Source organism: Collimonas arenae (assembly GCF_001584165.1).
GTDB classification, from domain to species: domain Bacteria; phylum Pseudomonadota; class Gammaproteobacteria; order Burkholderiales; family Burkholderiaceae_D; genus Collimonas; species Collimonas arenae.
Genome location: NZ_CP013233.1, coordinates 2412309 through 2469979 on the forward strand (window position 1 = coordinate 2412309; position 57671 = coordinate 2469979).

The window sequence follows — 57671 nt, forward strand, 5'->3', positions numbered from 1 at the left end:
GAGTCCGCGATGGGCAATCGGCAAGCTGGTCAGGCCCAGGCTGACAGTTCGATGCAGCACCGAATGGACAACCTGCTCGGCGGAAGCACTGCGCAGATGAATATGTTCAGGCAAGCCCTGCGCTTCCACCAGCTTCAACGCCATTGGTGCAATTGTCGAAGCCAGCGCCGGCGTCGCCACCAGGTGGATCGGCTGTTGCTCATCGCGGCCAATCTCCGCCGCCCGCTCCCGTATCGTGCGCAAACCAACCAGCGACCGCTCCACTTCTTCATACAGCAAAAAGGCCCTGTCGGTTGGCGTGACACGCGGGCCGTTGCGATCGAATAGCGCGTAGCCGAGCTCATTTTCCAGATCCTGAATCGCCTTGCTGACGGCCGGCTGCGAACGACCCAGGCTACGCCCGGCGCCGGTCACGCTGCCAATGGTCATCACGGCCGAAAAGGCTTCCAGTTGATTCAGGTCCATATGTATTTGCTATATACGTTTATCGAATTATATGATTGCATGTATTCGATTTAAGTATAATCATTTCGCATAAGCTAATGCAAAAAAAATCCGCACGGAAACCAACCGCCATGTTCACTGCCGCAATGGCAGAATCAGGCGCTTTGCGGACAATCAGCAAAGCAAGTGGCGATAAATGCATATAGAAATGAAATATCATTTGTTTTTCAAATATTGGTTTTATCGTAAGCTAAACATATTTCCCCATTCGGATTTCCCGCCATGAACGCATCAAGTGCCTGTACCAGCGCAGTCCCCGATACCCAATCTGCAGCGTTGCAATTGCCTATCTACCTCGACTATTCGGCGACCACGCCGGTCGATCCGGCGGTTGCCGTCAAGATGTGCGAATACCTGACAGAGAAGTTCGGCAATCCGGCCAGCAGCTCACATGCATTCGGCTGGGAAGCCAAGGCCGCAGTGGAAAAAGCGCGGCGGCAGGTGGCGGCACTGGTCGGCGCGCAAGCCGGCGAAATCGTCTGGACTTCCGGGCAACCGAGTCGAACAACCTGGCGTTGAAAGGCGCCGCCCATGTCCTGCGCGAACGCGGCCGCGGCCGCCACCTGGTGACAATGAGTACCGAACACAAGGCGGTGCTGGATACGATGCACACCCTGGAGCGCGAAGGTTTTGAAGTGACTTACCTGCAGCCGCAACCAAACGGCCTGATCGACCTGGAGGCATTCAAGGCGGCATTGCGGGCCGACACCATCATCGCTTCCGTGATGATGGTCAACAACGAAATCGGCGTGATCCAGCCGATTGCCGAGTTGGGTGACATCTGCGCCGAGCGCGATATCGTGTTTCACGTTGACGCCGCGCAGGCCGCCGGCAAGGTCGCCATCGACTTGAAAGCATTGAAGGTCAACCTGATGTCGTTCAGCGCCCACAAGATCTACGGTCCGAAAGGCATAGGCGCCCTCTTCGTGCGGCGTGATCCGGCACTGAAGCTGGAAGCACAGATCGATGGCGGCGGCCATGAAAACGGCATGCGTTCCGGCACCCTGGCTACCCACCAGATCGTCGGCATGGGGGAAGCGTTCAACCTGGCGGCACAGCTGATGGATAGCGAAAGCGTCCGCATTCGCGAGCTGCGCGATCGTTTGTGGAATGGCTTGCGTGATTGTCCCGGAGTGGTTCTGAATGGCGACCAGCAACAGCGTGTTCCACACAATCTGAATCTCAGTTTCGACATCGACGGCAACACGCCGATTGCAGCGCAGTTGCTGGATATTGCGGTATCAGCCGGCTCCGCCTGCAATTCAGCCAACGCCGCGCCGTCCTATGTGCTGTCGAGCCTGGGCCGCACGGATGCGCTGGCGCGCAGTGCGATTCGCTTTTCATTCGGCCGCTACACCAGCGTCCAGGAAATCGACTATACGGTGGCGACGCTGCGGCAATTGCTGCTTCCTCAGACGGCTGCCTGATCCATCCGCCCAGATCTCCAGCATCTGGGCAACTTTCTGACATCTGGCGTCGTCAATCGATTGCCTTGAATTGACGGGCGGCATGTTAGCTACCGCACAGACCTCGCCGTCATCCTGCTTGTATGCTGATTGCATTGCCGTCACGCTCAAGAGGAATCATTCCATGCACATCACTAAACGAATCATGCTGCCTGCCGGCATGGCTGCCTGTTCCTCGACCGCTGTAGGCGCAGGTATCGGTGCGCCATGAATATCAACTTGATGCTCACCCCGCTTATTTCACTGATCTCCGGCATTCTCATCCTGGTGATTCCGCGCCTGCTGAATTTCATTGTCGCAATTTACCTGATCATCATCGGCGCCATCGGCTTGTTTGGCACGGGGCATTTCCTGCGATGAATGCGCCTGCGTCGATAAAGCCCGGCAGTGAATCCGATAGAGAACGACACTGATCCGACCGATATCCCGATAACCGGGCCACTTGCTCCACTTGCGCCGCATACGCAAACCAACGTCCGCGGCCTTTGCCTGACGATACTCGCCATTGTGGCTTTTGTATTTGCCTTGCAATGGGCGCAGAAATTCCTGATTCCGCTGGTTTTCGGCATCTTTGTCGCCTATACGCTGAACCCATTGGTCGTGTGGCTGGAGCGCTTGCGAATCCCGCGCCTCATTGGCACTTGCATGGTGATGGCGACACTGTTGCTTGGCCTGGGCCAGGTAGCTTATTCGTTGCGTGGAGAATTCGAGTCTATCGTCGAACGCCTGCCTGCCGCGGCGCATCAGTTGTCACGTGCAATCGTCAAAGTGAAAAACGGAACCCAATCGGGTGAACTCAGCACCATACAGAAAATGCAGGCAGCGGCCACCGAGATTGAAACCGCTGCCGGGCAAGTCGCCGGCCTCAAACCTGATGGCAAGCGAGCCAACAGCACAGCGCCTGCAGGGCCGGTGTTTCAGTTGAGCGAATGGATATTCGCAGGCTCGATGAGCGCGATGGTATTCATCGGTCAGGCGATCATGGTGACCTTCCTGGTGTTTTTTCTATTGCTTTCCGGCGACAAATTCAAGCGCAAGCTGGTGAAGTTGACCGGCCCTTCGCTGTCGAGCAAGAAGATCGCGGTCCATATTCTGTTTGACATCAATACGTCGATTCAAAGCTACATGTTCATGCTCCTGGTGACGAATGCCTTGCTGGCGGTCCTGATGTGGATCGCATTCCGCTGGATCGGCCTGGAGAACGCCGGTGCCTGGGCGCTGGCGGGAGGATTCCTTCACATCATTCCTTACTTCGGCCCATGCTGATTGCCATTGCAACGGGACTCACCGCATTCATGCAGTTCGATTCTTTCCCGATGCTGCTGCTGGTTTCCGCGACAACGCTGGCTATCGCGGCGCTGGTCGGCACATTCGTCACGACGTGGATGACTGGGAGAATCGCCAGGATGAATGCCGCGGCGGTATTTATCGCGCTACTCTTTTGGGGCTGGCTGTGGGGAATCTGGGGCATGCTGCTCGGCATCCCGATCGTCGTCGTCGTCAAGGTGATTGCCAAGCATGTGGACAGCATGAGTCCGATTGCCGAACTGCTGGGTGAATGACCGTCGGCAGTCATCAGCTTTCGCAGCCTGGGTTTGATAGCAACAATTGCTCTTATGTACGCTAACAGACGGTCACCGGACGGTACATCGTGCAGACTTCTGACATAGACCCGATGCATTCATGCGACAGGGTCTTTGGATTGCCCCCTTTCATCCGCTGGAGATTGCAACGCAGGAGAACTGGTTTGTCCACCTTCGAGAATCATCTGATCGCGCAACTTCCACGCAAGGACCGCACTCACCTGCTGGCGCTCTGCGAGTCGATAGAACTGAAGTCACAGGAAGTGCTGTGCGAACCGGGAAAGCCAATTCGCTATGCCTATTTCCCGGTCCACAGTGCGATTGCGCTGCTGGCGCTGATTGACGGCAGTCCGGGAGTCGAAGTCGGCCTGGTCGGACGCGAAGGCATGCTCGGATCACAGCTGACCCTCAATGTACTCACGGCGCCGGTGCATGCGCTGGTGCAAGGGCCTGGCCTGGCGCGTCGGATTGACGCCGGCGCATTTCGCGACGAATTGCTGCGCAGTGTCGCGCTGCGGCGCAGCATGAACCATTATCTCTATATACGCATGACCCAAATGGCCACTTCAGCGGTGTGCCTGCACTTTCACCTGATCGGACCGCGTCTGGCACGATGGCTGCTGATGACGCAGGATCGCGCACATTCCGACAATTTCCACGTCACGCACGAGTCCCTTGCGCATCTTCTCGGCGTACGTCGCGAAGGCATCACCAATGCTGCCAGTGCCTTGCAGCGCAGCGGACTAATCGCGTATAGCCGCGGCGAACTCACGGTGCTTGATCGCAGCGGTCTGGAGGCTGCGGCTTGCGACTGCTACGCCGCCGATGAACTGTCTTACGCCGAATTCCTTTGAGACACGGGGGAAGATGGCACGGCCGCCCGGCGTTATTACTTTCCAGCCAACAAAACGTCCATCAAATGTGCGTCAACGTACATACAACTCTGCTTGCTTCCTGATAGATTCAGACACACATCCCGGATCGGAGATCATCATGCCAGTCAATCAATTCCGCATTTCAACGGCAACATGTCAAATCTTGCTGACGCTGCTGGTTTGCGCCGCATCATCTGCTGCCGTGGCTGCCGGTAACCAGTCAGAAGCTGTTGCCCGCTATCAGGCAGAACGGGCTGCCTGTAACAACGGCCAGTCGAATGAATCACGCCCGACTTGCCTGAAAGAAGCAGGCGCCGCACTGCAGGCAGCAAGAAACGGCGGTCTCACCAGCGACCAGAACGCATATAATCAAAACGCCATGGCCCGATGCCAACCGCTGCCGCCGGACGAGCAGGATGCCTGTCGACGCAGGATCAATGGCGAAGGCACCAGCAGCGGCAGCGCACAACAAGGCGGGATATTACGCGAGCTCACCGTTCCGGATCGCAAATAGCGCGTAGCTGAACCGTTAGTTTGGCAAAGTCCCGATGACGATCGGACCGAAGCTTTCCGGTTCACGTTCCGCTCTCATTGCGGAAGGTCTAATGCCGCTTCCTGGATTCATGCGTACTATCCCGATAGTCACCTTGGATCTTGACAATTTTTTTCCCGATGAAACCAGTGTAGTCAAGACTCTTGTGTCCGGCAATTTTTTTACTGGCTATCTCGCCCTTTATTTCTTTGTTTTTTCCCTTCACATGCTGCTTGTTCATTGCTTTCTCCTGATAACCTGGTCACGTACAAATAAACATACCGGCTTGCCGTCGGTCTTCCGACGTTGCTAGGGTAGGCAAGGGACTCCCCCCTGTCTGTACGTCAGCGCACGTAGACAGAACTGCCATTATTTCCTAAAATTTATCCAGTGCCAAAGGCCTAATTTCACCCTTGGAGTCCTTTCCATTGGAATGCAGGCTTCTGCTACTATGTGCTGTATCGAACATAGTCAAAGTGCCAATCTCAATACCGGCACTCTCTCAGAAGTCAGTCCGGTATTGGAGTCAGATAATGGTCAGCTCCGCAGATCCGAGAAAAAATCACCTGCTCGCGGCGCTCCCAGACGCTGAATGGCAGCGCTGGTTGCCGCAACTTGAGGCAATCGATATGCCGCTGGGCCAGGTACTCTATGAATCAGGGAGCACGCTGCAATATGTGTACTTCCCAACAACGTCAATCGTCTCGCTGCTGTATGTATTGGAAAATGGCGCTTCAGCCGAAATTGCGGTTGTCGGCAATGAAGGAGTAGTCGGCGTCTCACTTTTCATGGGCGGCGAAACCACGCCAAGCCGGGCCGTGGTGCAAAGCGCGGGACAAGGATTTCGACTACGCGCGCGTTCGATGAAGGACGAATTCAACCGCGCCGGCCCCGTGTTGCATCTGCTGCTTCGTTATACCCAGGCCCTGATTACGCAGATGGCTCAGACTGCAGTGTGCAATCGGCACCATACGCTGGACCAGCAACTTTGCCGTTGGCTGTTGTTGAGCCTGGATCGTCTGCAAGGCAACGACTTGGTGATGACCCAAGAGTTAATTGCGAATATGCTTGGCGTACGTCGCGAGGGCGTTACCGAAGCTGCGCTTGGCTTGCAGGCTGCGGGCTTGATACGCTATGCGCGTGGCCATATCACGGTACTCGACCGCGCAGGTTTGGAAAAACGCGCCTGCGAATGCTATGCAGTGGTCAAGAAGGAATCTGACCGATTGCTTCCAAATAAGTTGGCGACATAAGAAACCGACAGAGCAAGAAGAACAAAAAAGGCCGCACCCGGCGGCCCAAATCAACATTTCTGTGTCACCAGAGTCGTCTGAATGAACGATGTCACGCAGACACTCGACCACACTGTACCTTCAATATTATTTCTTGCCTGCTACGTCTTTAACCAATTCTTCAGCATCGCCAAGCGACTTTTCAAATTTCCCGTCGACTTGCTTCTTTAGCCCCTTTGCTTGCTGCTCCTTGCTGCCAACGAGTTTTCCGGCTCCTTCTTGAATTTTGCCGGCGATGTCCTTGGAAACACCTTTCACTTGATCCTTGTTCATACATGCTTCTCCTGATGGTAGTTGATTAATTAATTGAAAAATTGATCAATGCACAAAAACATAGAGCACAACCAGCAACACCATCGGCGCGCCCACAATCCAGCCCAACACGTATTTATCCATGATCGTTCGCTTTCGGTTATTGAATGAGGTGGAATAGCGATTTTGGAGGAAGGGATTCCGTTTACTTCACTCAATGAGTGAGGTTATAGGGCATATTTTTTTGTGGTCCGTGCGCTGTCCAACATTACGCGCATTTTTCTGCGTGAGCCAACGCACATGCCTGCGGGCACAGCCTCATTCATCTGATCTGCAGCCTGGCTCTCCCTACGTTCGATAGCGTACAGATGAATTTCACGGCACTAGCAATAATAAGAAAAACACGAGAAATACGAGTCACTCAACTTCAATTTCATCAAGGAAAAAATGAACTCCGCCATAACAGTTCAGCTGGATACTTCTCCTGCGCAACCGGAGCCCGATGCTATCCCGGCCGACGAAGAGAGTACTGAAAGCGCGTTGGATGAGGCGTTGGAAGAAAGTTTTCCAGCGAGCGATCCCATCGCCATCACCATAGAGAAATCGCCATGTCCACCGATTTGATCGAATTCCGGATGGCATGGTGGTTCAAGGTATATACCTTTGGCGTGACGACCATGTGCATACTCACCAATAGCGAACCGGACCAGAAAAAATCGCTCTACTGGTGCACCAAGGCGATACGAGCAAGCTATAACGGTAAGCCGCTGAAGATTTCATGAATTCGTGTGCTCGGCGATCCGCTTGTTCAGCGAGCCGCAGCACAAAGATAAATTTGCTTATGTGGCGTAACGTACAGAAAAGTACGGTAAATCTGGTTACAGTACCATCACCTTCCCCACCTGGCCTCCGAAGCCAGGAGGGAAAGCCTGACGATATTTGCACTGCGCGCGCTTTGAAGAGGGAGTTGCGCTACCGGCAATTTCATCGAAGGATGCAACGTATAAATATCGGACTACCGGGGCTGGCGGTCGGGAAATATACCAGCACCAACACAAAACGCATTTCATTGCTATTTGCAAGATACGTTCTACGAGCAGAGCGGCCGGAATACTGGCTGGAGAGCGAAACAGCCCGCAAATTCCGCCGCTCTGCCTGGCAAGCACCCCACAGGCGATATCCCACGAAGAAGATGTTATCGTTGTTTACTCAACTCTCCCGTGTCTTGTCCCGTGGAATTGTTGACGGCACCACCAATCACCAATCATCAAGTACAAGAAATTGTCGAATACTCGCACCGCCAGATGCGCCGCCCCGTCTGCATGTCCAGGAAGTGGTAATAGAACCCGTGATGTCCGGATGCGTCGGATTCCGGTCCTTGCGGACTGTTCCGGAAAAATCGCAAGATCTTCAGGGCACGTCGTACCGCAGCTTCGCGGCCAATGAAATCGCGTTCGACGGTGATCGGATATGCGGCAAATGCCAGGCCCACGGCGGCGATGCTGGCTGGCCAATCGGGCGCACTCTTATCGACCACAAGGCCATTTTCCTCATTGGTCTCGTGCATGAAATAGCTGAATGATTCGCGCTGCAACATGTTCAGTTCAACTGCAGTTGTCAGCGATTTTATGTTCATGATGGCATCCGATTTTCTCATTCAAGACGAGCAGCTTAGTGCGGCAGCGCACAGACCTCCCGACACCAACAGCCTATCGTGTGCATAGACGTTCACACCGCCGGTTGTGAACTACAACTCTTATACCCTTTCAGGAGAACACCATGGGCACCATCCTACTCGTCATTCTCATTCTCATACTTATCGGCGCCTTTCCGACATGGCCGCACAGCCGTAGCTGGGGTTACGGCCCAAGCGGCATCACTGGCGTGATTGTTATCGTCCTGATCGTGATGCTGCTGACCGGACGACTGTAAGCGTTAAGCAGTCAAAAAAAGTGCCTCAGATGAGGCACTTTTTTGTTCGACAAACACATCCAACTTCCAGCACACGGAAAATCATCGCGTTTGATGCCAATCCGGCATTTATCTGCGCGACAACGCCATACCGAGGAAAAATCCGACACCGGCCGCGGCGGCAATCGTGCACCATGGATTTTCCGTCATGTAGTCCTCTGCCGAGCCGACCATTTCCTTGCCTGCGACGACTGCGTCGGCCTGTGCCTCCCGCGCTTTTGTTAGCGCAGTATCGAGCAGCAGCATGGCGCGGCTGCGCATCTCTTCCGCCTTGTCGCCTGTCAGGGCGGCGGCAGCCTGAAACAACGCCTGCGAATCTCTCAACAAGGCTTTCACGTCATTATTGACGGCTTTCAAATTTGATTCCAACAAGGTAACCTCCTGAAACATATGGATAAATAACAGAGCTATCGACGGATTACTGCAAACACCGCATGCGGCTTCTGCAATTTCCTGGAACGCTCCACCGTGGCCTGCCGTTATGCCAGCAAATCGCGCATGTCGTCTGCGTGCTCTTCTTCCTTGGCCATGATGCCGACCAGCATATGCCGGGTTGTCGGATCGGTTTCACCGATTTTTTCTATCATCTGGCGATAAACCTCAATGGCAACTCGCTCGGCAATCAGATTTGCCTTGACCATGGACTGAATGCTGCTGGAATCGTCATACTCGGCATGGCTGCGCTCGGCCAATGTCGCTGGATTGAAATCAGGCTGACCATTCAACTGTACTATCCGCTCAGCTAGTTGATCCGCGTGCTCCTGTTCTTCCAGCGCATGTTGCAGGAACTCGGCCTTGATCGGGCCGTTCTGCACTCCGCTGATCGTGTAGTGATGCCGCTTATAGCGCAACACACAGACCAGTTCAGTCGCCAGCGCGCCGTTTAACATATCGATTATCTGCTTGCGATCAGCCTGGTAGCCGACAGTCACGGGACCGTCGTCAAGATGCTTGGCAGCCGCCCGAATGGCGGCGGTGTTAATCCCCTCGGGGATTGCTTTTTTCACTTCATGCATGATGATCTTTCGGTAGGGATATGGATAAGAACACGTCATGATGATCGCGCAGCTGCTTTGCAACTGATATCGTAAATGCCGATCTCGACGCAACGCTTGAAGCACCCATTCTGGACCGCAATGCCGAGGGTATCGGTACGCTGCCGCACATAGTTCGATTCTTTGCGCTGAAAACCGGCAGCGCATCCCTCCGGTTCGGGGTGACCTCGCTCTCAGGCGACGCTCCGGGCATCGCCTGTGTGCGTTGCCGCACGGACGCGAAGCCCCTATACCGCATCCTGTATCAATCAAAATGCAGCACCATGACATCGTTTTTCAGGCGCATTCTGCCAATGGTGCAGCAGCCCCATGATGGTGCTATCGGCAACCGGGTCTGGCCGAATGATTCTCCAGCCCACAAGCCGGCCGCTTGCCGGCACAACAGCGGTGTAACGATGCCAACCCTACGTTCACGTGATTCATGGCTGAAAAACTCGGCCCGGGACTGATTACAGGCGCCGCCGACGATGATCCAAGCGGCATCGCCACCTATTCGCAGGCTGGCGCGCAGTTTGGCTTCAACATGTTATGGACCTTGTTCCTGACCTATCCCTTGATGGTCGGCATTCAAGTCATCAGCGCCAAGATAGGACGCGTCAGCGGCCACGGTCTGGCAACCAACATCAGCCGGCATTATCCGGCCTGGCTTTTATATTCGATCGTCGGGCTCTTGTTGGTAGCCAACACCATCAATATCGCGGCGGACGTCGCTGCCATGGGCGAGGCACTGAAGTTGTTGAGCGGCGGCCCAAGCCATCTTTACGCGCTAGGCTTTGGACTGCTGTCACTGACGCTGCAGATTTTCATTCCCTACAACCGGTACGTCCGCATACTGAAATGGTTGACACTTGGGCTGTTGGCGTATGTCGCCACGGTATTTGTCATACATATGCCGTGGGCACAAGTGCTGAGCAAGACCGTCTGGCCTCAGCTTTCCTGGAAGCCGGAATTCATCACCACAGTCGTCGCCGTATTCGGCACCACCATCAGTCCTTATCTGTTCTTCTGGCAGGCTTCGCAGGAAGTCGAGGAGCAACAAGCCAATCCACAATCGAAACCGCTAATAAGGGCGCCGGAACAGGCGAAAACGAATTTCCACAGGATCAAGATCGATACGCTGATCGGCATGGGGTTTTCCAATATCGTGGCCTATTTCATCATGCTGACCACTGCGGTCACGCTCGGGCTACACGGCATCACCGATATCCAGACCTCGGCGCAAGCCGCTTCCGCGTTACGTCCTATTGCCGGCGAGTTCGCCTTCTGGCTATTCAGCGCCGGCATCATCGGTACCGGGCTGCTTGCCGTTCCTGTCCTGGCCGGCTCAGCAGCCTATGCGATGGCGGGCGCTTTTCATTGGCATAACGGCCTGGAATTGAAACCGGTGATGGCCAAAAGATTTTACGGCATCATCGCCGTCTCGACGTTGCTCGGTGCAGCGCTCTGTTTCACACCGATCGATCCGATCAAGGCATTGTATTGGAGCGCCGTATTAAATGGCGTCATTTCAGTGCCGATCATGGCCGTCATGATGCTGATGGCGGCACGGCGCGACATCATGGGGCAATTTGTCATCAGCACCCGACTGAAAGTGCTGGGCTGGGTCTGCACCGGCGTCATGGCGCTTGCCGTGCTGACGATGTTCTGGACACTCGGGAAGTGACTGACTGCCCGAAACAACAAATACAGAATGTCCGCATCCGGCTTTTTTCCTATGTGTGCCAGCGCACCGAAATGGCCGCGTAAACACCGTAATCTGGCTTTCAATCATAGTGCACCGGTCAGAGCCTTCCGGAACTATGCGCCAGGTCGGTGCATGAGACGACCTTTTCCAGCAGCGCTGGCTTGATCTGCCGACGCGATCACTGTCGCCAGAGACTGATCAAATCTGGGGGCTGCGCACAAAACGTGTGCAGTTCACGTAAGCACACAAAAAGGAATCATCATGAAATATTCAACACAATTCATTGTCGCTGCGGCGGCATTCTCGTTGGCGGGATGTTTTACACTGCCAACCGGACCTGCCGGGCCACAAGGTGCTACCGGCGCCACCGGCTACACCGGGGCGACTGGATATACAGGCGCAACTGGTAGCACCGGTCATACCGGGGCTACCGGCGGCACCGGCGCCACGGGTGACACGGGCAGCACTGGCGCCACCGGAGATACCGGCGCCACTGGCTACACCGGAGCGACGGGCAATACCGGCGCAAGAGGCAGCGCTGGAGCAAGGGGTAGTACAACTCCGGAAACTGTGGTGGTGCTGCCGGCACGCTAACAATGGGGTGACGCAGTAAAAAATGGCTGGACGAGGAAGTCATTCCAGGTTTGCTGCGTCAGCAATGACATGCAATCTGAAAATGCGACGGCATATCGCCTCGTTCAGTTTTCTGACAACCGAATTCCATCATTTCAGCCGGCGTTACAAGTAGTGGGAGATTCGCCCAAGAATCTGCTACCCTGTCAATCACAGGACGGTCCGCAGTGCGTCAGTCAGCACCCCTACGGCCCACATCTCTACCGTCCCCTACCGAACGTCTTCTACTGACACGCAGCACTTCCGGTTGCCAGCGGCGATATCCGATAGGGCCAGAATCCAATCTCCGACGATCAAGTCCTGTCCGAGATCGGCTTCTTCCCAGATTCGTTGAATATATAGAAACGTCAGAATTGAAATCAGACAATAGGTCTCTACGCGATCATTTCCTTGTCATCAAAAATGCGCTGCTGCCCGGCAGCGCCAACGGCCAGTCGCCAAGTGACGAGTTGCCGCTCCGCGCTGAACTGTTCAGTGCCTTGCAGATGGAACAACACGGCCGTATTCTGGCCAATGCACACAAACTGAGTACGGAACGCGGGCGCGATCAATTGCTGTCGCGGCTGGCGAGCAATGAAAATGTCATCATTGATGCCTGCAGCCAACTCACCGAAGCAATCAAGGCTAGTCGGCAAGTTACGCCGGCGGCAGAGTGGCTGCTGGACAATTTCTACTTAATAGAAGAGCAGATCCGTACCGCCAAGCGCCATCTTCCCAAAAATTACAGCCGGGAGTTACCGCGCCTGCTGCGCGGCAGCTCTGCCGGCAGACCAAGGGTCTATGACATTGCGTTGGAAACCATTTCCCATGGCGATGGCCGCGTTGATCCCGAAAGCCTGAGCCGCTTCGTTGCCGCCTATCAGCAAGTTACCCCGCTCAAGCTTGGCGAGCTATGGGCGATTCCGATCATGTTGCGTCTGGCGCTGATCGAAAATCTGCGGCGCGTCGCCGCCAATCTGGCGCTCACCCGTCTCAACCGCAATCTGGCCGACTCCTGGGCCGATGCGATGGCGGAATGCGCCGAAAACGATCCCAGCAACCTGATCCTGCTGGTTGCCGACATGGCACGCTCCGAACCGCCGCTGGACAGCTCATTTGTAGCCGAGCTGGTGCGGCGCGTGCAAGGCCAAAGTCCTGCGCTCACGCTACCGATGACCTGGCTGTCGCAGCGCCTGGCGGAATCCGGCCAAACCATCGAGCAGCTGGTGCAACTGGAAACGCAGCAACAAGCCGCCGATCAGGTATCGATCAGCAACAGCATCGGCAGCCTGCGCTTCCTCAGCGCCATGGACTGGCGCGAATTCGTCGAAACCATGAGTGTGGTCGACCATACATTGCGCAAGGATCCGGTCGACGTTTATGCACGAATGGATTTCGCAACGCGCGATCGTTATCGGCACGTCATTGAGAAAATCGCCAAGCATGGCCGCTTGTCTGAATTTGAAGTGGCCGATAGCGCCGTGCGCTTGGCCAGCGCCCATGCCCCGCAAGACAATCTTGCGACGCGCCAGGCGCATGTGGGGTATTACCTGGTAGGAGAAGGCCTGCCGGAACTGGAGCAATCAGCGGGATTTCGCTCACCGCCTTTGCAGGCACTGCAGCGCGCCGGCAAGGTCGCACCGTTATCGGCCTATCTTGTCAGCATGCTTGTCATCACATTGCTGGTTGCCTTCGGCATAGCGGCCAAGGCTTATGCTGATGGCACCGCCTATTGGATAGTGGCGCTAATCGCAGTCATGGCGCTGATTGGCGCCAGCCAGCTTGCTCACTCCATGGTCAACTGGCTGATTACCTTGGTCGCCACACCGCATCCGCTGCCGCGCATGGACTTTTCCGATGGCATTCCGGTTGAATCCAGTACGTTGGTAGTGGTCCCACGATATTATTTACCAAGCAAAACATCGATAACCTGAGCGAATCGTTGGAGGTACGCTATCTCGCCAATCGCGACGACAATCTGCGCTTCTGCCTGCTGACGGATTTTGCCGATGCCGACACCGAAACGATGCCGGACGACGCAGCCTTGCTGGAACACACCAAGCAGCATATCGACGATCTGAACAAAAAATATAACCGCTCAAGCCACAATAACTTCCTGTTATTGCATCGCCGAGGCGCTGGAATCCGCAAGAGAAAACCTGGATGGGTTATGAGCGCAAGCGCGGCAAGCTGGCTGACCTGAATGCTCTGTTGCGCGGCGGGGTGACCGACAACTTCTCTCTCATCGTCGGCAATATCCTCGGCCTGAGCAATATCAAATACGTCATCACGCTCGACACCGACACCGAGCTGCCGCGCGATACAGCGCGCCAATTCGTGGCGACCCTGGCGCATCCGCTGAACTGCGCCGTATTCGACGCCCGACGCCGGCGCGTGGTTCAAGGCTACGGCATCCTGCAACCGCGCGTGGCAGTCAGCCTGCCAAGCGCGGAGGCGTCCCGCTATGAATTGCTATGCGGCGGCGAAACCGGTATCGATCCCTACACTCGCACCGTATCCGATGTCTATCAGGATGTGTTCGGCGAAGGCTCGTTCGTCGGCAAAGGCATTTACGATGTCGACGCCTTCGAACAGGCGCTAAAGAACCGCATGCCGGAAAACCGTGTGCTCAGCCATGACTTGCTGGAGGGATGCTACGCCCGCGCCGGCCTGCTGAGCGACGTGCAACTGTATGAACAATACCCGTCGCGCTACAGCGCCGACATCACCCGCCGCCATCGCTGGATACGTGGTGACTGGCAGATCGCCTCCTGGCTGCTGCCGAGAGTGCCCGGTCCGCGCGATGCAGCTACCGGCAAGATCGTGACCCATCGTAATCCGCTTTCAGCATTATCGCGTTGGAAACTGTTCGATAACCTGCGCCGCAGCGTCGTCCCATTCGCGCTGACGGCTTTGCTGCTGATTGGCTGGACGGCACTGCCGGCGGCCTGGTTCTGGAGCAGCGCGATGCTAGGCATACTGTTGCTGCCCTCGATCTGTACCAGCCTGTTGAGCCTGATACGCAAACCAAGCGATGTCTTGTTGCGCCAGCACCTGTCCGCATCGCTACGCGCCACGACCCAGCATTTCATTCATGCGGTGCTGAACTTGATCTTCCTGCCGTATGAAGCTGCGGTCAATCTGGACGCTATCCTCCGCACTCAGTGGCGCATCCTGGTCTCCCATAAGAAATTGCTGGCATGGAATCCATCGAGCGAGGCAAACCGGCAGTCGAACAACAGCCTGGTGTCTTACTACCAATTAATGTGGATCGCGCCGACGATTGCCTTCGTAACTGCTGCCTATCTGGTCATCAGGAATCCCCTGGCCCTGAGCGCCGCGGCGCCGATCCTGTTGCTGTGGTGGGTGTCGCCTTTCATAGCTTACTGGATTAGTCAGCCGATTGCCCGCCGTCATGCCCAGTTGTCGGGCGAACAAATACTGTTCCTGAAATCGCTGTCGCGCAAGACCTGGCATTTCTTTGAAACCTATGTCGGCCCCGAAGACAACTGGCTGCCGCTGGATAATGTCCAGGAGCATCCGGTCACCGTGGTAGCGCGCCGCACCTCGCCAACCAACATCGGCCTGTCGCTGCTGGCCAACCTGACAGCCTACGATTTCGGCTATATACCGCCTGGACAATTGATCGAGCGCACCCAAAATACATTTCAGACCATGGCCTCGCTGGAACGATACCAGGGCATTTCTATAACTGGTACGACACCCAATATCTGAAACCGCTGCATCCGATCTATGTTTCGACGGTGGACAGCGGCAACCTGGCTGGCCATCTGCTCACCTTGCGCCCCGGCTTGAACGATCTGCTTGATACGCCGATATTCAATCCAATAGTGTTCAGCGGCATCCGCGACACCTATGAAATCCTGCGCGATACGGCCGGCGGCGGCCCACTGGTGAAGCTTATCCAATTCGAAAAAGACCTGGAATCCGCCTGTCAGTCCGTGCCTGCCACTCTGACCGTGGCGCACGATTGCCTGGCGCGCCTGAGCCGCTGCGCCACCGGTTTCGTCGCCGGACTGGATCCTGTGCCCGATACCCAGATCAATGTGTGGGCGCGGGCTTTGGCCAGCCAGTGTCGCGAAGCGCTGAACGAACTGGAGATCCTGACGCCTTGGATTAGCGCATTAGCGTCGTCCGAATGGGTTGACGACTTCCCCCGACTCGATCAGATCCCGACACTGCGCCAATTGGCGCAACTGCACATCAACATGATGCCTGCGTTGTCGCAAAGACGTGCCGCGCACAAAGAACCTCAGCGAAGCGATTATCTGTCGACGCTGGACAAGTCGATTGCCGACGGCAGCCGCCAGGCGGTTGACCGCATGCTGATCATTGAACAGCTGATGACCCAGGCGACCGACTTCGCTCGCATGGAATATAGCTTCCTGTACGATCCTGCCACGCATCTGCTGGCGATCGGCTATAACGTCAGCGAACGTCGCCGCGATGTCAGTTTTTACGATCTGCTGGCGTCCGAAGCCAGGTTGACCACTTTCGTCGCCATCGCCCAGGGGCAATTGCCGCAGGAAAGCTGGTTCGCGCTGGGGCGCCAGCTCACCATTGCCGGCAGCGAACCGATCCTGCTGTCGTGGAGCGGATCGATGTTTGAATACCTGATGCCGCTACTGGTCATGCCTACCTTCGAAAATACTTTGCTTGACCAGACTTACGGTTCCGCCGTCAAGCGCCAGATCGAGTACGGCATGCAGCGCGGCGTGCCATGGGGCATTTCAGAATCAGGCTACAACACGTTTGATGCCAGCCTTAATTATCAGTATCGTGCTTTCGGTGTACCCGGACTCGGCTTCAAGCGCGGCCTGGGCGACGATCTTGTCATCGCCCCCTATGCCTCGATGATGGCCTTGATGGTGGCGCCGGAAGAGGCGTGCCGCAATCTGCAGCAAATGTCTGCGGAAGGTTTCGAAGGCGAGTACGGTTTCTTCGAAGCGATCGATTACACGCCGTCGCGCTTGCCGCGCGGACAAACCAACGCAGTCATCCGCTCGTTCATGGCGCATCACCAGGGCATGGGCTTCCTGGCGCTATCCTATCTGCTGCTTGATCGTCCAATGCAGAAACGCTTCGAATCCGACCCCTTGTTCCAGGCCACGATGTCGCTGTTGCACGAGCGCGTACCGAAAGCGAGCGCCACATACTCCAACACCACTGAACTGGCTGATATCCGTACCACTTCGGCCGAACAGGGCATGCAAATGCGTGTCCTGCAGCGTCCCGACCCGCGTACTCCAGAGGTCCAGTTGCTGTCAAACGGCCACTATCACGTCATGATCACCAGCGCCGGCGGCAGCCGCAGCCGCTGGAACGACCTATCCATCACGCGCTGGCGGGAAGACAGCACGCGCGACAATTGGGGGACTTTCTGTTACGTGCGTGAACTGGATGGCGCCGACAATGGCATTTTCTGGTCGACCGCATACCAGCCGACACGCGCTCAACCCGACAATTACGAAGTCATTTTTTCCGAAGGCCGCGCCGAATTCCGGCGGCGCGACAATAACTTCGACATGCATACCGAAATCGTTGTATCGCAAGAAGACGATATCGAGTTACGCCGCACCCGCATCGTCAACCGCTCGCGCATGCGCCGCACCATTGACGTCACCAGTTATGCTGAAGTGGTGCTGGCGCCGGCGGCGGCCGACGACACTCATCCCGCGTTCAGTAATCTGTTTGTGCAAACCGAAATCGTCCATTCGCAACGTGCCATCCTATGCACCCGCCGGCCCCGTTCGATGCACGAAAAAATGCCGTGGATGTTCCATTTGCTGGCCGTGCACGGCGTTGATATCGGCACGGTGTCATACGAAACCGATCGCATGCAGTTCATCGGCCGCGGCAATACAGTCGCCACGGCACAAGCGATGCGCTTAGCTGGTCCACTGGCTGGCAACGCCGGATCGGTACTTGATCCGATCGTCGCGATCCGCTATCAAATCACGCTTGAGGCAGAACAGACCGCTACCATCGATATGGTGACGGGCATCGGCGATTCACGCGAGGTCTGCCTCGGCCTGATCGACAAATACCAGGACCGGCACCTGGCAGACCGCGTGGTCGAACTATCCTGGCCGCACAGTCAGGTAGTGCTGCGCCAGCTCAACGCCAGCGAGGCCGACGCCCAACTCTATGGACGCCTGGCCAGTTCGGTGATTTACGTCAACTCGCTGCTGCGCGCCGACGCCAGCGTCTTGATACGCAATCATCGCGGCCAGTCCGGACTGTGGGGCTACGCAATTTCCGGCGACCTGCCGATCGTGCTGGTGCGGCTGAAAAGCCAGGAGAACATCGAACTGGTGCGTCAACTGGTGCAGGCCCACGCATATTGGCGTTCGAAAGGACTTGCGGTCGACCTGGTGATCTGGAACGAAGACCATGCCGGTTATCGGCAGCTACTGCAAGAACAGATCATGGGATTGATTTCATCGGTCACTGGCAGCCACGAAATCGATCGGCCGGGCGGGATTTTCGTGCGCCTGGTTGACCAGATTTCGGATGAAGACCGAATCCTGCTGCAATCGGTGGCGCGTGTGGTGCTCAGCGACAGCCGTGGCACGCTGGCGGAGCAGCTCAATCGCCGCGACCTGCTGGAGATCCGCGTGCCGCGCCTGGCGCCGGCGCGCGTCGCTGCGTTGCCAGAGATGCCACAGGCATTACCAACGCAACAGCGCGACTTGATCCTTGCCAATGGCGTCGGCGGCTTCACGCCGGACGGGCGCGAATATGTGATCACCACTTCAGCCAACCAGCTGACGCCTGCGCCGTGGGGCAATGTGATTGCCAATGCACAGTTCGGCACCGTCATTTCCGAAAGCGGGCAAGCCTACACCTGGGGTGAAAACGCACACGAATTCCGGCTGACGCCGTGGGCCGACGATCCTGTCACCGATGAAGGCGGCGAGGTCTTCTACTTGCGCGATGAGGAGAGCGGACACTACTGGTCCCCTACTCCGCTGCCTAGTCGCGGCGCCGGCGAATACGTGACAAGGCACGGCTTCGGCTACAGCGTTTTCGAGCACGTCGAGGATGGCATTGCTTCCGAACTGACCGTGTACGTTGCACTGGATGCGTCAATCAAGTATTCGATACTGAAGGTAAGCAACGCATCGGACACATTGCGCAAATTGTCAGCGACCGGTTATGTCGAATGGGTGCTGGGCGACCTGCGGCCTAAATCGACCATGCATATCATCACCGAAAGCGATCCGGCAACCGGCGCGCTGTTCGCACGCAATCCATACAACACCGAGTTCACCGATCGCACGGCCTTCTTCGATGTCGACACCACGACACGCAGTATTACCGGCGACCGTAATGAATTCATTGGACGTAACGGCTCGTTGCAACATCCGGCCGCGATGGCGCGCGTGCGCTTGTCCGGCAAGGTGGGAGCGAGTCTGGATCCGTGCGCAGCCATGCAGGTCCAGTTTGATCTGAATCCTGGACAGCAGCGCGAAATCGTGTTCATCTTCGGCATGGCCGATACACGCCAAACCAATGTCAGCAACTTGGTGCAACGTTACCGCGGCACATCCGCTGCACACGACGCCTTGCAAGCCGTTCACGCATTTTGGGCGCAGACTTTGGGAACGGTACAGGTCGACACCCCGGATCCTGCTCTCAATGTACTCGCCAACGGTTGGCTGATGTATCAAACCATCGCCTGCCGCATGTGGGCGCGCAGCGGCTACTATCAGTCCGGCGGAGCATTCGGCTTCCGTGACCAGCTACAAGATGCGATGGCCTTGGTGCACAGTCAGCCGCAACTGGTGCGCGCGCATCTGCTATTGTGCGCAGCGCATCAGTTCATTGAGGGAGACGTACAGCATTGGTGGCATCCGCCAACCGATCGTGGCGTGCGCACCCATTGCTCTGACGATTATCTGTGGCTGCCATTGGCGGTGCATCGTTATGTCAGCTGTACCGGAGACCACACCGTGTTGCAAGAACTTGCGCCGTTCCTGGAAGGCCGTGCGGTAAATCCGGACGAAGACTCCTACTACGACCTGCCAAGCCGTTCGACACAATCGGCGACACTTTACCAACACTGCGTGCGCACCATCGAAAGAGGTTTGCAATTCGGCGTGCATGGCTTGCCGCTGATGGGCTCATGCGATTGGAATGACGGCATGGACAAGGTTGGCGAGCACGGCAAAGGAGAAAGCATCTGGCTCGGCTTCTTCCTCTACGACGTGCTGATGCGCTTCGCCGAGGTCGCAACCATCCATGACGACCGGCCTTTTGCCATGCGCTGCCAGACAGAAGCCGCCCAACTCCAGAAAAACATCGACAAGAACGGATGGGACGGCGAGTGGTATAGGCGCGCCTACTTCGATGACGGCACTCCGCTAGGCTCTGCCCAAAATGCCGAGTGCCAGATCGATTCCATTTCGCAGAGCTGGTCGGTGTTGTCGGGTGGCGGCTATCCGGAGCGGGCGCGAACTGCCATGCAAGCGGTCGATCGTCGACTGGTGCGGCGTCAGGATGCCATCATCCAGCTGCTCGATCCGCCATTCGACAAATCGGACCAGAATCCTGGCTATATCCGGGGTTATGTTCCCGGCGTGCGTGAGAACGGCGGCCAGTATACCCATGCCGCGATCTGGACCGTGATGGCGTTCGCCCAATTGGGCGACAATCGGCGCGCCTGGGAACTTCTGCAGTTAATCAATCCGGTCAACCATAGCAAGACCGCCGACAATATGGCCGTCTACAAAGTCGAGCCGTATGTGATCGCGGCAGACGTTTATGCCGTCGCGCCGCATGTTGGCCGTGGTGGCTGGACCTGGTACACCGGCTCGGCCGGCTGGATGTACCGATTGATTATCGAATCGCTGCTGGGGTTGCGACTGGCCGGCGACAAACTGCATATCAAGCCCTGCCTGCCTGAGGATTGGGATATGTATCGGATGGACTACCGCTATCGCGAAACGACGTACAAGATTATCGTCAGGCAAGGTCGCGACGAAGGTGCAACCTATCATTTGAAAGTGGATGGCATTGAACAAACTGAAGGCTTCATCCCGTTGATGGATGACCAGCGAGAGCATGCGGTAGAGATGTTGCTACCGGTACATCCGCCTCCCTGATTCCAGAGAGACGGGTGCCACTTTCACTCTGTCGCCGAGCGGTTCAGCGTTATGGGATTTCAGTGCAAGATTGCACCATGCTTGCCAATCATGATCATTTCGACAAACTTTGATCCATCATGATTGGTCGGCGTATACGACACCCTCACTCCGCCGAGATCGAAATCCCGCATGGTTTCCAATGCCGCCATCAGTTTTTGCCGAGTTGGATTGGGACCCGCCCTGCGCAACCCTTCGGTCAGCAGTTTGGCCGCAAGAAAACCTTCAAATGCCGAATAGGATGGCGGCGGCGGTTTTGCCATGCCTTTCAAGACACTCTGGAATTCCCGCGCAGCGCCAGCGCTGAAATCCTTTGGATACGGCATGACCTGCATGACGCTGACGCCACGCCCGTCATCACCCAACGATTCGAAAAACGTTTCGGAACTGACATTCGATAGCATCATGAACGCCGGGTGAAATCCCTTCTGGTGGACCTGCTTGACAAAATCGGCGCAGACCGAAGGCGTACAGGCCATCAATACCGCCTGTGGGTTGGCAGCGACAATCTCGCCAACGGCCTTGGTGATCTGTAGATCCTTGCGGTCGTAGCTGGCGGTCACCACGGCCTTCAGTTTGTGCGCCGCCAGATTACGTTCGAAACCAGCCAGGCCATCCCTGCCAAAGCTGTCGTCCTGAAACAGGATCGCCACCTTGCGAATCCCCAGCGAGCCGAACAGTTCGATCATTTTCGCGGTCTCGTCCTGGTAACTTGCGCGTAAATTGAACAGATAAGGATTGAACGGACTATGCAGGCTTTGCCCGCCGGAGAATGGCGCGATCATCGGCACCTTGTCGCTCAGCAGAAGCGGCAGCGCCGCCTCCACCGTTGGCGTACTGCGATAACCGAACAGGGCCAACGCGTTGTCTTGCTTCAACAGTGTTTCGGTGTTGAGCCTGGTGGTTTCCGGCTTGCGCTTGTCATCGTAGGTTTTCAGTTCGATCTTGCGGCCGTATACGCCTCCCTGTGCATTGACCCAGCCAAAGTAAGCCAAAGCGCCTTCCATGTTCTCCTTGCCGGTGGCCTCGCCGGATAACTCGACAGACTGTCCGATGACGATTTTTTCCTGTGCATTGACTGTTGCCACTGTTGCCATTGATGCCAGAAAAAGAAGCGCGATAAGCGTTCTCATGTGCAATATCTCCCCGATTATGATTATTTTCTTTCGACAATACTCTGTCGAAGCTTGCAAATAGCTTTCATTTTTTTGACTATTTCATCGCGCCAGTGACGAGGCAGAAAAAAAAGACATGGTTGAAAGTCGGCGACATGCGCATAGGCCTGCGATCTATTCGTATAAACAATTAAAAGAGCGCGCTGCGCCGCAGGTGAAATCACCACGCCTCGTGGCTTATCGACTGATGTTTCTATATGGAATTCATATATTTTTTATCAACCCTAGTTTTACTTTTTGGCATCGCCTAATCTGCATTCGTAGGGAGGGAAATATGGGTGATCCTTCAACCGGAAATCTCTTTATTTCAACGGCAAAAAATTTCTGCAGATCAATGTAGTGCGCTAGCCAGATCCTGATGGAAAATCGCCCCGGCCCGCTAATGGCAGCCGGGGCGATGTCGATCTGACGAACCATGACGAAAACGGACGCGATGTCCTGCACCGGTGAGTCATGGAACGTTGACGGTTTCGGCGAGAAACAACGCAAATCGCGGACTGTACCGCACGCCGACAGCCGGAGGAATGCAAAGCGCAATGTGATCGAAGAGATTAGCGGATGTCGCCAAAACGGTTGAGAGTTACGCAAAGCTGGAATCCTGTCACAGGCTTCCAGTCTGGTTGCGACGGAGCGATTGCAGCCAGTCATCGATAGAGCCCTAGCCGTTCCCACAGCTTGTCAACGCTAAAGGGGCTCCAGTCGTGAAAATCTATATCAGTGGCTTATACTCCGGCCCCAACCCCTCCTCCGGAGTCGGCGTAGCCAGTTCCCTGCGGCTAGCTTATCCCGACGCCACACTCATCGGCGTAGATTATTCCAGCCGCAGCAGCGGCATCCATGCCCCTGTATTCAACGACGTCTGGATTCAGCAACCTTGGGCCAGGCTGAACCTGGACACGTATGCGACTAGCATCCGCGATCGCCTGGAGCAGGAAGAAGCGTATTGGATTTCGTGCCTGGATCTGGAAATACTCTGGATGGCGCAAGTCCTGGGGCCGCATCCACGTCTGTTGATTCCATCGGTCGAGGCCCTCGACCAGATTGCCAAGCCGGCAGTACCAGCGCATCGCGGCCTTCCGGTCGGCATTCCACCCTTCATTTCAACCACCGAGCAAGACTGGACGCTTAACGCCTTCTGCCGTCGTCACGGATGGAAGATCTGGCTCAAGGGACCTTACTACGATGCCGTCCAGGTCAACTGGTGGCCCTCATTCCTGTCGTTGCGAACGGCCTTCCAAGCCACATGGGGAACCGAAAAGCTGTTTCTGCAGGCGCATGTGCGCGGACTCGAAGAGTCGATTAGCTTCAGCGCCTACCAGGGTCGCCTGCTGGATGTGGTACATATGGTCAAGCGCGATATCACGCCGGAGGGAAAAACCTGGGGTGGACGCATCGACGATCCGGTTCCCGAATTCCTCAATCCGCTGCGCGCCATCGTCAAGGAGCTGAACTGGAGCGGCGGCGCCGAGTTGGAAATGATCCGCAACCCGGCAGGCGAACTCTGGCTGATGGAAATCAACCCGCGATTTCCTGCCTGGATCCACGGGGCGACGATCGCCGGACGGAACCTCGCGGGCCGCCTGGTTGAGGCAGCGAGTGGGATTGCCATGTCCGAGGCGGTTCCGCAATCCAATGAATTCGCCCGGATCGTACTGGAAATGCCGGTGCGCGCCGGTTACCCAATCCCGCCCCTGCAGGAACCGATGAACGGCAGCCAGCTTCATTCGGGAAAATACCCGTCGGGAATGCCGATGCTGGCGCACCGGCTGCATGCGCTACGTAGCCGCTCAGTGCCAGCCAGCGTCCCGTTGGAGGCCGCCCCATCGGTGGCCACTGTCCCCGCCAGTTTCATCAAAGATATCCTGGGCGCGGACCTGGATAACGTCGAAACACCGTCCCGCATTCTTCTCCCCAGCACCGCAGCGCATAGTTTCGCCCAGCTTGCCGAAGCTGCGCGCGCGGCGTCTTCCCCGGCCTGCGAGGTCAGGGCCGCCTACAGCATCAAGACCAACCCGGATGAGCGCCTGATCAAGATGGCCTATGACGTCGGCTTCCTGGCCGAAGCGATCAGTGAACTTGAAGTCGGCAAGGCGCTGGAAGTGGGTTTCCTTCCCGAACAAGTCATTCTGAACGGACCGGCAAAGGCGTGGCCGAGCCAGGCCCGGTCACGGCCGGTCCATGCGATTTTTTGCGATTCGCTCGACGAACTGCGCCAGGTTGTACAACGGGCGGTGGGCGGCGAGGAGCTGGCGGAAATCATCGGCGTCAGGCTACGCGGCCCGCAGCTCATCTCGCGCTTCGGCATTCCGGTGGTTTCGCGCGAGATTTTCTACGACATGATCGGACTCCTGCGGGCGCTCCCGCAGCATTTCAGGATTGGCTGCCATTTCCACATTGCCAGCAGCAATTTCGGTATCGGCCAATGGTGGCGACTCTATGACTCCTCGTTGCGCTGTGCAAAGGCAATCGAATCCTGCACCGATCGCGCCGTCGAGTGCGTTGACATCGGCGGCGGCTGGTTCCCCGACGACTTCGAGAACGATCTGATGCCGAAACTGGGTGATGCAATCCGGCAAGCGCGCGAAGCGCTACCGAGCCTGCGGACCTTCGTGCTGGAGCCAGGTCGCGCCATGGTGCAGCATTCGATGGCGGTCGCCATGCGGGTACTCGAAGTGAGGCGATTCCAGGGCGTCCCGCAGGACATCGTTGTCGACGGCTCGATCGCAGAGTTGCCGCTAGCCTGGCAATTCCCGCACCGGATACTGCAAAGAGACCACAAGAGCGGTGAATGGCAGCCGATGGCGCGTGGTCCGGCCAGGATCCTGGGCCGGCTTTGCATGGAAGACGATATCGTCGCGCCCAATGTCCAATTGCGGGCCGACATCACCGAAGGGCAGTTGCTGGCGATCTGCGACGCCGGCGCTTATGAAAGCAGCATGGCCTACACTTTTGGACGAGGGAAAAGTAATGGACTCTAAGCTACCGCTTGCCGACGAAGTCACGATCGACTTCTGGCACACCTACCCGGCCTCCTACCTTTCGCATCATGGGCAAGATTGCTGCCATATCGCGCGAAACTGGCTGATCAACCAGGACTACAATCTCGATTCCGTCAGCGGCGACGGACAACTGCTGTCAGCCCCAAGATGGATTCCCGAACGCTACGAATGGGGTCCGACCTCATGGCCGTTGTTCTGGTGCGACGCGGTGGCGATGTACCGCCTCGATTGCGGAGCCCTGGCGGCATTTTCCCGCGAAGTCTACCTGTCGCGCGGCGTGAAGAGCGCGCCGGTGCAATTGATCCAGAGGTTGTCGACCCATGCCATCAGTCAATTGCGCAAAATATGGCGAGACGGCCCCGGCTATCTAAACTGGCTGGCCGACGACAAAATCTACCATGAGGCGGTGGCGGTCAGCCTGGACGGTATACGGATCCAGATCTGGGACGCCACCAACGGCTGGTGGATACAACCAATGCAGACCGACGGCTATGGGGCAGTCCTCAAAGTGAAAGTGAGTCCGCTGCATCCCGATCCCCAGGACATTCTGTTCTGGGGCAACCGAATGCTGGTGCCGGGAACCTGGGTCGACATCTGCGCAGAATGAGGTCGTCATGGGCGCTGTGCGGGCGATTTTCCTCGGGATCAGCCAAAGCATGTTTCAGCAGAACGGCTACACCGGGCTGATTTTCCTGCTCGGGGTCTTCCTCAGCTCGCCTTGGGTTGGCTTGGCGGCATTGCTGGGCGTGACGGCCAGTACCGCGACCGCATGGGCGATTGGCGCCGAGCGCCATCTTGTCTTGGTCGGCGTGTATGGCTTCAATGGCTTTTTCGCAGGTGTTGCGCTCGGCTCCATCTTCAGTCCGAGCCCGCTGCTGTGGATGGTTGTTGTCATCGCAGGCGCACTGTCGACGCTTCTGATGCATGCATTACATCGGTTATTGGGACGCATCCAGCTTCCCGCGCTAAGCGCCCCTTTTGTCTGTGTGCTATGGCTAATTCTGTTCTCCGTCATACATGTGGGCCGCCTCGCTTACGCGCAAGGTCCAGTGGCGGGAGTCAGCGGCCATTTGCTGTCGGATACGACGCTGGCATGGGCCGGCCAGTTTACGAACAGGCAAGATATCGCCGGCCTGCTCCTGAACGGGACCCTGCGTGGGGTTAGCCAGATTTTCTATCAGGACGACCTGATTGCCGGTCTCATCTTCCTGCTGGGACTGTCTGTCAGCACGACGCGCGCTGCAATGGTGGCGGCAGCAGGTTCGTTCACGGGCGCGCTGACTGCGCTGCTCATCGGTGCGCCCGATCTGGCAATCTTCCACGGCATATACGGCTTCAATTCCGTACTCAGCGCCCTCGCCGTGATAACGCTGAGCCAGAAACCTGGCTGGCGGGCCATCGCTATGGCTCTCTTGTGTGCGGCTTTTGCGGCAATCGCCACCAGCGTCATGATTCCACTGTCGCAATCGGCGGGATTGCCGGCGCTAAGTGCGCCGTTCTGCGTGGCCTCGTGGATGTTCCTGCTGGCGTTGCGGAGGCGCCATTCCAGCCAGGCCGGGTGACCGCGCCGTCACCAGCCATAACGTCGCGCATAAAAACCCTTCATCGCCTGCGTCAGCAGCATGTAGCCCAGCAATATCAACAGCAGCCAGCCAAAATAACTGAGCGGCAGGGCCTGCAACTTGAAGTATTCGGCGAATGGCCCCATCGGCAGGAACACACCGACAGTCATGATCGTCGCGGTAGTGATGAGCAGCGGCCAGGAGGCCCGGCTTTGCAGGAACGGGATTTTGCGGGTCCGTATCATGTGTACGATCAGCGTCTGCGTCAGCAAACCCTCGACAAACCAGCCTGATTGAAACAGCGTCTGCGTTTCTGGCGTATTGGCTCGGAAGACGTACCACATCAGGGCAAATGTCGCGATATCGAACACCGAGCTCATTGGTCCGAAAAAAATCATGAAGCGACCGATCGCGCCGGAATTCCAGCGTTGCGGTTTAGCCAGCAATTCGGCATCGACATTGTCCAGCGGGATCGCCACCTGGGAGAAATCGTAAAGCAGATTCTGCACCAGCAATTGCAGCGGCAGCATCGGCAAGAACGGCAGAAAAACGCTGGCCAGCAACACTGAAAACACATTGCCGAAATTGGAGCTGGCCGACATTTTCGTGTATTTGAGCATGTTGGCGAAAGTCTTGCGCCCTTCCATGACGCCCTGCTCCAGCACCAGCAAGCTCTTCTCCAACAGGATGATGTCGGCGGCCTCTTTCGCAATATCGACGGCCGAATCGACCGAGATGCCAATATCGGCGGCGCGCAATGCCGGCGCATCATTGATGCCATCGCCAAGAAAGCCGACAATATGATCGCCATGCCGCAATGCCCTGACGATCCGTTCCTTGTGCAAGGGTGTGAGTTTGGCAAATACGTCGTAGCGTTCCACGGCAACCGCCAGCTCGGCATCCGACATGGCCTCCACCTGGGCGCCAAGCAGGATCGCATCGCAAGTCAGCCCGACTTCGCGGCAGACCTTGGCCGTGACCTTGTCGTTGTCGCCAGTCAAGACCTTGACCCGGACACCATGCTTCTGCAAGGCTTCAATTGCCGGCGCCGTCGATTCTTTCGGCGGATCCAGAAAGGCGATGTAACCGAACAGCGTCAGCCCTGCCTCGTCAACTACGTCGTAACTCTCTTTGTCCGGCCTGCACTCGCGGGCGGCAACTGCTACCACACGCAGTCCCTCTTCATTGAGCGCCGCAGTCACAGTGCGGATCTCATCGAGCAATTCCGGCGTCAGCTCGGCACTGGCGTCGTGCATGTCGACACGGCTGCATACCGACAGAATTTCATCGACGGCTCCCTTGCAAATCAGGAAATGGCGATCTTCGTTTTCGGCAACGATCACCGACATTCGGCGCCGTTGAAAATCAAATGGAATCTCATCGATTTTCCGGTAACGGCGAGCAACGTTCAATTTGCTCTGTAACTCGGCATGCTCCAGCACCGCAACGTCCAGCAGGTTCTTCAGTCCGGTCTGATGATAGCTGTTGAGATAGGCATACTCCAGCACCTTGTCCGACGGCGTACCGTAGATGTCCGTATGGCGCTCAAGGAAAATCCGGTCCTGCGTCAGCGTGCCGGTCTTGTCGGTGCACAGCACGTTCATGGCGCCAAAGTTCTGGATCGCATCGAGCCGCTTGACGATCACTTTTTTCTGCGACAGGTAGATCGCGCCTTTGGCCAGTGTAGCGGTGACGATCATCAACAGCATCTCCGGCGTCAGCCCGACTGCAATCGACAGTGCGAACAGAGACGCGCTCCACCAGTCGTGCTTGGTAAAGCCATTGATCAGCAGCACAATCGGCACCATCACCAGCATGAAGCGGATCAACAGCCAGCTGACTTCATTGACGCCGCGCTGGAAAGCAGTGGGCGAGCGATCGGTCTTCAGAACCCGTTCGGCCAGCATGCCGAAATAGGTGTTCTTGCCGGTATTGACGATCACCGCGGTCGCCGCGCCGCTGACGACATTAGTGCCCATGAAACACAGATTATCCAGGTCCAGCGGATTCGACGTCGCCGGATTCACCTGTTGTGCGAACTTCTCGACCGGCAGCGATTCGCCGGTCATGGCAGCCTGGCTGACGAACAAATGCTTGGCCGACAGCAGCCGAACGTCGGCCGGAATCATGTCGCCGGCAGACAGCGCGATGATGTCCCCTGGCACCAATCGGCTGATTGGAATCTCGACTTTATGGACCTGATGCTGCTGTTCCGGCAAATTGAAATATTCGCGGCTCTTTCCCAGCACGGCCTCAGTGATGCTGCGCCGAAGTACTGTGGCGGTGTTGCTGACCATCGACTTGAGCTTTTCCGCCGCCTTATTGGAGCGGGTCTCCTGCAGGAATCGGATCAATGTGCCAAGCGCCACCATGGAGCCGATGACAACGGCGCCCATGGGATCGTCGGTGAAATAGCTGACTGTCGCCAGGAAGGTCAGCAGGAGGCTGAACGGGTTCCGGTAGCAATGCCACAGATGGGTCCACCAGCGCTGTGCTTTCCCCTGGCCGATCTCATTAAGTCCGACATCCTGGCGGATCTTGTCAGCCTGCGATTCCGTCAGGCCGTTTGCATGTGTCCCAAGCGAGGCAATCAGCCCATCAACCGGTGTATTTGATACGGAAACCAGCTGCTTGGCCAATGTTGACGCCAGCGTATTGTCCGCTCCGGGACGCTTTCCGATATCGAAAAAGGCCAGGCGCTGGAAATGCCGCTCAAGGCCATGGGTTCGGACAAATGTGCTGAAAGCTTCCTGAAGCATTGAAATAGTCATCTGGCGAATCTTGTGCGTCGACGACCGGCATGGCCAGCCGCCGGGGTAAATGGATGTTGAAAATACCAGTTGCCAGATTACACATTCGCATATAAAAAAATCGTAAAGAATGTCGATCTATTGGAATCACCGCATAAAAATTTACGAAATCTTTATACAAAAACGGATATTGTTTGCGGAAAGACGGGCCAGTTATTGGTCAATTTTCAAGCAGGAAGGTAGTTGCAATGCATGCCGAAAAATTAGTGCAGCAAGATTTTCTGAAGAGTTCGTTTGCGAAATTCCTTTTCCCCGAAAATATCCGGTTGGATGTGGATGCTTCCAGCAAGGCAGAGGTGTTTGCGCTGATCGCAGCGACCTTCGAACGCGAGCATCAACTGAACTCTGCGCAAATCTGCCAGGGGCTGCTGGCGCGTGAAAAACTGGAATCCACCGCCCTTGGCTGCGGCGTCGCGCTTCCCCATGCGCAAATCGCCGGCCTGGGGGCGCCCATGATGGGATTCATACGCACCCGCTCGCCGATCGCTTTCGACGCGCCGGATGGCCAGCCGGTTTCAGCGATATTGGTGCTTTTGGTGCCCGCAAAAGGCTCGCAGGAATATCTACAGCTCCTCGCCGAGATTGCCGATGCCTTGTGCGACGAAAGATTTCGCGACGATCTGAATGCCGCCAGCGACCAGTACGCCGCGTGGGAGTTGTTTGTCCGTTGGCGACCGACGTATGTGCATTGATATACTCGCGAACCGTATTCAGATAACGCAACCACCCGCGTCATCCCCGCGAACGTGGGGATCTATTTTGCGTAACGTGGATTCCTGTGTTCGTGGGAATGACGGATGCTATTCTGGGCGTCTGCTTCAAAAAGCGAAGATTTCAACTTCACCTCTGCATACCTAACCACTTACCACAAATCTCACAAATAAAAATGCCGCTCAGCCTTGACTGAACGGCATCGCCACAACACTGCAGGCTTTTGGCTTTCTGTATTTCTTCGGTATCTGCAACACCCTCAAACCATCACGCCGTCTTGATATTTTCCGGCGTCAGCGGCATCTTGCGCACCCGTTTCCCGGTTGCAGCAAATACAGCGTTCGCCACCGCCGGACCGATCAACGCTGTGGCAGGCTCGCCGATACCACCTGGTTTTTCGGTGCTGGCGACCAGTGTCACGTCGATTTTCGGCATCTCATTCATCCGCACCACCGGATAATCGCCGAAGTTGGATTGCTGGACACGCCCTTTCTCCAGCGTGATCTGGCCGCCCAGCGCCGCCGACAAACCAAAGGCGATGCTCGACTGCAGTTGCGCCTCGACCGTATCCGGGTTAACCATATGGCCAAGGTCGGCAACGACAACCACCCGATGCACCTTGATCTCGTTATCGTCATGCATCGAAATCTCGGCCACTTGCGCCATATAGGTGTCGTACCCTTCCATCAGGGCGATGCCGCGGAAATGGCCGCTTGGTAGCGGCGTGCCCCAGCCGGCCTTCTGCGCCGCCTGTTTCAGCACGTTGGCAAAACGCGGCTGCTGGTCCAGCAGCGACAGCCGGAACGCATACGGATCCTTGCCAGCAGCAGCGGCCATCTCGTCGATGAAGCTTTCATTGGCGAATGCGTTCAGCGCATGACTGACCGAGCGCCAGTAGCCGGCGCGCAAACCAGTATCGTGAATCACCAGGTCCTGGGTCATGTTGGGAATACCATAGCCGACCACCGAGGCCTCGGCCATGAACGGATCAAGCGTGTCCTTCGGCAGTCCGAAGGCACGCTGGGTGACCGACTGCGAGGTCAGCTGGAAGGTCAACGCTACCGGCTTGCCATCGGCATCAAGCCCACCTGCCATGCGATGCAAGGCCATCGGCCGATAGAAATCGTGGGTGGTATCGTCTTCCCGCGTCCACACCAGCTTGACCGGTTTGCCGACCGCTTTTGAAATCTGCGCCGCCTGGACAATGAAATCGACTTCCAGTCGTCGTCCGAAACCTCCGCCAAGAAAGGTAGTCTGCACATCCACGTCTTCCGGCTTGATGCCCAGCGCTTTCGCCACATTACCCTGAGCACCCTGCTGGAACTGGGTCGAACCGATGACTCGGCACTTGCCGTCCTTGAAATCGGCGGTAAAGTTCTGTGGCTCCAGCGTCGCATGCGCCAGCAACTGCGACTGGTATTCAACCTTGAGAACCTTGGCGGCACCTTGCATGGCCTTGGCGGCATCGCCGGTTTTCTTGATGTTGATGATCTTGGCGTTCTTTTCTGCAGCGCGGATGCCATCCATCATCGTCGCATTGTCGATCTTGGCCACCGGCCCTTCGTCCCATTGCACTTTCAGTTGCTCACGCGCTTTTTTCGCGCGCCAATAACTGTTGGCCGCCACCGCCACGCCATCGTCAATCTGCACCACATCGATGACACCCGGCATTGCACGCGCCTTCGACGCATCAAAACTGAGCACCTTGCCGCCGATGACCGGACATTGTTCAAGCGACGCGTAAACCATGCCGGGCAATTTGACGTCGATGCCATAGACCGCGCTGCCGTTGACCTTGGATGGCGTATCGAGACGTTTTGTGGCCTTGCCGACAATCTTGAAATCCTTCGGATCCTTCAGCTGCACATCTTTTGGCACCGGCAACTTCGACGCCGCTTCGGCCAGCGCGCCAAAACTGGCTTTCTTGCCATTGGGGCCGTACACCATGCCGTTTTCGACCCGCAAGGCAGCCGGATCGACATGCCATTTGCTGGCGGCGGCACTGACCAGCATGATCCTGGCCTGGGCGCCACCGATACGCAGTTTTTCCCAGCCGTCGCGTATGGAAGTCGAGCCGCCGGTGATTTGCGCACCCAGCAATGCATTGGTGTAGACCGCATTGGGCGGGGCAATGGCCACCTTTACCTTGTGTACGTCGACGCCGAGTTCTTCTGCAATCAGCATCGGCAGTGCGGTATACACGCCCTGTCCCATTTCGGAACGCGCCGAGATTAATGTAATGGTGTTGTCGTCGGCAATATGCACCCAGGCATTCGGCGTATAGATCGTGCCGGCTGCCAGTGCTTCATCCATGAAACCGGGCAGCATGATACCCAACGTCAGTCCGCCGCCTGCCAATGCGGAAGATTTCAGGAAATCGCGTCGTGTGGTGGTCATCTTGAATCTCCTCAAGCCTTGTTGCGCATTTCCGCAGCGGCGCTCTTGATCGCAGCGCGGATACGGTTGTAAGTGCCGCAACGGCAGATATTGCCGCTCATCGCATTCTCGATGTCGGCGTCGCTCGGATTCTTGTTGGTGGCCAGCAGCGCCGCAGCGCTCATCAACTGGCCGGACTGGCAATAGCCACATTGCGGCACATCATGCGCGATCCAGGCTTTCTGCAGCGGATGCGAATTATCCTTGGACAGCGACTCGATGGTTGACACTTTCTTCGACGCCACCGCTGAAACCGGCGTCTGGCACGAACGGATCGGCTGCCCGTCCAGATGCACCGTGCAGGCGCCACACAGTGCCACACCGCAACCAAATTTGGTGCCGGTCAGGCCAATCTCATCACGAATCACCCACAACAGCGGCGTATCGGGTTCCGCTTCCACTGAAACCGTCTTGCCATTCAGGTTAAAGACTGTTGACATGTTTATCCCCTCTGTTTGGACTGGCTGGCTGAATCTGCTGGCTTCATCCGTTCCGGAGCACACACCGTCCCCAACGAAGCCAATCATTAGCTGCACCGCAGCAAAAATCGCAGCTGAATGAATCCCGATAATTTGCACCTAAACCCAATATATTGATAGCTTATTTTTATCGATACTGCATCTTTTTTTTTGCTTTTTTCCGGTCTTTTGCAAGTCAAATCCAAACACGCTTCCTAAACGCAGTTTATCCATTCAAATGAAAATCGTAGGTTTGATTGGCGTATCAATCCGCTCCGCCATGCTTGTAATTTCGGCAAATTGGCTTTCCGTGTCACGGACATGAAATATTTCTGCACTATCGCCGCTCGCGGTTCCGTAGCAATACTCATCGTCCAACAGAGGAAACCAAGTGTCCATCTGTATGACAGCAAATATGATTACTACTACACAACAGCGCCAAAAGTGCCAGACTACTCGACGAACAGCAATGCCGGCGCCTCCATGTAGCCGCGCAGCGCCTGGACGAAACCTGCGGCATACTGGCCATCGATGACGCGATGGTCGAACGACGATGACAGGTTCATCATCTTGCGCGCCACCACTGCCCCGTCGCGGATCACCGGCCGCTCGATGATACGGTTGACGCCGACAATCGCCACTTCAGGATAGTTGATTACCGGCGTCGATACCAAGCCCCCCAAGGCGCCCAGGCTAGTGATGGTGATGGTCGACCCTGACAGTTCAGCGCGCACAGCTTGGCCGGCCCGCGCCGCAGCTGCCAAGCGCGCAATTTCGGCGGCACAGGACCAAGGATCGCGCGCCTCGGCATGGCGCAATACCGGTACCATCAGACCAGCATCGGTCTGGGTGGCGATGCCAATGTGGGCCGCTCCGTAGCGCGTCATTACGCCCTTCTCATCATCGAAACGCGCATTGCAATGGGGATAATCGCGCAACGCCAGCACTATCGCGCGTACCAGTAGCGGCAGCATGGTCAGATGGCCACGCGTTGCGCCCCACTTGGCGTTCAGTTGCGCCCGTAGCGTTTCAAATTGGGTGACATCACACTCTTCGACATAGGTGAAGTGCGGGATGTGACGCTTCGATTCCTGCATCTTCTCCGCAATCTTGCGTCGCAGGCCGATCAACGGCAGCGATTCCTCATTCTGCCCTTCGACATAGCGGCCGCCGCTGGAATGACTTGTCGATGGAACGCCGCTATGCGTGACATAAGCATCCAGATCCTCATGCGTAACGTGGCCATCGATGCCACTTGCCGGCACATCCTGCAATCCGATGCCAAGCTGCCGGGCGCGCCGCCTGACCGCCGGCGAAGCGGTAACCGGGACGTTGGCGTGTTTCACTGCATGCAAGGCCGCTGCGTCCGACATCGCCTTGATTTGGCCGCCTGGCGATGTTGGCGGCGGCGCCGACGCCGCTTCCGCGATGGCGGCAACCGGCGGCGCCGCTGAAACGCTTTCGCCGGCACTGTCATCCATGTCAATCCTTATCAATTCACCGCCCACCGCCATCACCTGCCCCGGCACGCCACCCAGCGCCAACACCGTGCCATGCACCGGCGATGGGATTTCCACAGTCGCCTTGTCGGTCATCACATCGGCCAGCACCTGATCCTCGATCACGCGCTCACCCAATGCGACACGCCAGGCCACCAATTCGACCTCAGCAATCCCTTCGCCGATATCCGGCATCTTGATGACATGGACGCTCATCGTGCCTCCAGAACACGCTTGAAAGCTGCGCCTACCCGCGCCGGCCCGGGGAAATAGGCCCATTCCTGAGCGTGCGGGTAAGGCGTATCCCAGCCGGTAACGCGCTCGATCGGTGCTTCCAGATGATAAAAACAGTGTTCCTGCACCAGTGCCGTCAATTCGGCGCCGAAACCGCTGGTACGGGTCGCCTCGTGTACCACCACGCAACGCCCGGTTTTCTTGACCGAAGCGACGATGGTCTCAAGGTCGAGCGGCCACAAGCTACGCAGATCGATGATCTCGGCGTCGATGCCGGTCTCCTGCGCCGCCGCAGCCGAAACAAACACCATGGTGCCGTAGGTAATCACGGTCAGTTCTGCACCTGGGCGAAACACCGCCGCCGACTCCAGCGGCACCGTGTAGTAACCGTCTGGCACCAGCCCCAACGGATGCTGGGACCATGGCACCAGCGGCCGGTCGTGATGACCGTCGAACGGTCCGTTGTAAAGCCGCTTCGGCTCCAGGAAAATCACCGGATCGTCATTCTCGATTGCCGCAATCAACAAGCCTTTCGCATCATGTGGATTGGAAGGCATCACCGTGCGCAGGCCGCATACGTGGGTGAACAAGGCTTCCGGACTCTGGCTGTGGGTCTGACCACCGTAGATGCCGCCGCCGCATGGCATGCGAATGGTCATCGCCGCGGTGAATTCGCCGGCGGAACGATAGCGCAACCGTGCCGCCTCCGAGACGATCTGGTCCGAGGCCGGATAGAAGTAATCGGCAAACTGGATCTCGACCACCGGCCGCAAGCCATAAGCAGCCATGCCGACCGCAGCGCCGACGATCCCGCCTTCTGAGATCGGCGCATCGAATACGCGCGATGTGCCGAACTTTGCCTGCAAACCTTCAGTGCAACGGAACACGCCGCCAAAAAAACCGACATCTTCGCCGAACACCACCACGTTGTCATCACGCTCCAGCATCACATCCATCGCCGAACGCAGCGCCTGGATCATCGTCATCGGCGTGCTGGCCGGGCCGGGTTCTCGCTGTGCGGACATCGTCACTCCCCCGATTGATGGGATTGTTGCAGCTGCCGCAATTGCCGCAGCTGTTCACGCAAATGCGCCGGCATTTCCTTGTAGACGTCCTCAAACATGGTCTCGGCGCCGGCGCTCCGCCCGCTGGCCAAGGTGCCGTAGCGCTCAGCCTCCTTCTGGGCGGCGATGACCTGCGCTTCCAGTTCCTTTTCCGTATCCAGATGTTCCTGCTCAGACCATGCGCCAATGCCGATCAGATGCTGCTTCAAGCGCGCAATCGGATCGCCCAGCGGAAAATGCGACCAGTCATCCGCTGGCCGGTATTTGGACGGATCGTCGGAGGTTGAATGCGGGCCGGCACGATAGGTAACCCATTCAATCAGGGTTGGCCCCAGATTGTTGCGCGCCCGTTCGGCGGCCCAACTGGATGCCGCATACACAGCCAGAAAGTCGTTGCCATCAACCCGCAGCGAGGCAATGCCGCAACCAACGCCGCGCGCAGCAAAAGTCGTGCTTTCGCCGCCGGCCAGACTCTGGAAGCTGGAGATGGCCCACTGGTTATTGACCACGTTGAGTATCACCGGCGCCCGATAGACATGGGCGAAGGTCAACGCGGTGTGGAAATCGGATTCGGCGGTGGAACCGTCGCCAATCCAGGCCGAAGCGATCTTGGTGTCGCCCTTGATCGCCGAGGCCATGGCCCACCCTACTGCCTGGATGAACTGCGTCGCCAAGTTGCCGGAAACAGTAAAGAATCCTGCAGATCGCACAGAATACAGAACCGGTAGCTGGCGTCCCTTCAGCGGATCACGCCGGTTCGAGAACAACTGGCAGATCAGGTCGACCAAGGGCACGTCGCGCGCCATCAGCAGGCTTTGCTGACGATAGGTAGGAAAACACATGTCGCCCTGCTGCAGCGCCAGCGCATGGGCACTGCCGATGGCTTCCTCGCCCAGGCTTTGCATGTAGAACGACATTTTCTTCTGGCGCTGAGCGATCACCATGCGCGCATCGAAAATCCGGGTTTTCATCATGGCCCGCATGCCGCGCCGCAGCAATTCACGATCAATGCCAGACGCCCACGGGCCGACCGCGTTGCCGTCATCATCCAGCACGCGCACCAGAGCGTAGGCCAGATCAGCCGTATCGGAAGGAAGCACATCCAGCGGCGGACGCTGCACCGCACCGGCGGCGGCCAGATGCAAATAGGAAAAATCGGTTTCGTGACCGGGGCGGCCAGTCGGCTCCGGAACGTGCAACGTAAGAGGTTTGCTTTGGCTCATACCTGCTTCCTCGCGCTCGGTCATGTCGAGTTGAGTTTAGCAAACTTTCGGGTTGGCGTGCTTCAGGCACTCCTTGCCGTGCCAACGGCTGACTGTGCAAGGGCGTCAGGTCACATCCGATGGGCAAAACGGCCGCGTTCTGCCTGATCCATCAATGCGAGGAATTGTTCGATCTGCATCTGGATCACGGCTTCATGATCACCCGCTTCGAAATAAATTTCCGGCTGCTGCGTCAGGCTTTCATCAAGATAAGTACGCAAGCCGTAGGCGCTACATACGGGATGGAGCGCACCGACATCACAGTCCTTGAACAGCTCGCGCAGTTCGTTTTCGCTGGCCAGCACCAGGTGGCGTCCAGTCTTGTCCCACAATTCGGACAGATGCAAATGATAGGTAGACGGCAATACCGCAGCCACGTAGCCATGCGCATCTTCCAGAACCACGGTCTTGGCCAGGCGGTCGCCAGGAATGTGCGCCACTTCCGCCGTGTCCATGCTGGTACGGGTGTAGGGGTGATGAAGGACCTTATACTGGCTGCCTTTGCTGCGCAGGCACTCCTCCAGGGTGGTGGAAAGTGACATGATGCCTCCTCCGGGCTGAGGTGGACAGGGAATGGCTTGATCAGGGCAGAACGCACCGTCGGTATTGACGACACAAGTTCGTTCTATCGGATTTCAATATAGTGCAATTCCCCGGACTGTGAAGGCCTATTATCAGTGCGCCTGTAATGCGGCCAGGCAACTAGCGATAGCGCGCAGCGAAGCCTCCCGACGGCATTGCACCGGCCGATTTGCACAAGCCGTGGCGCCATTGCTACGGGGCCACGGCTTGATCATTAACGCCGTTTTACCCGCGGAAATAGCGCGCCGGCGTGAACGGCATCTTGACCACTTCCACCGGTACCGGCTTGCCGCGCACGATGGCATGCAGCGATGTGCCGATCTGAGCGTGCGCGCCGTCGACATAACCCATCGCCACCGGCGCACCGACAGTCGGTCCGAAACCGCCGCTAGTGATGCGCCCAATTACCTTGCCGTTGGCATCGACCAGTTCCGCACCTTCGCGCGCCGGCATGCGGTCTTTCAACAACAGGCCGACACGCTTGCGGCCGACGCCCTGATCCAGTTGCCCCTGGATCACCTCCGCGCCGGGATAGCCGCCGGCACGAGCGCCACCGCTGCGACGGGCTTTCGACAGGGCCCAACCGAGGCTGGCTTCAATCGGCGTGGTCGTGGTATCCATATCGTGCCCGTACAGGCACAAGCCGGCTTCCAGGCGCAGTGAATCACGTGCGCCAAGGCCGATCGGCGCCACTTCCGGTTGCGCCAGCAGCAGACGCGCCAGCGCTTCGGCCTGCTCATTCGGCACCGAGATTTCAAAGCCGTCTTCACCGGTGTAGCCGGAGCGGCTGATGAAGCATTCAGCACCTGCCAGCGTTACCTTGGCGGTTTGCATGAAGATCATTTTTGCCGTCGACGGCGCCAGGCGCGCCATGACTGCCGCTGCCGCCGGGCCTTGCAAGGCGAGCAAGGAACGGTCAGTCAATTCCTCGATCTGGCATTTGCCGGCCAGATGCTGGCGCAAGTGCGCGGTGTCCTGCTGCTTGCAAGCTGCATTCACCACCAGGAACAGATGATCGCCGCCGTTGGCCACCATCAGATCATCGAGGATGCCGCCTTCAGGATTGGTAAACAATGCGTAGCGCTGGGTATTCAGCGGCAGGTCGACGATATCGACCGGCACCAGCGATTCCAGTGCCGCTGCGGCGTCCGGGCCGCTCAGGCGCAACTGGCCCATGTGCGAGACATCGAACAGGCCGGCCTGGCTGCGCGTGTGGTTATGTTCCTTGAGGATGCCGCTAGGGTATTGCAGCGGCATGTCGTAGCCGGCAAACGGCACCATCTTGGCGCCGAGTTCCAGATGCAGTTGGTGGAGCGCAGTGCGGGCCGTAGGTGCGGCTGTATTGGTATCGCTCATGGCGGAAAATCCTTTTGATTGCTTGGTCGGGCGGCGCCTGTCGCCAGGTGCGCCCGGGTTCACGTATACCGGTTGTCTTGGCAAAACGTGGGCACGAAACGCCCACCCTACGCTGTGTTTCATTCGCAATCCAGTGTCGAACAAAATCTGTAGGGTGGGCGCCCTTGCTCACCTGACTTACCGCCCTATTCGTAATCCGACATCGGCGGGCAGGAACAGACCAGGTTGCGGTCGCCGTAGACGTTGTCGATGCGTCCGACTGGTGGCCAGTATTTATCCTGGCGCAGCGACTTCAACGGGAACACCGCTTGCTCGCGCGAGTAGCTGCGCTGCCATTCGTCGGTCAGGTCCTGCGTCGTATGCGGCGCATGCCGCAATGCTGTCTGCTCGGCCGTGATATCGCCGTTCTCTACCGCGCGGATTTCTTCGCGGATGGCAATCATGGCGTCGCAAAAGCGGTCCAGCTCCTCTTTCGATTCGCTTTCGGTCGGCTCGATCATCAATGTGCCAGCCACCGGGAACGACATGGTCGGCGCATGGAAACCGTAGTCGATCAAACGCTTGGCGACGTCTTCCACAGTGACGCCAGTTTTGTCCTTCAGCGGCCGCAGGTCGATGATGCCTTCATGCGCCACCAGGCCATTGCTGCCGGTGTACAGGATCGGATAATGCGGCGCCAGCCGGTGCACGATGTAGTTGGCGTTCAAAATCGCGATTTCACTGGCCTGCTTCAAGCCTTGCGCACCCATCAGCGTGATGTAAGCCCAGGTGATCGGCAGAATGCTGGCGCTGCCCCAAGGAGCCGCAGACACCGGCGCGATGCCGCTTTCCATCATCCGGTGCCCAGGCAGGAATGGCGCCAGATGGCTCTTGACGCCGATCGGACCGACACCAGGACCGCCGCCGCCGTGCGGAATGCAGAATGTCTTGTGCAGGTTCAGATGCGAGACGTCGCCGCCGAACTTGCCCGGCGCGCACAGACCGACCATCGCGTTCATGTTGGCGCCGTCGATATATACCTGGCCGCCGTGCGCATGCACGATGTCGCAGATTTCGCCGATCGCTTCTTCAAACACGCCGTGGGTCGACGGATAAGTGATCATCAGCGCCGCCAGGTCGCCGGCGTGCTGATCAGCCTTGGCGCGCAAGTCGCCGACATCGACGTTACCCTGCGCATCGCATTGCACTACCACGACCTGCATGCCCGCCATGTGGGCGGTCGCAGGATTGGTGCCGTGCGCCGAACTCGGGATCAGGCAGATGTTGCGTTTGCCTTCGCCGCGGCTCTGGTGATAGGCGCGAATCGCCAGCAGGCCGGCATACTCGCCCTGCGAACCGGCGTTCGGCTGCAACGACACCGCATCGTAGCCGGTGCACACGCACAACATGTGTTCCAGGTCCGCCACCAGTTGCTGATAACCCTGCGCCTGGTTCAACGGTGCAAACGGATGCATGGAACCGAACTCAGGCCAGGTGACCGGGATCATCTCGGTGGTAGCGTTCAGCTTCATGGTGCAGGAACCGAGCGGAATCATACTGCGGTCCAGCGCCAGGTCCTTGTCGGCCAGCGCGCGCAGATAGCGCAGCATCTGGGTTTCCGAATGGTGGCTGTTAAACACCGGATGGCTCAGGTAGGCGCTGCCGCGCTGCAGCCCGGATGGAATCTTTTCTTCCGCCTCGGCTTCCAGCTGGTCAAACGAAGGCAGCGGCTTGCCGACCGCAAAAATCTGCCACAGCGCTTCGACATCTGCGCGCGTCGTCGTTTCGTCCAGCGAAATGCCGATGCTGCCATCGTCGATCAGGCGCAGGTTGACTTGCTGGCCACGTGCCGCAGCGTGGATGTCCTGGGTATGGCCACCGGTATGCACGGTGATGGTGTCGAAGAATGCTGCCGTCGGCACAGTGTGATGCAAGCGGCGAATACCCTCCGCCAGGATCGCGGTCAGGCGATGCACGCGCTGGGCGATGGTCTTCAGGCCTTGCGGACCGTGGTAGACCGCATACATGCTGGCGATATTAGCCAGCAGCACCTGCGCTGTACAAACGTTACTGGTGGCTTTTTCGCGACGGATATGTTGTTCGCGGGTCTGCATCGCCAGGCGATAGGCGGGTTCGCCGCGGCTGTCGATGGAGACGCCGACCAGCCGTCCGGGCATCACGCGCTTGTGCGCATCGCGGGTGGCAAAGTATGCGGCGTGCGGGCCGCCGTAGCCGAGCGGTACACCGAAGCGCTGGGCGCTGCCAATCACCACATCGGCGCCGAATTCGCCCGGCGGCGTCAGCAGGGTTAACGCTAACAAATCAGCCGCGACAACCACCAACGCCTGCTTGCCATGCGCCAGGCGCACGGTGTCGGCGTAATCGTGGATTTCGCCGTTCAAGGTTGGGTATTGCAGCAATACGCCGAAGCAGTCGAGCCGCTCCAGGTCCTTGCGGTGATCGCCGACCACCACCTCGATCCCGGTCGGCGCAGCGCGGGTGCGCAACACGTCGATGGTTTGCGGATAGCAGTCTTGCGACACAAAGAATGTAGTGCTCTTGCTTTTCGACAGGCGCTGGCAGAACACCATCGCTTCAGCTGCGGCAGTCGCCTCATCCAACAGGGACGCATTGGCGATTTCCATGCCGGTCAGGTCAGTCACCATGGTCTGGAAATTCAACAGCGCTTCCAACCGACCTTGTGAAATTTCAGGTTGATACGGCGTGTAGGCGGTGTACCAGGCTGGATTCTCCAACAGGTTACGCAGGATGACGGTCGGCGTATGGCAGTTGTAATAACCCATGCCGATATGCGACTTGAACATCTGGTTCTTGCTGGCAATCTGGCGCAGCGCCGCCAGCGTTTCGGCTTCGCTACGCGGGGAGCCAAGAGCAAGCGGCTGTTTTTCCAGGATTGCGCTGGGAACGACCCTCTTGATCAGGGCTTCGATTGAATCGAAACCAAGTGCAGTCAGCATGGCCTTTTGTTGGGTGGTATCCGGGCCGATGTGGCGTTCAATGAAATCGGCGTGTTGCGCCAGATCTTCTAGAGCAGGCCGTGATTGTGTCATGGATGCTTTTCCTTCGTGTGTATCGTGTGTGAACGGTAAGACAGTAGATTGCGTGGGCTTTGCGTACTGCTGCCGCTACTTAAGCCTGGCCCTTGATCATGGCTGCATAAGCCGCTTCATCCATCAGACTGTTCAACTCGGCCACATCATTCACCTTCATCTTGAAGAACCAGCCGGCGCCCAGCGGATCTTCGTTGATCTTGCCGGGTTCATCAGCCAAAGCCTCATTAATTTCAGTGACCGTGCCGGCAACCGGCATATTGATTTCACTCGCGGCCTTGACCGATTCGATCACTGCAGCTTCGTCGCCCTTGGCGAGTTCAACGCCGACTTCAGGCAGTTGTACGAATACCAAGTCACCCAGATGTCCTTGGGCAAAGTCGGTGATGCCGACAGTGACCACACCATCCGACTCAACGCGCAACCATTCGTGCTCAACTGTGTATTTCACCTGACTCATGCTTGTATCTCCTTAACGTTCCATTGGTAAGATCGTGCCGGCTCAAAGTGCCAACCTCGAATTCCGATAGGTTAAGGGGACAGCCCCCATGCTGTCTACCATTGGACTAACTGTTCGAAAGCATTTGATGCATCGATTTCATACCGAAATCGCGGCCCGCCACCGTGAGCTGAATTGTTAAATTTTTACAAGCCCATGATTCTAATCAGGATTTTTTTTAACGGCGCCATCCGCAGCCGTTGAGCGAGGTTCTATACGGCCGGACAAGCCGCAGGAATTATTTTTTCTCAAATGCCTGGATGTGGATGGCGACATCGAAAAAGATGTCGCACCAAGGGAAATTTACGATGAGGAAACAACAGAAATTTGCGAACCGGTTCGCTATCCCTGCGCCAGGAAGAATTCGTGACGCAGGCTTACACGGCCTTTCGACAGCACTTATGCAAGGTGTTTATGGCAAATGCAATGTCCCCAGCGATAAAGATGCATATTGTGCAACAGATCCTTGGTCGCGGTCGGCACGCCTTCCAGCAGGATCTCCTGCGCAGTCAGACCAAACACCGCCAGGCTGATTGACGGTGCCAGCGACACTACCGCGTGCCAGGTACGCTTTGGAATGAACAAGGCATCGCCCTCCTCAACCCTTACATACAAGCCTTTGGCCTGTTCCAGCCCGCGTAATTGTTCCGGATGTTCGTCGAAACGGGCGATGTTGATCGAACTCAAAGTGGCGCCCCAGTCGTATTTCTTCGACGGCGACATGTATGCCTCTTCCGAGGGCTGGAACATAACGAATTCCTTGACGCCGCGCGCTTGGCAAAACCAATTATTAGGCACATCGCGGTGCAGGCCAGTATGGGTATTCGCCGGGCCGATGAACACCGATTCCCAGGTCCAGCGCCAACCAGGCCACAGGCTTTGGATGTCAAAATCGCTGCGCAGCTGCGGAAAATCTTCGAGGATGCTCCATTGCGCCAGATAGTTGCGATGCGGCGTGAACGACTGCATGTGCGCCCAGTTCAGATGGAATTCTTCATCCGGCTGCAACAGCCGGCGACGCCGGTTCGGCAGCAAGCCCACTTCTTCACTGACTGGTTGGCCGGCCAGGCCCGCCAGTTCTCGCAAATACGGCGCGATCGGCAACAGCGGGCGCTCCTGCGTCTCGCCTTGTTCGACCAGGCCGTTCTGGAATTTACGAGTCGGTTCCGAACCATCCTTGTTGCGCAATTCAGCCAGCTTTTCAAAAGACCAGTTCTGGCTGGCTGGCCAGTTGCGCAATGCCCCCTTCACCAGCAATGGCTGGGTTCTGTGGCCGAAACCTCCGACCTGATCGAGTTGCGAAACGTCTATTTCTTCAACGAGTTTAAATGCAGGGCCAAGTAGTTGCGTCATGTCCATCGTCTGCGTCAGCAGGTGTCAATACAGCGGGAAACGGCATCGTCTATGGCTGCCCATCGGCGATATTTTCAAAAAGAAACATCATAACAAAATCGGCAGAAATCAGCTGTCGCTCGACATTGCATCAAACACGTCGCTGCATCCATGCAGCCAAATCCGTCACCCGCTACGTCACATCCGGACAGGTCGCGTTGACTGACACGAACGTCAATTGCCAACTATCCTTCGTCGCCGAAACGACCATGTCGCCCAAAACCGAAGGTGAACCTGGCAGCTCCTTCCTTGCCTTCCGCCAGCACAATCGGCACCCCCTGCTTGCCCTCATGCCGCAAGGCCTCGCCTAGCGGCAAATCCCATTGCTCATAAGCGGAGCGCCGATCCGTCAGCATGCATTGCTGCGGAAAACTGGCAATCTGGTGAGCTAGTTCCTGAGCCTCAGCCGGTGCTCCGCCGACTCGGGTCAGTCGGTTCACCAGTCCCATCTCGAATGCTTCCGTGGCGCTGACCGGGCGCCCGGTCAAGATCATGTCGAGCGCACGCGCCATACCGATAATACGAGGCAGCCGGACCGTGCCGCCATCGATCAGCGGTACACCCCAGCGCCGACAAAACACGCCGAATACGGCATCTTCGTCGGCCACCCGCAAATCTGCCAGCAAGGCTAGCTCTAGCCCTCCCGCCACCGCGTAGCCGTTGACGGCGGCAATCAGCGGTTTCGACAACGCCATGCGTGTCGGCCCCATCGGACCACTGCCGCCGCCTTCGGCATCGAGTTCATTGCGCAAATCGGGATCGCCGATGGCGCTGAGGTCGGCGCCGCCGCAAAAATGATCGCCGGCGCCGGTAAGTATCGCCACCCGCAACGACGCATCGGCTTCGAAGCGTTCAAATGCAGCATGCAAATCGGCCGCCATCGCGCGGTCGACAGCATTGCGCTTGTGAGGCTTGTTCAGCGTGATGGTGCAGATCGATGCATCGGTATCGAACAGAACTGTTTGCATGGCGTTGCCTTTTGTCGCAGTCGGTTGCGGACAGAGCTGCAAGGATATTGTCCTTCGTCGCAGCATGGCGACTCCTAAATCCTAGCCCCGCAGATCTGTCCCACAATCATTTTAATTCCCGCATTTCCCGTGCCGCCACCGACAGCATCGCCAGGTCGACGTTACCTCCCATCTGAAAATCGGTCAGCAGGCGGCGATAGCGTTCCAGCGGCGTCTTGCATGAGGCTTGCCAGGCTTCGACCATTTCCTGCGCCTGGTCGAGCGTCGGCGATAACTGGATCACATTTGCCGTCAGAGTTCTCTGCAATCCAGTCAGATCGCTCTGCAGCGCGCTACGTGCCAGGGTTTGCCAGTGCGTGTCCGCCGGCAATCCGGTGACCCGCTCGCGCATCCAGCCGAAATTCAAGTTGAGATCGAGCGCAAAATAGACACTGGCGACCAGCTCAAGGCTGCGGCCGGTCGATGCCGCAACTTCGGCAATGTCCAGCACGGCGCCGATCAGTTCGGCGCTGGCGACCCGCCGCGCCAAAACTTCCGAGACGCCAGCCTGTATCAGCTTGTCTCTCTTGGCCTTGAGCGCATCGGCATCACTGGCGGCCAGCAAACTCACCAATTGCGGGCCGAGCTGGTTGGCGGCCTGGCGGAAGCGTTCCACGGTGCCACTGATGGTTTCGCCCTTGCCATGACGGTGGAGGAACCAGAAACTGGCTTGTTCTATCAGAGCGCCGACATCAATCAGCATTTGCGCCTGCAAGACGTCCGGCACGACATTATCGAGCAAGTCGATGTCATGCCAGATTTCCTCGAACTCAAATACCTCGCGGGCAATGACGCTGGCGCGCACCACCTCGGCCGGACTAGCGCCGCTTTCTTCCGCCAGATGGTGAACAAAGGTGCTGCCGACCCGGTTGGTCAAGGTGTTGACCAGATAAGTTGCAATGATTTCGCGCGCCAGCGGATGACGCTGCATTGCCTCCGGATAACGCGCGCGCAACGGCTGCGGGAAGTAGGCGGTCAACGAGCCGGCGATGAATGAATCCTCCAGCAATTCGGAAGCGAGCAATTCTTCAAACAGCCACATCTTGTTGTACGCCATCAGCACAGCGCGTTCCGGTGTCGCCAGGCCTTGCTTGGCGGTTTTACGGTCGGCGCATTCTTCTTCCGACGGCAGGAATTCGACGGCACGGTCGAGCCGTCCGGCGCGCTCGAGAAAGCGCATCAGGCGCGCCTCCGGCTCCAGCAGGGTCGGCGCGCGGCGGCCAGCGACCGACAGGGCCTGGGTCTGGTAGTAGTTATCGGTCAACACTTGCAGGCCGACCTCCTCGGTCATTTCCGCCAGCAACTTGTTACGCTGCTTCTCGGTCATCTCGCCTTCGCCAACGATCAAGCCCAGCATGATCTTGATGTTGACTTCGTGGTCTGAACAATCGACGCCGGCCGAATTGTCGATGGCGTCGGTACAGATGCGGCCGCCCTTTTGGGCGAACTCGATCCGCCCGAACTGGGTACAGCCGAGGTTGCCGCCTTCGGCCACCACCTTGCAGTTGAGTTCAGCGCCATTGACGCGGATCGCGTCGTTGGTGCGGTCGCCGACCTGCGCGTGGCTTTCACGGCTGGCCTTGATATAGGTGCCGATGCCGCCGTTGTAGAGCAGGTCCACCTGGGCTAGCAGGATGGCGCGGATCAGTTCGGTAGGCGGCAACTCTGCAGCGGAGATACCAAGCGCGGCCTGTACTTCAGGCGACAATGGAATCGTCTTGAGCGTGCGCGGATAGATGCCGCCCCCTTTAGAAATCAGTGCGGCGGAATAATCGGCCCAGCTGGATCGCGGCAATGCGAACAAACGCTCGCGCTCAGCGAAACTGGCGGCAGAATCGGGGTTGGGATCGAGGAAGATATGGCGATGATCGAAGGCCGCCAGCAGCTTGATGTGCTGCGACAGCAGCATGCCATTGCCGAACACGTCACCCGACATGTCGCCGATGCCAACCACTGTAAAATCCTGCTCCTGAGTATTAACACCAAGCTCGCGGAAATGGCGTTTGACCGATTCCCAGGCGCCTCTTGCGGTGATTCCCATTTTTTTGTGATCGTAGCCGACCGAACCGCCGGAAGCGAACGCATCGCCCAGCCAGAAGCCGTATTCGGCGGAAATGGCGTTGGCGTAATCGGAAAAGCTGGCAGTGCCCTTGTCAGCCGCCACCACCAGATACGGATCGTCCGGATCGTAGCGCACCACATCGAGCGGCGGCACGACCTTGCCGTCCACCAGATTATCGGTCAGGTCGAGCAATCCGCGCAGAAAGGTCTGATAGCATTCGACGCCCTCGCGCAGATAGGCATCGCGGTCGCTGGCAGGCGGTGCGCTCTTGAGCACGAAACCGCCCTTCGATCCAACCGGCACGATGACCGCATTCTTGACCATTTGCGCCTTGACCAGCCCCAACACCTCGGTGCGGAAATCTTCGCGCCGGTCAGACCAGCGCAAGCCGCCGCGCGCGACCTTGCCACCGCGCAGGTGCACGCCTTCAAAACGTGGCGAATACACCCAAATCTCGAACATCGGCTTCGGTGCAGGCAGGCCCGGCACTTTCGACGGATCGAATTTGAAAGACAGATAGGATTTCGGCTTGCCATCGGCGCCACGCTGGAAGTAGTTGGTGCGCAACGTCGCACCAATAACGCCGAGAAACTGACGCAGAATACGGTCCTCATCGAGATTCGGCACCTGGTCCATCGCTGCCTCGGTTTGCTGCAGCAGCGCGGCAACCTTTGCTTCCGACCTGGCATCCCTGGCCTGCGCCGGATCGAAACGTGCCAGGAACAGCTCCACCAGCTTGCGCGCAATCGCCGGATTGGCGGTCAGCGCCTGCTCGATGTAGGCGTTGCTGAAGGTCGAACCGACCTGCCGCAGGTAACGCGCATAGGCGCGCAGAATAGTCACTTCACGCCAGGTCAGGCGCGCGCGCAACACCAGCCGGTTGAGATCGTCATTGTCAGCCTCGCCGCTCCAGACACGGCCGAACGCCTCTTCGAATACATCCTTGATGCGGTCAATCTCGACTTCGCTATCGTCCGCAGTCTGCATGCCGAAATCATGTATCCATGCCGGCTCGCCATCTTGCAGATCGATCTTGTACGGCCGCTCCTCATTGACCTTGACGCCCATGTGTTCCAGCATCGGCAGGCTCTGCGACAACGCCATCGCCTTGCCGGCGCGATAGATTTTCAGGCGCAGCGAGGCCGGACCGGCTTCTATCGGCCGGTACAGGTTCATCGCCAGGCCGGCATTTTGTCGCGCGGCTTCCAGCAGTTCTATGTCGCGCACTGCTGAACGGGCTGCATAATCTTCGCGAAAACCGGCCGGAAACGATGCCGCATAGCGCCGCAAAAGGCGATTGCCCTGCTCCTCGCCGCGATGCTCCAGCAAGGCTTCGGCCAGATCATCTTGCCAGCGCCGCGTCGCCTGTACGATGCGCTCTTCCAGTTCAGCGACATCGACATCGATCACGTTGCCAGGCTGGGTGCGCACGGTGAACTGCATGCGCGCCAGGACCGATTCCGATAGCAAAGGCGTGAATTCCAGGCTATCACCCTTGAAGGCTTCCAGCAGCAGGTTCTGGATACGTTCGCGTAGTTCGGTATTGAAGCGGTCGCGTGGTACGAACACCAGGCAGGACACGTACCGGCCGAACGCATCACGCCGCACAAACAGGCGGGTACGCTGGCGCTCTTCGAGCCGCAGGATGCCCATCGCGGTGTCGAACAACTCATCTTCGTCGACCTGGAACAATTCGTCGCGCGGGTACTGCTCGAGGATGGTGGCCAAAGTCTTGGCCAAATGTCCTTTCGGTACAAAGCCGGCACGCGCCAGCACCGCCGCCACCTTGCGCCGCACCAACGGAATCTCGCCGGTGGGCACGGTGTAGGCGGTTGATGTGTAGAGGCCAACCATGCGTCGCTCGCCGATCACCTTGCCGTCGGCATCGTAACGCTTGACGCCGACATAATCGAGATAACCCGGACGATGCACGGTGGAGCGCATGTTGGCCTTGGTGATGAAAATCGGCGAACGGGCATCGATCACGCCTTGTGCAGCAATCGGCAGCTTTGTCATGTCGACATCGTCGGCATTGCTCAAGATATCGCGCAATATGCCCAGGCCGGAACCGCTGACTCCCTGTAGATAGTTTTCGCCGGCGTTGCTCAGCAGTTCGTAGTCGTGATAGCCAAGAAAAGTGAAATGATCGTCGACCATCCACTCCAGGAACGCCCGCGCTTCGGCAACTTCGGTCTGCAATGCCGCGTCCGTGCTCGCATTGCGCTTCAATTCCTCGATTGCATTGTTAGCCGCCGCCTGCATCTTGCGCCAATCCTCGACCGCGGCCCGAACATCGCCCAACACCTTGGTCACGCCGGCGAGGATTTCATCCATCCTTGCGGTTTCGGTGCAACGGTCTACCTCGATGTGAATATGCGATTCGAGCTTTGCATTGCCATCGTCCGCGCCATTGCTTTCGCTAGCGCGCTGGATCTTCTCGATCTGGCCGGAGGCATCACGCCAGACGCGAAATACCGGGTGGATCACTGCGTGCAGGGTTAGACCGAGCCGATTGATTTCGGTGGTGGCGGAATCGACCAGGAACGGCATGTCGTCATTGACGATTTCGATCACGCTATGGCCGGATTCCCAGCCATTTTCATCGATACGCGGGTTGTAGATACGCACGCGCGGCGTGCCGCTGTTGAAATGCCGTGCAAACTGCCAGTGCGCTACCGCAGCGCCGTAAAGATCGGCGACGTCGCGGCTGAGTATCTGTTCCTCGCCGACCTGCGAGTAATAATCGCTCAGGAAGGTCTGCATTGGCGCGAAACTTTCCGGCGACAAGCGATCTTGGGCAAATTGAAGCATTTCTGCCAGTTTCTGCTGCTTTCTTTCTTCGGCGGCGCTGTGCATGATTTTCTTTCGAACGGTGAATGTCGAGCGGAGAACTGCAATCCAGATTCTACCCATGACAAACGCAAAGCCGCACGTTTTTTAGAAGCACCGTAGAAGTTTGCATTGCAGCATGAAGACTGCTAACCGCCGTGATCCATTGAATATCATTTAGCCAACAATGCCACGCAACAACCAAAAAAACAGCCCCCGATCGTGCCGGCTCAGTGATGATTCAGCCATTCGAGCAAGGCTTGATGAAAGGCGACAGGATCTTCCATCTGCGGCGCATGGCCTTTTCCGGCAAATTCCACCAGCGTTGATGCCGGAATCAATTTGGCAACCTGCTTGCCCAGCAGATTGTAGTGGCCGATCTTCGCCTTCACCTCGGGTGGCGCGATATCGCTACCTATCGCCGTAGTATCCGCATCGCCAATCATCAGCAGTGTCGGCATGCCCAGATTCTTGAATTCATAGACCACCGGCTGGGTAAAGATCATGTCATACAGCAGCGCCGAGTTCCACGCCACGAGACGATGGCCGGGTCCTTGGTTAAGTCCCGCCAGCATGGTCACCCAACGTTCATACTCCGGCTTCCAGCGGCCGACATAGTAGGTGCTTTGCTCGTACTTGCGCACGCCGTCGGCTGTCAGCTTCAGTTCCCGTTCGTACCATTGATCCACAGTGCGATACGGCACACCGAGCGCCTTCCAGTCTTCCAGGCCAATCGGATTGACCAGCACCAACTGCGTGACCTGTTCCGGATACAGCAACGCATAGCGGGTAGCCAGCATGCCGCCAGTGGAATGGCCGATGAGCGTGGCCTGCTTCACCCCAAGTTGCTCCAGCAAGGCATGTGTATTGAACACCAATTGCTGGAACGAATACTGATAGTACTCGGGCTTGGACGAGGTGCAAAAGCCGATCTGATCCGGCGCGATCACCCGATAGCCGGCCTCGCTCAAGGTCTTGATGGTCTGCTCCCAGGTCGCGCCGCAGAAATTTTTACCGTGCATCAGCACGGCGGTGCGGCCGTTCGGCTTGCCAGCGGCGGCAACATCCATGTACCCCATGTGCAGGCGCTCTCCCTGCGATTCGAAAATGTAATGTTGCAACGCATAGGGATAAGCGAAGCCCTGCAGCTCAGGGCCGTAAGTTGGCGCGGCTTGCGGTGCCTGCGCCATTGCGCCGGCAAACGCGGTGGCTAACAACAAGCCGGACAGGCCAGCGGCTAATGGATGACGCATATTTGATTTATCCTTGGATAGCGTAAAAATGCTTTGCAGGCGTGTGTCATTGTAACGATTGCATGAAAAAGCCGTTTTCAGATCGCGCGGCGGTAACTTCGTTCAACTGCCGAATGCGGTAGGCAGCTTCTATTTATGCACGTTGAGGCGTAACATCGGCAACAGTAGCCTGATTCATGCTCAATACGCGAAATTCCCGACCCGATCCAGATTGGCGGAGAGTGACGAATGATCAGCGAATGCCCTGTTTGTCCACCGTTATGCAGTGCGGATTCATGGCCATCGTCGTGAACCCGCCGCGCCTGCAGCGCGTGACCGATGCCGACGGCCGCAACCGGATCGAAGTCAGCGGCACCTGGCTATTGCGCGTGATCCTGCCGGATGCCGCCACCTTGCGCCCACAGTTGGCGCAATACGCTAAGGACACCAACGCCAGGTGGGACCTGCGCGCCATCCAGCAGCTGGATGCCGCTGGTGCGCTATTCCTATGGCGCATGTGGGGACGGCGGCGGCCGGATGTCCTGCTCAAGCCGGAATACGAAGATATTTTCGCCAACCTGGCCACCAAGCCGTTCCCGGAGCCACCGCCACCACCGCGCGATCGACTGGGATTGCTGGTCAAACTCGGCCAAGGCTTGCTATCGTTCAGCAGAAACCTGTATGCGATCACGATCCTGGCCGGCAATCTGTTGCTGGATCTGCTCTACCTGCTGCGCCACCCGGCTGATATCCCATGGCGCGAAATTTCCGCCAACATCCACCGCACCGGCAGCCAGGCGCTGGCAATCACGGCGCTGGTCGGCTTCCTGGTCGGCGTGGTGTTGAGTTACCTGTCGTCGATCCAGTTGAAAAACTACGGCGCCGATGTCTTCATCATCAACATCCTGGGCCTGGGCATCGTGCGTGAACTGGGCCCGATCCTGGCAGCGATCCTGGTCGCCGGCCGCTCCGGCTCCTCGATGACCGCGCAACTAGGCGTCATGCGCGTCACCCGCGAACTGGACGCCCTCTCGGCAATGGGCATCTCCCACACCCAACGTCTGGTACTGCCCAAAGTCATCGCACTTGCCATCACGCTGCCGCTACTGATCATCTGGAGCGACATGGCCGCCCTGTTAGGCGGCATGCTATCGGCCTTCCTCCAGCTAGACATCGGCTACCGCCAGTTCCTGCACGGTCTCCCCGCCGCCGTGCCCATCGCCAACCTGTGGTTAAGCCTATGCAAAGGCTCCGTATTCGGCATGCTGGTCGCCCTGATCGCCTGCCACTACGGCCTGCAAATCAAGCCAAACACGGAGAGCTTGGGTGCGAGTACGACTGATTCTGTAGTCACATCAATCACCATCGTCATCATTGTGGATGCGATTTTTGCGGTGATTTTTCGAATGTGGGGTTTTAAGAGACGATTAAATATCGATTAGGGGGGTGAAGCAAGAAACGTGACTCGCTGCCGGGCTGCCGCCGGCGGATTCCACGGGTAGTAGCCATTTTAAGTAGCACCGGATAAACACGACTTATGCGCCACCGCACGCACTCCGTGGTCCGTTAAAAGGGGTCAGAGTAATTTTCGGCGAGACCCTGCCGAAAAAAAACTCTGACCCCATTTAACTGCGTGAGTTGGTTTTGAGGTTGTTGTTGGTTTTGACGTTGTTGTTGTTGGTTTTGACGTTGTTGTTGTGTTTTGACGTTGTTGTTGTTGGTTTTGACGTTGCTTTTGAATTGGCTTTTGACGTCGCTTTTGAAGTTGCCGCTGCTTTTGACTTTTCGCATGCTGACGTTGCCAAATGAGGCGTGCGCCAGTCGAGAATTATGGGACACATGTTTGAGCGCAGCGAGTTTGTGTCCCATCCGACTGGCGCGCGGCTCATTTGGGGACCCGCCAACGGCGGGCAACGGCTGTGCGATCGCCTTTCTTTGCTTACTTTCTTTGGCGAAGCAAAGAAAGTGAGTAGCTGCCGGGCTACCCCCGGCTAGCATCAACGGAGTGGTAACCGTATTAAGTAACGACAACCGTTCACTGTAGATGCGCCACCGAACTTACTCCGTGGCCCGTTAAAAGGGGTCAGAGTAATTTTCGCAAAAAGCCGCGAAAAAAACTCCGACCCCATTTAACTGCGTTGTCGGGGCATCACCGGCAGAGACAAGAAAAAGAAAAAGGCAAAGGCAAAAAAACACACAGCAGAAAGCAGAAAGCAGAAAGCAGAAAGCAGAAAGCAACAATATAGAAAAGATTTTAGAAAAACGTAATCGTAAAAATCTTCTAGCGGGCAAAAAAAGTGGACACCCCAACCGTCATCATCGACATCAACGCCGTATGGACCCAATACGGCAACACCATCATCCACCGCGACCTCACGCTCAGCGTGAATTATGGCGAAGTGATGGCCATCATCGGCGGCTCCGGCAGCGGCAAGACCACCCTGCTCCGCCTGATGCTCGGCCTCGAAGCGCCCAGCCGGGGCACCATCAAGGTATTCGGCATCCCCCTCCAAGGCTGTGCCGCCAGCGACCTGCGCCAGACGCGCAACCGCTGGGGCGTGCTGTTCCAGGAAGGCGCGCTGTTCTCCGCACTCAGCGTGTTCGACAACGTCGCCCTGCCGTTGCGCGAACTCAAGGCCCTGCCCGAAGATGTCATCCGCGAACTGGTGATGATGAAGCTTGATCTGGTCGAAATCGACGCCATGAGCGCCAACAAGATGCCCGCCGAACTGTCCGGCGGCATGGTCAAGCGCGTCGCCCTGGCTCGCGCGCTCGCGCTCAATCCTGAACTGCTATTCCTCGACGAACCCACCGCTGGCCTCGATCCAGAACGCAGCCACGGCTTCGTGCAACTGATCGAATCGCTGCGACGCGCGCTGAACCTCACCGTGGTGATGGTGACCCATGATGTCGACACCCTGCTGGCCCTGTCCGACCGGGTTGCCGTCCTCGCCAACCAGCAGTTGCTGACGGTCGGCCCGCTATGGGACATCGTGCACCATCCAGATCCGTTCGTGCAGAATTTCTTCCTCGGCCACATCAAGCGCTGTGAACAGGAAAACATCAAGGATTTCCGCGACAAGATGGGCGTCGGCCTCCATGCCGCGTAAGACACAAGGAGATACTCAATGGAAAATCGCGCCCATGCCCTGTCCGCCGGCCTGTTCCTGGTGCTGCTCTGCATCGGATTGATATTCGTTGCAATCCGTCTGAACGGCGACACCGTTGACCAGCAGGATTATCTGCTGCTGTCGCGGACGCCCGTCTCCGGCTTAAACCGCAACGCCCGGTAAGGTTGCGCGGCGTAGATGTCGGCAAGGTCAAGGATATCCAGTTTTCGCCGACCGATCCGCACCTGATCCTGGTCAAGATCAGCGTCGATAAAGGCACCCCGATCAATCAAGGCACCTATGCGCAACTGAGCTATCTCGGCATTACCGGACTTTCCTTCGTGCAGTTGGACGACGATGGCAGCAAGCCGGAAAAACTGGCGCTCAACTCCGACGAAATCGGCCGCATCGAAATGCGCCCCTCGTTTTTTGACCAGGTCGGCAATTCTGGCCAGGAACTGTTGCGCGACACTGGTCAAGCGGCAAAGCGCTTGAACAAACTGCTCGATGACGACAACCTGGCAGAATTGTCGGCGACCATCAGCAATCTCAAGACCGCATCAGGCCGCATCGCCGATCTCGCCGCCGAATTGCAACCGACGCTGAAGACGCTACCTGGTATCAGCGCCCACGCCGACAAGGCCCTGGCGCGCGTCGATCCGCTGCTGGCCAACCTGAACAGCCTGACGCAGGAAGTCCGTACCCGGGTCGATACGCTCGACCGTGTCGGCCGTACCGCGGACGATCTCAGCCAGGCCAGTCAGGACCTGAAGGACACGCTGCCGCCGCTGCGCGGCATGATCACCGATTTTTCGCACAGCTCCCATACTCTGGATCACGTGCTGTCGGATGTCCAGCAGCAGCCCCAAAGCCTGTTGTTCGGCCGCACGCCGGTGCCACCCGGGCCGGGCGAGAATGGATTTTCCACGCCCACAGCAACACGTTGACGGATGACATCAAATCCCGCGAAATCCTGTTCCTGCGCACGCCTGAAGTCAAGGAGCGTCTGCGCCCGGCGCTTGCTCCTGGCAATAACGACAAGACCATGGTAGCGCCGATCACTGTTGAGCGCACTACTAACGTAAAAGCGACCATTGAGGGCCAGATCAAACAGCGTGCTTGCAATACCCACATAACAGAAATATCGCTGAGCATCTCAAAAAATCAGATCATGCGCACCAACCGATAGATTTCGACATGCTGATCGTTGACCGTTTTTACGCTCGACGGGATGCTACCGAAACGTCCACATTGAACACTATGCTTCCCAGCAGTGCGCTGCGTTGCCAAGTCCAAGAAAACGTAGCCGCGCTCCGTAATCTGCTTGACCACTTCAAACGTGAACTCGTCGCTACCGCATTTACTGCTGACCATATCTCTTGTTTCCCTAAATCATAGTCTGGAGAGCACCTCGGTTACCGATGGTGAATCATAATTGCCTCGCTCCACTCGACAAAAGGCGAGGCTATAGATATTCCATGCCTCTCAGAAAATGCCACTCGCACTCAATACATATCGATGCCATTAAAGGTGGAAACGGATCTTTCAGATAGGAGAAGAAAATATGTCAAACAGAAATCAAAAGATGTCGCGTTACGTTGGAATCTCGCTACTAACCTTCAGTTGCTTTGTTTTCATACCCGCTGCGGGAGCCGGTCAACCTCTAGCAACGACATATCCAAATGGAGAAATATATAACTACCCGATTCGGTCCATCATCAGTTTCGCTTCGTCGGTTGATGTGATCGGATCAAAGTTGGCCCAATCATTGTCTTCATCTGTTTTTCAGGGAGAGTCATTAGACGAGAAAACCTTGGGTAGCAGTTTCGGCGGCCGCCATAATACAACGCTGACTTACTTGGATGGGGCCACGATTCTTTCAAACGTCAATTCCTTGAAGAGGTCAAAAATCCTGCTAGATGCAGGCGTTCCGCTGTTAATTAGAGTCGATCGCAACCAACTTGAAGTGGGAAAGCAAGTAGCAGCTTTATTTGGCGTATCAATACGCTCAGGCTATATGTTACTCAGCAAAGACGGCCCGGCAAAATTGACGGTATTCAATTTACAGGCGCCGGACAACACAGCAATCCCGAACGGACTGATGCAAGCGCTTGGTGCGGTGAAACAAAAAAATGTCCTGCCCAGTCTGCGTGCGAATATCCGGGCTCTGGAAACAGATCAGGTTGGTATCCCCAAAGTCACGCTGAATTTGAATTCAGCTGATGTAACCGGCCAAATAGTATCGATAGTCAATCTAGATTTAATCAGAAGTGCATCCAGAGGCAACGACAAAAAATTTATCGTGGTAAAAGCGACGCCAACGGTCAGATCAACGCGTAATGGTGTGGTGATAGGCTCGGCGCCCAATAATAATCTCTGGGGGGCATACCTGCCTCATCAATATAGTATTTCCCATGAAGTAAGCGGAACAGCGCTCACGCCTATTCTTGTCAGCTCTGATCCGCCAAGCGATTCTCGCACTGAATTTACCTATACCGAGACCAAGACACATGGATTCACTATCGGAGGATCATTTGGTGCCGAGGGTGGCGGAGAACACACTGATAAATGGAAATATATTGCCAAGACCCCATTTAATATCAATGCAGGAATCTCTTACACCAACACCAAGACGCTGACCAATATTTTCAAGGACTATTCTTTGTTGGCCGCGCCAGCAATTGGCAAAATCAAGTGGGATTTGTTTATCGATCCCAAGCTGAAATTCGTTTTGGTGGAACGTGAAACGGCAGGACTCCCAACCTTGAATGAAAACCGAATGACACCAATGATGAGATCAGCATCTATGGAAACCTATTCCACGTGGGAGCTACCTGGAAACTATGAGGGATTGGCGACCCTGAAAATCGGAGGCGGCTATATTCTTGATCGACGTGAATGGTGGTACGACCGATCGGACGTAAAACGTCGATACGAGACAGACACCTTCGAGACTCTGGACGATATCATATTGGATTTCGGTAGCCCGTATCTCACGCGCGAGATGACGGTGCTTATTCGTTCGGCTGACGGACATGGCAAGTGTGTCGGCGATCAATCTGGTCAAGCGAAACTGCTTAGCTGTAGTCCCGCAGATAAAAGCCAATTATGGGGCCTGGACTCCGAAAGCCGATATGTCAACCGACTCAGCGGAAAATGTCTTACCGCGGACGTTCAATCCGGAGAGTTAAAAACGGCCGCATGCGGCATCGACAATGCACAGCAATGGGATTGGCGAGCCGATCGCATACATTCCCGTTATGACCGCAATTGGCGGCTTTACTCAACCGCCGATATGCTCAAAGTTATCCCTGATAGCTCAATGCTATTCGAAGACATTCCACTGAAT

General features: G+C 57.1%; 47 protein-coding genes and 1 pseudogene (2 of these 48 cut by a window edge). 26 read left to right on the forward strand and 22 right to left on the reverse strand.

The annotated features are described in order from the left end of the window. A protein-coding gene (locus tag CAter10_RS11215; protein ID WP_061533472.1) for a LysR family transcriptional regulator crosses the window boundary here: on the reverse strand, nucleotides 1-465 show its start. It extends 465 nt beyond the left edge of the window; the window shows 465 of its 930 coding nt (coding positions 1-465); it begins with the start codon at nucleotides 463-465; its stop codon lies beyond the left edge, outside the window. Between the two features lie 261 nt (nucleotides 466-726). Here CAter10_RS11215 and CAter10_RS11220 point away from each other — a divergent pair. From CAter10_RS11220 to CAter10_RS11235, 6 genes and pseudogenes are all read left to right on the forward strand, one after another. Next, a pseudogene (locus tag CAter10_RS11220) lies at nucleotides 727-1931 on the forward strand (IscS subfamily cysteine desulfurase). 246 nt (nucleotides 1932-2177) lie between these two features. Continuing rightward, nucleotides 2178-2330, forward strand: coding sequence for a DUF3096 domain-containing protein (locus CAter10_RS21925; RefSeq protein WP_082797871.1), 153 nt, complete (start codon nucleotides 2178-2180; stop codon nucleotides 2328-2330). 27 nt (nucleotides 2331-2357) lie between these two features. Next, nucleotides 2358-3236, forward strand: coding sequence for an AI-2E family transporter (locus CAter10_RS11225; protein ID WP_335340139.1), 879 nt, complete (start codon nucleotides 2358-2360; stop codon nucleotides 3234-3236). Continuing rightward, complete coding sequence (locus CAter10_RS24265) at nucleotides 3230-3532, forward strand: AI-2E family transporter (protein ID WP_335340140.1); 303 nt, start codon at nucleotides 3230-3232, stop codon at nucleotides 3530-3532. The genes CAter10_RS11225 and CAter10_RS24265 overlap by 7 nt, the downstream gene beginning before the upstream one ends. 185 nt (nucleotides 3533-3717) lie before the next feature. Next, nucleotides 3718-4407 (forward strand): Crp/Fnr family transcriptional regulator, encoded by a 690-nt coding sequence (locus CAter10_RS11230; protein WP_061533473.1) that lies wholly within the window; start codon nucleotides 3718-3720, stop codon nucleotides 4405-4407. A 139-nt stretch (nucleotides 4408-4546) separates the two neighbouring features. Further along, on the forward strand, nucleotides 4547-4942 hold the full coding sequence (locus CAter10_RS11235; RefSeq protein ID WP_061533474.1) for a hypothetical protein: 396 nt from the start codon (nucleotides 4547-4549) through the stop codon (nucleotides 4940-4942). Nucleotides 4943-5030: 88 nt separating this feature from the next. Here the strand turns inward: CAter10_RS11235 and CAter10_RS22825 are convergent, their stop codons facing one another. Then, entirely contained in the window at nucleotides 5031-5201 is a 171-nt protein-coding gene (locus CAter10_RS22825) for a hypothetical protein (protein WP_156477099.1), read from the reverse strand. A 292-nt stretch (nucleotides 5202-5493) separates the two neighbouring features. On the opposite strand from CAter10_RS22825, the gene CAter10_RS11240 reads away from it, so the two are divergent. Continuing rightward, nucleotides 5494-6213 carry a Crp/Fnr family transcriptional regulator gene (locus tag CAter10_RS11240; protein WP_061533475.1) on the forward strand — a complete coding sequence of 240 codons (720 nt, stop codon included), beginning with the start codon at nucleotides 5494-5496 and terminating at the stop codon, nucleotides 6211-6213. A 126-nt stretch (nucleotides 6214-6339) separates the two neighbouring features. Here CAter10_RS11240 and CAter10_RS11245 read toward each other — a convergent pair whose 3' ends face one another. Then, on the reverse strand, nucleotides 6340-6525 hold the full coding sequence (locus CAter10_RS11245) for a CsbD family protein (protein ID WP_061533476.1): 186 nt from the start codon (nucleotides 6523-6525) through the stop codon (nucleotides 6340-6342). Between the two features lie 426 nt (nucleotides 6526-6951). Between CAter10_RS11245 and CAter10_RS22830 the strand changes: the two genes are divergently transcribed. Continuing rightward, complete coding sequence (locus CAter10_RS22830; protein ID WP_156477101.1) at nucleotides 6952-7128, forward strand: hypothetical protein; 177 nt, start codon at nucleotides 6952-6954, stop codon at nucleotides 7126-7128. Continuing rightward, on the forward strand, nucleotides 7113-7286 hold the full coding sequence (locus tag CAter10_RS22835) for a hypothetical protein (protein ID WP_156477103.1): 174 nt from the start codon (nucleotides 7113-7115) through the stop codon (nucleotides 7284-7286). Before CAter10_RS22830 ends, CAter10_RS22835 begins: the two co-directional genes overlap by 16 nt. 485 nt (nucleotides 7287-7771) lie before the next feature. Here the strand turns inward: CAter10_RS22835 and CAter10_RS11250 are convergent, their stop codons facing one another. Further along, nucleotides 7772-8140: a hypothetical protein gene (locus CAter10_RS11250; protein WP_061533477.1), complete on the reverse strand. Its 369-nt coding sequence runs from the start codon at nucleotides 8138-8140 to the stop codon at nucleotides 7772-7774. 143 nt (nucleotides 8141-8283) lie between these two features. Here CAter10_RS11250 and CAter10_RS21930 point away from each other — a divergent pair, with 143 nt between their 5' ends. Then, nucleotides 8284-8436, forward strand: a complete 153-nt coding sequence (locus tag CAter10_RS21930; RefSeq protein WP_082797873.1) for a DUF3309 domain-containing protein — start codon at nucleotides 8284-8286, stop codon at nucleotides 8434-8436. A 108-nt stretch (nucleotides 8437-8544) separates the two neighbouring features. Here CAter10_RS21930 and CAter10_RS11255 read toward each other — a convergent pair whose 3' ends face one another. Together CAter10_RS11255 and CAter10_RS11260 are read right to left on the reverse strand one after the other, a co-directional pair. Further along, nucleotides 8545-8847 carry an ElaB/YgaM/YqjD family protein gene (locus tag CAter10_RS11255; RefSeq protein WP_061535296.1) on the reverse strand — a complete coding sequence of 101 codons (303 nt, stop codon included), beginning with the start codon at nucleotides 8845-8847 and terminating at the stop codon, nucleotides 8545-8547. A gap of 107 nt (nucleotides 8848-8954) precedes the next feature. Further along, nucleotides 8955-9491, reverse strand: a complete 537-nt coding sequence (locus CAter10_RS11260) for a ferritin-like domain-containing protein (RefSeq protein ID WP_061535297.1) — start codon at nucleotides 9489-9491, stop codon at nucleotides 8955-8957. Nucleotides 9492-9951: 460 nt separating this feature from the next. Between CAter10_RS11260 and CAter10_RS11265 the strand changes: the two genes are divergently transcribed. From CAter10_RS11265 to CAter10_RS24675, 6 genes are all read left to right on the forward strand, one after another. After that, nucleotides 9952-11193: an NRAMP family divalent metal transporter gene (locus CAter10_RS11265; protein WP_061533478.1), complete on the forward strand. Its 1242-nt coding sequence runs from the start codon at nucleotides 9952-9954 to the stop codon at nucleotides 11191-11193. A 282-nt stretch (nucleotides 11194-11475) separates the two neighbouring features. Continuing rightward, entirely contained in the window at nucleotides 11476-11808 is a 333-nt protein-coding gene (locus CAter10_RS11270) for a hypothetical protein (RefSeq protein ID WP_061533479.1), read from the forward strand. A gap of 392 nt (nucleotides 11809-12200) precedes the next feature. Then, complete coding sequence (locus CAter10_RS24660; protein WP_335340141.1) at nucleotides 12201-13760, forward strand: hypothetical protein; 1560 nt, start codon at nucleotides 12201-12203, stop codon at nucleotides 13758-13760. Between the two features lie 8 nt (nucleotides 13761-13768). Next, nucleotides 13769-14029 carry a hypothetical protein gene (locus CAter10_RS24665; protein WP_335340142.1) on the forward strand — a complete coding sequence of 87 codons (261 nt, stop codon included), beginning with the start codon at nucleotides 13769-13771 and terminating at the stop codon, nucleotides 14027-14029. Beyond that, a complete protein-coding gene (locus CAter10_RS24670) occupies nucleotides 13990-15561 on the forward strand; it encodes a hypothetical protein (RefSeq protein WP_335340143.1) in 1572 nt (523 codons plus the stop codon). The genes CAter10_RS24665 and CAter10_RS24670 overlap by 40 nt, the downstream gene beginning before the upstream one ends. Nucleotides 15562-15590: 29 nt before the next feature. Further along, nucleotides 15591-20954: a glycoside hydrolase family 94 protein gene (locus CAter10_RS24675; RefSeq protein WP_335340144.1), complete on the forward strand. Its 5364-nt coding sequence runs from the start codon at nucleotides 15591-15593 to the stop codon at nucleotides 20952-20954. Between the two features lie 59 nt (nucleotides 20955-21013). On the opposite strand, the gene CAter10_RS11280 is transcribed toward CAter10_RS24675, so the two are convergent. Then, nucleotides 21014-22126 (reverse strand): ABC transporter substrate-binding protein, encoded by a 1113-nt coding sequence (locus CAter10_RS11280; RefSeq protein WP_082797874.1) that lies wholly within the window; start codon nucleotides 22124-22126, stop codon nucleotides 21014-21016. Nucleotides 22127-22869: 743 nt separating this feature from the next. Here CAter10_RS11280 and CAter10_RS11290 point away from each other — a divergent pair. The 3 genes from CAter10_RS11290 to CAter10_RS11300 are packed head-to-tail and all read left to right on the forward strand — an operon-like array spanning nucleotide 22870 to nucleotide 26729. Beyond that, nucleotides 22870-25146: a hypothetical protein gene (locus CAter10_RS11290; protein ID WP_061533482.1), complete on the forward strand. Its 2277-nt coding sequence runs from the start codon at nucleotides 22870-22872 to the stop codon at nucleotides 25144-25146. Further along, entirely contained in the window at nucleotides 25136-25774 is a 639-nt protein-coding gene (locus tag CAter10_RS11295; RefSeq protein ID WP_061533483.1) for a hypothetical protein, read from the forward strand. Before CAter10_RS11290 ends, CAter10_RS11295 begins: the two co-directional genes overlap by 11 nt. Before the next feature lie 7 nt (nucleotides 25775-25781). Next, on the forward strand, nucleotides 25782-26729 hold the full coding sequence (locus tag CAter10_RS11300) for an urea transporter (protein WP_061533484.1): 948 nt from the start codon (nucleotides 25782-25784) through the stop codon (nucleotides 26727-26729). A gap of 8 nt (nucleotides 26730-26737) precedes the next feature. Here CAter10_RS11300 and mgtA read toward each other — a convergent pair whose 3' ends face one another. Further along, the gene (mgtA, locus tag CAter10_RS11305) at nucleotides 26738-29500 is read right to left on the reverse strand and encodes a magnesium-translocating P-type ATPase (protein WP_061533485.1); all 2763 of its coding nucleotides are present in this window, start codon (nucleotides 29498-29500) and stop codon (nucleotides 26738-26740) included. Nucleotides 29501-29727: 227 nt separating this feature from the next. Here mgtA and CAter10_RS11310 point away from each other — a divergent pair, with 227 nt between their 5' ends. After that, nucleotides 29728-30231, forward strand: coding sequence for a PTS sugar transporter subunit IIA (locus CAter10_RS11310; RefSeq protein WP_061533486.1), 504 nt, complete (start codon nucleotides 29728-29730; stop codon nucleotides 30229-30231). A 286-nt stretch (nucleotides 30232-30517) separates the two neighbouring features. On the opposite strand, the gene CAter10_RS11315 is transcribed toward CAter10_RS11310, so the two are convergent. The 13 genes from CAter10_RS11315 to CAter10_RS11375 all read right to left on the reverse strand — a co-directional run bounded on the left by CAter10_RS11315 (nucleotide 30518) and on the right by CAter10_RS11375 (nucleotide 51233). Further along, on the reverse strand, nucleotides 30518-32647 hold the full coding sequence (locus CAter10_RS11315) for a xanthine dehydrogenase family protein molybdopterin-binding subunit (RefSeq protein WP_061533487.1): 2130 nt from the start codon (nucleotides 32645-32647) through the stop codon (nucleotides 30518-30520). Between the two features lie 11 nt (nucleotides 32648-32658). Continuing rightward, a complete protein-coding gene (locus CAter10_RS11320; RefSeq protein WP_061533488.1) occupies nucleotides 32659-33126 on the reverse strand; it encodes a (2Fe-2S)-binding protein in 468 nt (155 codons plus the stop codon). A 470-nt stretch (nucleotides 33127-33596) separates the two neighbouring features. After that, nucleotides 33597-34859 carry a dihydrolipoamide acetyltransferase family protein gene (locus CAter10_RS11325; protein ID WP_061533489.1) on the reverse strand — a complete coding sequence of 421 codons (1263 nt, stop codon included), beginning with the start codon at nucleotides 34857-34859 and terminating at the stop codon, nucleotides 33597-33599. Continuing rightward, nucleotides 34856-35902, reverse strand: a complete 1047-nt coding sequence (locus CAter10_RS11330; protein WP_061533490.1) for an alpha-ketoacid dehydrogenase subunit beta — start codon at nucleotides 35900-35902, stop codon at nucleotides 34856-34858. Before CAter10_RS11330 ends, CAter10_RS11325 begins: the two co-directional genes overlap by 4 nt. A 2-nt stretch (nucleotides 35903-35904) precedes the next feature. Next, nucleotides 35905-37164: a 3-methyl-2-oxobutanoate dehydrogenase (2-methylpropanoyl-transferring) subunit alpha gene (locus CAter10_RS11335; RefSeq protein WP_061535298.1), complete on the reverse strand. Its 1260-nt coding sequence runs from the start codon at nucleotides 37162-37164 to the stop codon at nucleotides 35905-35907. Nucleotides 37165-37274: 110 nt separating this feature from the next. Beyond that, nucleotides 37275-37745, reverse strand: coding sequence for an aminoacyl-tRNA deacylase (locus CAter10_RS11340; RefSeq protein WP_061533491.1), 471 nt, complete (start codon nucleotides 37743-37745; stop codon nucleotides 37275-37277). A gap of 265 nt (nucleotides 37746-38010) precedes the next feature. After that, nucleotides 38011-39141 carry a glycine cleavage system aminomethyltransferase GcvT gene (gcvT, locus tag CAter10_RS11345; RefSeq protein ID WP_061533492.1) on the reverse strand — a complete coding sequence of 377 codons (1131 nt, stop codon included), beginning with the start codon at nucleotides 39139-39141 and terminating at the stop codon, nucleotides 38011-38013. A 185-nt stretch (nucleotides 39142-39326) separates the two neighbouring features. Next, nucleotides 39327-42191 carry an aminomethyl-transferring glycine dehydrogenase gene (gene gcvP / locus CAter10_RS11350; RefSeq protein ID WP_061533493.1) on the reverse strand — a complete coding sequence of 955 codons (2865 nt, stop codon included), beginning with the start codon at nucleotides 42189-42191 and terminating at the stop codon, nucleotides 39327-39329. 79 nt (nucleotides 42192-42270) lie between these two features. Then, nucleotides 42271-42651: a glycine cleavage system protein GcvH gene (gene gcvH, locus CAter10_RS11355; RefSeq protein ID WP_061533494.1), complete on the reverse strand. Its 381-nt coding sequence runs from the start codon at nucleotides 42649-42651 to the stop codon at nucleotides 42271-42273. Between the two features lie 438 nt (nucleotides 42652-43089). Further along, nucleotides 43090-44043, reverse strand: coding sequence for a cupin-like domain-containing protein (locus CAter10_RS11360; protein ID WP_061535299.1), 954 nt, complete (start codon nucleotides 44041-44043; stop codon nucleotides 43090-43092). 224 nt (nucleotides 44044-44267) lie between these two features. Next, nucleotides 44268-45050, reverse strand: coding sequence for a crotonase/enoyl-CoA hydratase family protein (locus tag CAter10_RS11365; protein ID WP_061535300.1), 783 nt, complete (start codon nucleotides 45048-45050; stop codon nucleotides 44268-44270). A 106-nt stretch (nucleotides 45051-45156) separates the two neighbouring features. Further along, nucleotides 45157-50007, reverse strand: a complete 4851-nt coding sequence (locus tag CAter10_RS11370) for an NAD-glutamate dehydrogenase (RefSeq protein ID WP_061533495.1) — start codon at nucleotides 50005-50007, stop codon at nucleotides 45157-45159. Nucleotides 50008-50210: 203 nt separating this feature from the next. Further along, a complete protein-coding gene (locus CAter10_RS11375) occupies nucleotides 50211-51233 on the reverse strand; it encodes an alpha/beta fold hydrolase (RefSeq protein ID WP_061533496.1) in 1023 nt (340 codons plus the stop codon). A 275-nt stretch (nucleotides 51234-51508) separates the two neighbouring features. Here CAter10_RS11375 and CAter10_RS11380 point away from each other — a divergent pair, with 275 nt between their 5' ends. Continuing rightward, entirely contained in the window at nucleotides 51509-52654 is a 1146-nt protein-coding gene (locus tag CAter10_RS11380; protein ID WP_061533497.1) for an MlaE family ABC transporter permease, read from the forward strand. Nucleotides 52655-52778: 124 nt separating this feature from the next. Here CAter10_RS11380 and CAter10_RS22840 read toward each other — a convergent pair whose 3' ends face one another. After that, complete coding sequence (locus CAter10_RS22840) at nucleotides 52779-53243, reverse strand: hypothetical protein (protein ID WP_164840440.1); 465 nt, start codon at nucleotides 53241-53243, stop codon at nucleotides 52779-52781. Between the two features lie 266 nt (nucleotides 53244-53509). Between CAter10_RS22840 and CAter10_RS11385 the strand changes: the two genes are divergently transcribed. The 5 genes from CAter10_RS11385 to CAter10_RS11405 all read left to right on the forward strand — a co-directional run. Beyond that, a complete protein-coding gene (locus CAter10_RS11385) occupies nucleotides 53510-54322 on the forward strand; it encodes an ABC transporter ATP-binding protein (protein WP_197467120.1) in 813 nt (270 codons plus the stop codon). 18 nt (nucleotides 54323-54340) lie between these two features. Beyond that, nucleotides 54341-54505 carry an MlaD family protein gene (locus tag CAter10_RS22845; RefSeq protein ID WP_164840441.1) on the forward strand — a complete coding sequence of 55 codons (165 nt, stop codon included), beginning with the start codon at nucleotides 54341-54343 and terminating at the stop codon, nucleotides 54503-54505. A gap of 2 nt (nucleotides 54506-54507) precedes the next feature. Next, the gene (locus tag CAter10_RS11390) at nucleotides 54508-55269 is read left to right on the forward strand and encodes an MlaD family protein (RefSeq protein WP_061533498.1); all 762 of its coding nucleotides are present in this window, start codon (nucleotides 54508-54510) and stop codon (nucleotides 55267-55269) included. After that, a complete protein-coding gene (locus CAter10_RS24560; protein WP_061533499.1) occupies nucleotides 55266-55511 on the forward strand; it encodes a hypothetical protein in 246 nt (81 codons plus the stop codon). Before CAter10_RS11390 ends, CAter10_RS24560 begins: the two co-directional genes overlap by 4 nt. Before the next feature lie 375 nt (nucleotides 55512-55886). Then, a protein-coding gene (locus CAter10_RS11405; protein ID WP_061533501.1) for an RICIN domain-containing protein crosses the window boundary here: on the forward strand, nucleotides 55887-57671 show its 5' portion. 177 nt of this gene lie beyond the right edge of the window; 1785 of the gene's 1962 nt are visible here — the first part of the coding sequence; it begins with the start codon at nucleotides 55887-55889; its stop codon lies beyond the right edge, outside the window.

Excerpts from the sequence above, each read along its gene's own strand:
- CAter10_RS21925 (WP_082797871.1), top strand. The coding sequence starts at position 2,178 with ATGAATATCAACTTGATGCTCACCCCGCTTATTTCACTGATCTCCGGC.
- CAter10_RS24265 (WP_335340140.1), top strand. The coding sequence starts at position 3,230 with ATGCTGATTGCCATTGCAACGGGACTCACCGCATTCATGCAGTTCGAT.
- CAter10_RS11235 (WP_061533474.1), top strand. The coding sequence starts at position 4,547 with ATGCCAGTCAATCAATTCCGCATTTCAACGGCAACATGTCAAATCTTG.
- CAter10_RS22825 (WP_156477099.1), bottom strand. The coding sequence starts at position 5,201 with ATGAACAAGCAGCATGTGAAGGGAAAAAACAAAGAAATAAAGGGCGAG.
- CAter10_RS11240 (WP_061533475.1), top strand. The coding sequence starts at position 5,494 with ATGGTCAGCTCCGCAGATCCGAGAAAAAATCACCTGCTCGCGGCGCTC.
- CAter10_RS11245 (WP_061533476.1), bottom strand. The coding sequence starts at position 6,525 with ATGAACAAGGATCAAGTGAAAGGTGTTTCCAAGGACATCGCCGGCAAA.
- CAter10_RS22830 (WP_156477101.1), top strand. The coding sequence starts at position 6,952 with ATGAACTCCGCCATAACAGTTCAGCTGGATACTTCTCCTGCGCAACCG.
- CAter10_RS22835 (WP_156477103.1), top strand. The coding sequence starts at position 7,113 with ATGTCCACCGATTTGATCGAATTCCGGATGGCATGGTGGTTCAAGGTA.
- CAter10_RS11250 (WP_061533477.1), bottom strand. The coding sequence starts at position 8,140 with ATGAACATAAAATCGCTGACAACTGCAGTTGAACTGAACATGTTGCAG.
- CAter10_RS21930 (WP_082797873.1), top strand. The coding sequence starts at position 8,284 with ATGGGCACCATCCTACTCGTCATTCTCATTCTCATACTTATCGGCGCC.
- CAter10_RS11260 (WP_061535297.1), bottom strand. The coding sequence starts at position 9,491 with ATGCATGAAGTGAAAAAAGCAATCCCCGAGGGGATTAACACCGCCGCC.
- CAter10_RS11265 (WP_061533478.1), top strand. The coding sequence starts at position 9,952 with ATGGCTGAAAAACTCGGCCCGGGACTGATTACAGGCGCCGCCGACGAT.
- CAter10_RS11270 (WP_061533479.1), top strand. The coding sequence starts at position 11,476 with ATGAAATATTCAACACAATTCATTGTCGCTGCGGCGGCATTCTCGTTG.
- CAter10_RS24670 (WP_335340143.1), top strand. The coding sequence starts at position 13,990 with ATGGGTTATGAGCGCAAGCGCGGCAAGCTGGCTGACCTGAATGCTCTG.
- CAter10_RS11280 (WP_082797874.1), bottom strand. The coding sequence starts at position 22,126 with ATGAGAACGCTTATCGCGCTTCTTTTTCTGGCATCAATGGCAACAGTG.
- CAter10_RS11295 (WP_061533483.1), top strand. The coding sequence starts at position 25,136 with ATGGACTCTAAGCTACCGCTTGCCGACGAAGTCACGATCGACTTCTGG.
- CAter10_RS11300 (WP_061533484.1), top strand. The coding sequence starts at position 25,782 with ATGGGCGCTGTGCGGGCGATTTTCCTCGGGATCAGCCAAAGCATGTTT.
- mgtA (WP_061533485.1), bottom strand. The coding sequence starts at position 29,500 with ATGACTATTTCAATGCTTCAGGAAGCTTTCAGCACATTTGTCCGAACC.
- CAter10_RS11310 (WP_061533486.1), top strand. The coding sequence starts at position 29,728 with ATGCATGCCGAAAAATTAGTGCAGCAAGATTTTCTGAAGAGTTCGTTT.
- CAter10_RS11315 (WP_061533487.1), bottom strand. The coding sequence starts at position 32,647 with ATGACCACCACACGACGCGATTTCCTGAAATCTTCCGCATTGGCAGGC.
- CAter10_RS11320 (WP_061533488.1), bottom strand. The coding sequence starts at position 33,126 with ATGTCAACAGTCTTTAACCTGAATGGCAAGACGGTTTCAGTGGAAGCG.
- CAter10_RS11325 (WP_061533489.1), bottom strand. The coding sequence starts at position 34,859 with ATGAGCGTCCATGTCATCAAGATGCCGGATATCGGCGAAGGGATTGCT.
- CAter10_RS11330 (WP_061533490.1), bottom strand. The coding sequence starts at position 35,902 with ATGTCCGCACAGCGAGAACCCGGCCCGGCCAGCACGCCGATGACGATG.
- CAter10_RS11335 (WP_061535298.1), bottom strand. The coding sequence starts at position 37,164 with ATGAGCCAAAGCAAACCTCTTACGTTGCACGTTCCGGAGCCGACTGGC.
- CAter10_RS11340 (WP_061533491.1), bottom strand. The coding sequence starts at position 37,745 with ATGTCACTTTCCACCACCCTGGAGGAGTGCCTGCGCAGCAAAGGCAGC.
- gcvT (WP_061533492.1), bottom strand. The coding sequence starts at position 39,141 with ATGAGCGATACCAATACAGCCGCACCTACGGCCCGCACTGCGCTCCAC.
- gcvP (WP_061533493.1), bottom strand. The coding sequence starts at position 42,191 with ATGACACAATCACGGCCTGCTCTAGAAGATCTGGCGCAACACGCCGAT.
- gcvH (WP_061533494.1), bottom strand. The coding sequence starts at position 42,651 with ATGAGTCAGGTGAAATACACAGTTGAGCACGAATGGTTGCGCGTTGAG.
- CAter10_RS11360 (WP_061535299.1), bottom strand. The coding sequence starts at position 44,043 with ATGACGCAACTACTTGGCCCTGCATTTAAACTCGTTGAAGAAATAGAC.
- CAter10_RS11365 (WP_061535300.1), bottom strand. The coding sequence starts at position 45,050 with ATGCAAACAGTTCTGTTCGATACCGATGCATCGATCTGCACCATCACG.
- CAter10_RS11370 (WP_061533495.1), bottom strand. The coding sequence starts at position 50,007 with ATGCACAGCGCCGCCGAAGAAAGAAAGCAGCAGAAACTGGCAGAAATG.
- CAter10_RS11375 (WP_061533496.1), bottom strand. The coding sequence starts at position 51,233 with ATGCGTCATCCATTAGCCGCTGGCCTGTCCGGCTTGTTGTTAGCCACC.
- CAter10_RS11380 (WP_061533497.1), top strand. The coding sequence starts at position 51,509 with ATGGCCATCGTCGTGAACCCGCCGCGCCTGCAGCGCGTGACCGATGCC.
- CAter10_RS22845 (WP_164840441.1), top strand. The coding sequence starts at position 54,341 with ATGGAAAATCGCGCCCATGCCCTGTCCGCCGGCCTGTTCCTGGTGCTG.